Annotated in this window: 52 protein-coding genes and 1 pseudogene (2 of these 53 only partly in view); 27 read left to right on the forward strand and 26 right to left on the reverse strand. The window is 72.8% G+C overall.

Annotated features, from left to right (window positions below; translation table 11 throughout):
• Positions 1–225, reverse strand: the 5' portion of a protein-coding gene (locus ACZ46W_RS04650) for an ATP-binding protein (RefSeq protein WP_468331220.1). It extends 186 nt beyond the left edge of the window; only the first 225 of its 411 coding nucleotides appear in the window; it begins with the start codon at positions 223–225; the stop codon falls past the left edge of the window.
• Between the two features lie 240 nt (positions 226–465).
• Between ACZ46W_RS04650 and ACZ46W_RS04655 the strand changes: the two genes are divergently transcribed.
• A complete protein-coding gene (locus ACZ46W_RS04655) occupies positions 466–3513 on the forward strand; it encodes an alpha-mannosidase (RefSeq protein ID WP_468331223.1) in 3048 nt (1015 codons plus the stop codon).
• Here the strand turns inward: ACZ46W_RS04655 and ACZ46W_RS04660 are convergent.
• Both ACZ46W_RS04660 and ACZ46W_RS04665 read right to left on the reverse strand, forming a co-directional pair.
• On the reverse strand, positions 3503–5245 hold the full coding sequence (locus ACZ46W_RS04660; RefSeq protein WP_468331226.1) for a pyruvate dehydrogenase: 1743 nt from the start codon (positions 5243–5245) through the stop codon (positions 3503–3505). The two genes, ACZ46W_RS04655 and ACZ46W_RS04660, sit on opposite strands and share 11 nt — an antisense overlap.
• Positions 5246–5272: 27 nt before the next feature.
• Positions 5273–6442: a protein phosphatase 2C domain-containing protein gene (locus ACZ46W_RS04665; RefSeq protein ID WP_468331229.1), complete on the reverse strand. Its 1170-nt coding sequence runs from the start codon at positions 6440–6442 to the stop codon at positions 5273–5275.
• Between the two features lie 243 nt (positions 6443–6685).
• Here ACZ46W_RS04665 and ACZ46W_RS04670 point away from each other — a divergent pair, with 243 nt between their 5' ends.
• Both ACZ46W_RS04670 and ACZ46W_RS04675 read left to right on the forward strand, forming a co-directional pair.
• A complete protein-coding gene (locus tag ACZ46W_RS04670) occupies positions 6686–7669 on the forward strand; it encodes a helix-turn-helix domain-containing protein (protein WP_468331232.1) in 984 nt (327 codons plus the stop codon).
• Between the two features lie 57 nt (positions 7670–7726).
• On the forward strand, positions 7727–8212 hold the full coding sequence (locus ACZ46W_RS04675) for a DUF456 domain-containing protein (RefSeq protein ID WP_468331235.1): 486 nt from the start codon (positions 7727–7729) through the stop codon (positions 8210–8212).
• Here ACZ46W_RS04675 and ACZ46W_RS04680 read toward each other — a convergent pair.
• The 5 genes from ACZ46W_RS04680 to ACZ46W_RS04700 form a co-directional block, all read right to left on the reverse strand.
• On the reverse strand, positions 8118–9506 hold the full coding sequence (locus ACZ46W_RS04680; RefSeq protein ID WP_468331238.1) for an Ada metal-binding domain-containing protein: 1389 nt from the start codon (positions 9504–9506) through the stop codon (positions 8118–8120). The two genes, ACZ46W_RS04675 and ACZ46W_RS04680, sit on opposite strands and share 95 nt — an antisense overlap.
• 79 nt (positions 9507–9585) lie before the next feature.
• Positions 9586–10689 (reverse strand): ribosome small subunit-dependent GTPase A, encoded by a 1104-nt coding sequence (rsgA, locus tag ACZ46W_RS04685; protein WP_468331241.1) that lies wholly within the window; start codon positions 10687–10689, stop codon positions 9586–9588.
• A gap of 229 nt (positions 10690–10918) precedes the next feature.
• Positions 10919–11464: a DM13 domain-containing protein gene (locus ACZ46W_RS04690; protein WP_468332448.1), complete on the reverse strand. Its 546-nt coding sequence runs from the start codon at positions 11462–11464 to the stop codon at positions 10919–10921.
• 107 nt (positions 11465–11571) lie between these two features.
• The gene (locus tag ACZ46W_RS04695; protein WP_468331244.1) at positions 11572–12681 is read right to left on the reverse strand and encodes a sensor histidine kinase; all 1110 of its coding nucleotides are present in this window, start codon (positions 12679–12681) and stop codon (positions 11572–11574) included.
• Positions 12674–13375, reverse strand: a complete 702-nt coding sequence (locus ACZ46W_RS04700; protein ID WP_468331247.1) for a response regulator — start codon at positions 13373–13375, stop codon at positions 12674–12676. The genes ACZ46W_RS04695 and ACZ46W_RS04700 overlap by 8 nt, the downstream gene beginning before the upstream one ends.
• 109 nt (positions 13376–13484) lie before the next feature.
• On the opposite strand from ACZ46W_RS04700, the gene ACZ46W_RS04705 reads away from it, so the two are divergent.
• A complete protein-coding gene (locus ACZ46W_RS04705) occupies positions 13485–13895 on the forward strand; it encodes a VOC family protein (RefSeq protein ID WP_468331250.1) in 411 nt (136 codons plus the stop codon).
• Here ACZ46W_RS04705 and ACZ46W_RS04710 read toward each other — a convergent pair.
• Together ACZ46W_RS04710 and ACZ46W_RS04715 are read right to left on the reverse strand one after the other, a co-directional pair.
• Positions 13823–14572, reverse strand: a complete 750-nt coding sequence (locus ACZ46W_RS04710) for a DUF6597 domain-containing transcriptional factor (protein WP_468331253.1) — start codon at positions 14570–14572, stop codon at positions 13823–13825. The genes ACZ46W_RS04705 and ACZ46W_RS04710 overlap by 73 nt on opposite strands.
• A gap of 10 nt (positions 14573–14582) precedes the next feature.
• Positions 14583–15797 carry a YihY/virulence factor BrkB family protein gene (locus tag ACZ46W_RS04715; RefSeq protein WP_468331256.1) on the reverse strand — a complete coding sequence of 405 codons (1215 nt, stop codon included), beginning with the start codon at positions 15795–15797 and terminating at the stop codon, positions 14583–14585.
• Positions 15798–15814: 17 nt separating this feature from the next.
• On the opposite strand from ACZ46W_RS04715, the gene ACZ46W_RS04720 reads away from it, so the two are divergent.
• The 14 genes from ACZ46W_RS04720 to ACZ46W_RS04785 all read left to right on the forward strand — a co-directional run bounded on the left by ACZ46W_RS04720 (position 15815) and on the right by ACZ46W_RS04785 (position 29386).
• Positions 15815–17452, forward strand: a complete 1638-nt coding sequence (locus tag ACZ46W_RS04720) for an acyl-CoA dehydrogenase family protein (RefSeq protein ID WP_468331259.1) — start codon at positions 15815–15817, stop codon at positions 17450–17452.
• A gap of 435 nt (positions 17453–17887) precedes the next feature.
• Positions 17888–19195 carry a helix-turn-helix domain-containing protein gene (locus ACZ46W_RS04725; protein WP_468331262.1) on the forward strand — a complete coding sequence of 436 codons (1308 nt, stop codon included), beginning with the start codon at positions 17888–17890 and terminating at the stop codon, positions 19193–19195.
• A gap of 41 nt (positions 19196–19236) precedes the next feature.
• Positions 19237–19806, forward strand: coding sequence for a GNAT family N-acetyltransferase (locus ACZ46W_RS04730; RefSeq protein WP_468331266.1), 570 nt, complete (start codon positions 19237–19239; stop codon positions 19804–19806).
• A 157-nt stretch (positions 19807–19963) separates the two neighbouring features.
• Positions 19964–20047 (forward strand): putative leader peptide, encoded by an 84-nt coding sequence (locus ACZ46W_RS04735; RefSeq protein ID WP_312846103.1) that lies wholly within the window; start codon positions 19964–19966, stop codon positions 20045–20047.
• A gap of 126 nt (positions 20048–20173) precedes the next feature.
• Positions 20174–21871: a nitrite/sulfite reductase gene (locus tag ACZ46W_RS04740; protein ID WP_468331269.1), complete on the forward strand. Its 1698-nt coding sequence runs from the start codon at positions 20174–20176 to the stop codon at positions 21869–21871.
• A complete protein-coding gene (locus ACZ46W_RS04745; protein ID WP_073755130.1) occupies positions 21868–22047 on the forward strand; it encodes a hypothetical protein in 180 nt (59 codons plus the stop codon). Before ACZ46W_RS04740 ends, ACZ46W_RS04745 begins: the two co-directional genes overlap by 4 nt.
• Entirely contained in the window at positions 22044–22760 is a 717-nt protein-coding gene (locus ACZ46W_RS04750) for a phosphoadenylyl-sulfate reductase (RefSeq protein ID WP_468331272.1), read from the forward strand. Before ACZ46W_RS04745 ends, ACZ46W_RS04750 begins: the two co-directional genes overlap by 4 nt.
• Positions 22760–23317 carry an adenylyl-sulfate kinase gene (gene cysC, locus ACZ46W_RS04755; protein WP_468331275.1) on the forward strand — a complete coding sequence of 186 codons (558 nt, stop codon included), beginning with the start codon at positions 22760–22762 and terminating at the stop codon, positions 23315–23317. Before ACZ46W_RS04750 ends, cysC begins: the two co-directional genes overlap by 1 nt.
• 17 nt (positions 23318–23334) lie before the next feature.
• Complete coding sequence (gene cysD / locus ACZ46W_RS04760) at positions 23335–24267, forward strand: sulfate adenylyltransferase subunit CysD (protein WP_468332451.1); 933 nt, start codon at positions 23335–23337, stop codon at positions 24265–24267.
• A 2-nt stretch (positions 24268–24269) separates the two neighbouring features.
• Entirely contained in the window at positions 24270–25610 is a 1341-nt protein-coding gene (locus tag ACZ46W_RS04765; RefSeq protein ID WP_468331278.1) for a sulfate adenylyltransferase subunit 1, read from the forward strand.
• A 213-nt stretch (positions 25611–25823) separates the two neighbouring features.
• Complete coding sequence (locus ACZ46W_RS04770; RefSeq protein WP_468331281.1) at positions 25824–26936, forward strand: aliphatic sulfonate ABC transporter substrate-binding protein; 1113 nt, start codon at positions 25824–25826, stop codon at positions 26934–26936.
• Between the two features lie 35 nt (positions 26937–26971).
• Positions 26972–27763 (forward strand): ABC transporter ATP-binding protein, encoded by a 792-nt coding sequence (locus tag ACZ46W_RS04775; protein WP_468331284.1) that lies wholly within the window; start codon positions 26972–26974, stop codon positions 27761–27763.
• On the forward strand, positions 27750–28640 hold the full coding sequence (locus ACZ46W_RS04780) for an ABC transporter permease (protein WP_468331287.1): 891 nt from the start codon (positions 27750–27752) through the stop codon (positions 28638–28640). The genes ACZ46W_RS04775 and ACZ46W_RS04780 overlap by 14 nt, the downstream gene beginning before the upstream one ends.
• Positions 28641–28648: 8 nt before the next feature.
• Positions 28649–29386: a sirohydrochlorin chelatase gene (locus ACZ46W_RS04785; protein ID WP_468331290.1), complete on the forward strand. Its 738-nt coding sequence runs from the start codon at positions 28649–28651 to the stop codon at positions 29384–29386.
• Positions 29387–29442: 56 nt separating this feature from the next.
• Here the strand turns inward: ACZ46W_RS04785 and ACZ46W_RS04790 are convergent, their stop codons facing one another.
• The 8 genes from ACZ46W_RS04790 to ACZ46W_RS04825 form a co-directional block, all read right to left on the reverse strand.
• Positions 29443–29994, reverse strand: coding sequence for a DUF1697 domain-containing protein (locus ACZ46W_RS04790; RefSeq protein ID WP_468331293.1), 552 nt, complete (start codon positions 29992–29994; stop codon positions 29443–29445).
• Between the two features lie 73 nt (positions 29995–30067).
• Entirely contained in the window at positions 30068–31267 is a 1200-nt protein-coding gene (locus ACZ46W_RS04795) for a S8 family peptidase (RefSeq protein WP_468331296.1), read from the reverse strand.
• Between the two features lie 238 nt (positions 31268–31505).
• Positions 31506–32714: a macrolide-inactivating glycosyltransferase gene (gene mgt, locus ACZ46W_RS04800; protein ID WP_468331299.1), complete on the reverse strand. Its 1209-nt coding sequence runs from the start codon at positions 32712–32714 to the stop codon at positions 31506–31508.
• Positions 32715–32751: 37 nt separating this feature from the next.
• Entirely contained in the window at positions 32752–33588 is an 837-nt protein-coding gene (gene erm / locus ACZ46W_RS04805; RefSeq protein ID WP_468331302.1) for an ErmE/ErmH/ErmO/ErmR family 23S rRNA (adenine(2058)-N(6))-methyltransferase, read from the reverse strand.
• 95 nt (positions 33589–33683) lie between these two features.
• Positions 33684–33809 carry a hypothetical protein gene (locus ACZ46W_RS04810; RefSeq protein WP_468331305.1) on the reverse strand — a complete coding sequence of 42 codons (126 nt, stop codon included), beginning with the start codon at positions 33807–33809 and terminating at the stop codon, positions 33684–33686.
• Between the two features lie 53 nt (positions 33810–33862).
• On the reverse strand, positions 33863–35164 hold the full coding sequence (locus tag ACZ46W_RS04815) for an ABC transporter substrate-binding protein (protein WP_468331308.1): 1302 nt from the start codon (positions 35162–35164) through the stop codon (positions 33863–33865).
• Positions 35164–36006 (reverse strand): carbohydrate ABC transporter permease, encoded by an 843-nt coding sequence (locus tag ACZ46W_RS04820; RefSeq protein ID WP_468331311.1) that lies wholly within the window; start codon positions 36004–36006, stop codon positions 35164–35166. Before ACZ46W_RS04820 ends, ACZ46W_RS04815 begins: the two co-directional genes overlap by 1 nt.
• Entirely contained in the window at positions 36003–36869 is an 867-nt protein-coding gene (locus tag ACZ46W_RS04825) for a carbohydrate ABC transporter permease (protein ID WP_366132103.1), read from the reverse strand. Before ACZ46W_RS04825 ends, ACZ46W_RS04820 begins: the two co-directional genes overlap by 4 nt.
• A gap of 203 nt (positions 36870–37072) precedes the next feature.
• Here ACZ46W_RS04825 and ACZ46W_RS04830 point away from each other — a divergent pair, with 203 nt between their 5' ends.
• On the forward strand, positions 37073–37936 hold the full coding sequence (locus tag ACZ46W_RS04830) for a phosphotransferase enzyme family protein (RefSeq protein WP_468331314.1): 864 nt from the start codon (positions 37073–37075) through the stop codon (positions 37934–37936).
• Positions 37937–37981: 45 nt separating this feature from the next.
• Positions 37982–38821: an alpha/beta fold hydrolase gene (locus ACZ46W_RS04835; protein WP_468331317.1), complete on the forward strand. Its 840-nt coding sequence runs from the start codon at positions 37982–37984 to the stop codon at positions 38819–38821.
• A gap of 238 nt (positions 38822–39059) precedes the next feature.
• Here the strand turns inward: ACZ46W_RS04835 and ACZ46W_RS04840 are convergent.
• Together ACZ46W_RS04840 and ACZ46W_RS04845 are read right to left on the reverse strand one after the other, a co-directional pair.
• A pseudogene (locus ACZ46W_RS04840) lies at positions 39060–39779 on the reverse strand (exonuclease domain-containing protein); the annotation flags it as partial.
• A gap of 102 nt (positions 39780–39881) precedes the next feature.
• Positions 39882–41132 (reverse strand): SAV2148 family HEPN domain-containing protein, encoded by a 1251-nt coding sequence (locus ACZ46W_RS04845; RefSeq protein WP_468331320.1) that lies wholly within the window; start codon positions 41130–41132, stop codon positions 39882–39884.
• A 478-nt stretch (positions 41133–41610) separates the two neighbouring features.
• Between ACZ46W_RS04845 and glgX the strand changes: the two genes are divergently transcribed.
• Together glgX and treY are read left to right on the forward strand one after the other, a co-directional pair.
• Positions 41611–43734, forward strand: a complete 2124-nt coding sequence (gene glgX, locus ACZ46W_RS04850; protein ID WP_468331323.1) for a glycogen debranching protein GlgX — start codon at positions 41611–41613, stop codon at positions 43732–43734.
• A 146-nt stretch (positions 43735–43880) separates the two neighbouring features.
• The gene (gene treY / locus ACZ46W_RS04855; RefSeq protein ID WP_468331326.1) at positions 43881–46205 is read left to right on the forward strand and encodes a malto-oligosyltrehalose synthase; all 2325 of its coding nucleotides are present in this window, start codon (positions 43881–43883) and stop codon (positions 46203–46205) included.
• Positions 46206–46242: 37 nt separating this feature from the next.
• Here the strand turns inward: treY and ACZ46W_RS04860 are convergent, their stop codons facing one another.
• A complete protein-coding gene (locus tag ACZ46W_RS04860) occupies positions 46243–46791 on the reverse strand; it encodes an FHA domain-containing protein (RefSeq protein WP_468331330.1) in 549 nt (182 codons plus the stop codon).
• Between the two features lie 159 nt (positions 46792–46950).
• On the opposite strand from ACZ46W_RS04860, the gene treZ reads away from it, so the two are divergent.
• Positions 46951–48696: a malto-oligosyltrehalose trehalohydrolase gene (gene treZ / locus ACZ46W_RS04865; RefSeq protein WP_468331333.1), complete on the forward strand. Its 1746-nt coding sequence runs from the start codon at positions 46951–46953 to the stop codon at positions 48694–48696.
• An 18-nt stretch (positions 48697–48714) separates the two neighbouring features.
• Here the strand turns inward: treZ and ACZ46W_RS04870 are convergent, their stop codons facing one another.
• Together ACZ46W_RS04870 and ACZ46W_RS04875 are read right to left on the reverse strand one after the other, a co-directional pair.
• Positions 48715–49851, reverse strand: coding sequence for a M24 family metallopeptidase (locus ACZ46W_RS04870; RefSeq protein ID WP_468331336.1), 1137 nt, complete (start codon positions 49849–49851; stop codon positions 48715–48717).
• The gene (locus tag ACZ46W_RS04875; protein WP_468331339.1) at positions 49838–50764 is read right to left on the reverse strand and encodes a LysR family transcriptional regulator; all 927 of its coding nucleotides are present in this window, start codon (positions 50762–50764) and stop codon (positions 49838–49840) included. Before ACZ46W_RS04875 ends, ACZ46W_RS04870 begins: the two co-directional genes overlap by 14 nt.
• A gap of 95 nt (positions 50765–50859) precedes the next feature.
• Between ACZ46W_RS04875 and ACZ46W_RS04880 the strand changes: the two genes are divergently transcribed.
• Entirely contained in the window at positions 50860–51588 is a 729-nt protein-coding gene (locus tag ACZ46W_RS04880; protein WP_468331342.1) for a CTP synthase C-terminal region-related (seleno)protein, read from the forward strand.
• A 9-nt stretch (positions 51589–51597) separates the two neighbouring features.
• On the opposite strand, the gene ACZ46W_RS04885 is transcribed toward ACZ46W_RS04880, so the two are convergent.
• Complete coding sequence (locus ACZ46W_RS04885) at positions 51598–52224, reverse strand: nucleoside/nucleotide kinase family protein (protein ID WP_468331345.1); 627 nt, start codon at positions 52222–52224, stop codon at positions 51598–51600.
• Between the two features lie 65 nt (positions 52225–52289).
• Here ACZ46W_RS04885 and ACZ46W_RS04890 point away from each other — a divergent pair, with 65 nt between their 5' ends.
• Together ACZ46W_RS04890 and ACZ46W_RS04895 are read left to right on the forward strand one after the other, a co-directional pair.
• Positions 52290–52679, forward strand: a complete 390-nt coding sequence (locus ACZ46W_RS04890; protein WP_468331348.1) for a VOC family protein — start codon at positions 52290–52292, stop codon at positions 52677–52679.
• Between the two features lie 52 nt (positions 52680–52731).
• Positions 52732–53760 (forward strand): hypothetical protein, encoded by a 1029-nt coding sequence (locus ACZ46W_RS04895; protein ID WP_468331351.1) that lies wholly within the window; start codon positions 52732–52734, stop codon positions 53758–53760.
• A 52-nt stretch (positions 53761–53812) separates the two neighbouring features.
• Here the strand turns inward: ACZ46W_RS04895 and ACZ46W_RS04900 are convergent, their stop codons facing one another.
• Positions 53813–54676, reverse strand: coding sequence for a DUF4190 domain-containing protein (locus tag ACZ46W_RS04900; protein ID WP_468331354.1), 864 nt, complete (start codon positions 54674–54676; stop codon positions 53813–53815).
• Positions 54677–54877: 201 nt separating this feature from the next.
• Between ACZ46W_RS04900 and ACZ46W_RS04905 the strand changes: the two genes are divergently transcribed.
• Positions 54878–55420 (forward strand): GNAT family N-acetyltransferase, encoded by a 543-nt coding sequence (locus ACZ46W_RS04905; RefSeq protein WP_468331357.1) that lies wholly within the window; start codon positions 54878–54880, stop codon positions 55418–55420.
• A 4-nt stretch (positions 55421–55424) separates the two neighbouring features.
• Here the strand turns inward: ACZ46W_RS04905 and ACZ46W_RS04910 are convergent, their stop codons facing one another.
• Positions 55425–55841, reverse strand: partial view of an NAD-binding protein gene (locus ACZ46W_RS04910; protein ID WP_468331360.1) — the 3' end only. 1542 nt of this gene lie beyond the right edge of the window; the window shows 417 of its 1959 coding nt (coding positions 1543–1959); the start codon falls outside the window, past its right edge; the stop codon is at positions 55425–55427.

Here is a 55841-nt window from a genome sequence, read left to right on the forward strand (position 1 = left end):
CGGGGTCCTCGTGACCGTGACGACCGCGCCGTGCTCGGTGTGTATCAGCGCGTTGGTCAGCAGCTCGCTGGTGAGCAGCTCCGCGACGTCCGCCCCGCCCGCTCCGCCCAGTACGTCCCGGTGCCGCAGCAGGTCCCGGAGGGCGCGCCTCACCTCGGGCACCGCCGCGAGGTCCCCGGCGCCCACGTGCCGCCGCCACTGCACCGGCTGACCGTGCCGCTCCATCGCGGGAACCCGCCCGTCCGCTACGGGTCCAGCCCCTCTCTGACGTCCCATCATGTCCCCCACCCGCACGTCGTCGGCCCTTCCCCTCGAACAGGTTCACGGGATGCATGCCCCCGCCTACGAGCCGTCACGCCTGGGATTCGCCGGTCCGGGGGGCGCCCGGGGGGCGCATCGGGGTAAGTCTCCGTCAGGCCGCGCGGAGCGCAGACCGTGCGGCGGCCGAGCGGAGGAGGAGCCGCGATGCATGACGACCGCCACCTGGTGGAAGGGCGCCTCGAACGGGCCGTGCGCCAGTACGTGCGCCCCGCGCAGTACGCGGCCCGGGTCCCCCTCACGCTGACCGCCTGGCACGCCCCCGGAGAGCCTCGACCCGTCTCCGAGGCGCTGGAGGCCGCCTACGAGCCGTTCGCGCCCGGCACCGCGTGGGGCGCGCCCTGGTCCACGAGCTGGTTCCGGCTGCGCGGCACCGTGCCGGAGGGCTGGGCGGGGCGCCGGGTGGAGGCGGTGATCGACCCGGGGTTCACCGGCGACGGGCCGGGCTTCCAGGCGGAGGGCATGGTGTACGACGCCGGGGGCGTCCCCCTCAAGGGCGTCCACCCGCGCAACCGTCACGTCCCGGTGGCCGCGCCGGCGCGCGGGGGCGAGCGGGTGCACCTGCTGCTGGAGGCGGCGGCGAACCCCGCCGTCCTGCGGGACTTCCTGCCGACGCGCCTCGGGGACGTGCTGACCGCCGGGGACCGGCCCCTGTACCGGTTCGCCTCCGCCGAACTGGCCGTCCTGGACGAGGAGGTATGGCACCTGGTCCTGGACCTGGAGGTCCTCACCGAGCTCATGCACGAGCTGCCCACGGACCGGTCGCGGCGGCACGAGATCCTCCGCGCCCTGGAGGACATGCTCGACACCCTGGACCTGCACGACGTGTCGGGGACGGCGGCCGCCGCCCGCGCCCGGCTCGCGGACGCGCTGGCGCGCCCCGCGGCGGCGAGCGCGCACCGGATCTCGGCGGCCGGGCACGCGCACATCGACTCGGCGTGGCTGTGGCCGCTGCGCGAGACGGTGCGCAAGGCGTCGCGGACGTTCGCCAATGTCACGGCGCTCGCGGAGGAGTACCCGGAACTGGTGTTCGCCTGCTCGCAGGCGCAGCAGTACGCGTGGGTGCGCGACCACCAGCCGCACGTCTGGGAGCGCATCAAGCAGGCGGTCCGCAGGGGCACCTGGGCGCCGGTGGGGTCGATGTGGGTGGAGTCGGACGCCAACATGCCGGGCGGTGAGGCACTGGCGCGGCAGATCACGCACGGCAAGCGCTTCTTCCTCGACGAGCTGGGCGTGGAGACGGAGGAGGTCTGGCTGCCGGACTCCTTCGGCTACACGGCGGCGTTCCCGCAGCTCGCGAGGCTCGCGGGGGCGCGGTGGTTCCTGACGCAGAAGCTGTCGTGGAACCAGTCCAACCGGATGCCGCACCACACGTTCTGGTGGGAGGGCATCGACGGCACCCGCGTCTTCACGCACTTCCCGCCGGTCGACACCTACAACGCGCAGCTCCACGGGCGGGAACTGGCCCGGGCGGAGCGGAACTTCGCCGACAAGGGGCGCGCCACCCGCTCGCTCGTCCCGTTCGGGTGGGGTGACGGCGGGGGCGGGCCCACCCGGGAGATGCTGGAGAAGGCGCGCCGGGTGCGGGACCTGGAGGGCTCGCCCCGGGTGACGGTCGAGCGGCCGGCGGCGTTCTTCGCGGCGGCGGAGGCCGAGTACGGGGAGCAGGCCCCGGTGTGGTCGGGCGAGCTGTACCTGGAGTTGCACCGGGCCACGTACACCACGCAGGCGAAGACCAAGCAGGGCAACCGGCGCAGTGAGCACCTGCTGCGGGAGGCGGAGTTGTGGGCGACGGCGGCGGCGGTGCGGTCGCCCGCGTACCGCTATCCGTACGAGGAGCTGGACCGGATCTGGAAGACGGTGCTGCTGCACCAGTTCCACGACATCCTGCCGGGGTCGTCGATCGCGTGGGTGCACCGCGAGGCGCGGGCCACCTACGCGCGCGTGCGGGAGGAACTGGAGGAGCTGATCGCGGGCGCGGTGGCGGCGCTGGGCGGCTCGCAGACGGCGGTGCTCAACGCCTCGCCCTACGCGCGCGAGGAGGTGGTGGAGACCGGCAGGCGGCGCCTGGCGGCGGTCCGGGTGCCGCCGCTGGGTGGCGTGCGGCTCGGTCCGTCCGCCGATGTGCCGCCGGTGACCGCCCGCCGCGAGGACGGCGGCTTCGTCCTCGGCAACGGGCGCTTGCGGGTCGTGGTCGACGCGGCGGACGGGACGCTGAGCTCGGTGTACGACGTGGGGGCGGGGCGGGAGGTGCTGGCGCCGGGTGCCCGGGGGAACCTGCTGCAACTGCACCCGGACCACCCCAACCAGTGGGACGCCTGGGACATCGACCGGCACTACCGGCGTACCCACACGGACCTGACGGCCGCCGAGTCGGTGGACCTGGTGGAGGAGGGGCCGCTCCGGGCGGCCGTCCGTGTCGTACGGGTCTTCGGGGAGGGGTCCCGCATCCGGCAGGAGGTCCGGCTGGACGCCGGAAGCGGGCGCGTGGACGTCGTCACCGATGTCGACTGGCAGGAGTCGGAGAAGGTGCTGAAGGCGGCCTTCCCGCTGGACGTCCAGGCGGAACGGTCGGCGGCCGAGATCCAGTTCGGGCACGTCCACCGGCCGACGCACACCAACACGGGCTGGGACGCCGCCCGGTTCGAGATCTGCGCGCACCGCTGGTTGCGGGTGGACGAGCCGGGGTACGGGGTGGCCGTCCTGAACGACTCGACGTACGGGCACGACGTCACCCGGACGCCGCACGACGAGGGCCTCGGCACCACCGTGCGGCTGACGCTGCTGCGCGCCCCGCACTGCCCGGACCCCGAGACCGACCTCGGGCACCACCGTTTCCGGTACGCGCTGCTGCCGGGCTGCTCCACCGCCGACGCCGTGCGTGAGGGCCTGGCGCTGAACCTGCCGCTGCGGATCGCGGCCGCCGCGCCGGAGCCGGTGCCCCTGGTCGACACGGGGAACCCGGCCGTCACCGTCGAGTCGGTCAAACTCGCCGACGACCGCAGCGGGGACGTGATCGTACGGCTCTACGAGTCGTGCGGGACGCGCACGCGGGCGACGCTCGCGACGGCGTTCCCGGTCGCCCGCGCGTTCGTCACCGACCTGCTGGAACGGCCGCTGCACGAGGCCCCGGAGGGCCTCGTACTGGAGCTGCGGCCGTTCCGGATCGTGACGCTGCGGCTGGTCAGGGCCTAGGGACGTTGCGGAGGTTGGAGCGGGCCATCTGGAGCATCCGGCCCACTCCCCCGTCCAGCACGATCTTGCTGGCGGACAGGGCGAAGCCGGTCACCATCTCGGCGCTGATCTTCGGCGGGATGGACAGCGCGTTGGGGTCGGTGACGACGTCGACGAGCGCCGGGCCCTTGTGCTTGAAGGCGTCCTTGAGCGCGCCCGCGAGCTCCTTGGGCTTCTCCACCCGCACCCCGTACGCTCCGGCGGCGCGGGCGATGGCCGCGAAGTCGGGGTTGTGGTTGGCGGTGCCGTACGACGGCAGGCCCGCCACCAGCATCTCCAGCTCGACCATGCCGAGCGAGGAGTTGTTGAACAGCACCACCTTCACCGGCAGGTCGTGCTGGACGAGGCTCAGGAAGTCCCCCATCAGCATGGAGAACCCGCCGTCGCCCGACATCGACACGACCTGCCGCTTACGGTCGGTGAACTGCGCGCCGATGGCCTGCGGGAGGGCGTTGGCCATCGAGCCGTGGCTGAACGAACCGATGATCCGGCGCCGTCCGTTGGGGGTGAGGTAGCGGGCCGCCCAGACGTTGCACATGCCCGTGTCGACGGTGAAGACGGCGTCGTCGTCGGCGATCTCGTCGAGGACCGACGCCACGTACTCGGGGTGGATCGGGATGTGCTTCTCGACCTTGCGCGTGTACGCCTTGACGACCCCTTCCAGGGCGTCGGCGTGCTTCTTCAGCATCTTGTCGAGGAACTTGCGGTCCGTCTTGGCGCGCACGCGCGGGGTGAGGCAGCGCAGCGTCTCGCGCACGTCGCCCCAGACGGCCAGGTCGAGCTTGGAGCGGCGGCCGAGGTGCTCGGGCCGGACGTCCACCTGGACGATCTTCACGTCGTCGGGCAGGAAGGCGTTGTACGGGAAGTCGGTGCCCAGCAGGATCAGCAGGTCGCACTCGTGGGTGGCCTCGTAGGCGGCGCCGTACCCGAGGAGCCCGCTCATCCCGACATCGAAAGGATTGTCGTACTGGATCCATTCCTTGCCGCGCAGGGCGTGTCCGACCGGTGACTTGATCCGCTCGGCGAACTGCATGACCTCCGGGTGGGCGCCCTTGGTGCCGCTGCCGCAGAACAGCGTGACCTTGTCGGCGTCGTCGATGAGCCGGACCAGCGCGTCGATCTCGGCGTCACCGGGGCGGACGGTGGGGCGCGAGGTGACGAGGGCGTGCTCGACGGCCTTCTCCGGGGCCTGCTCGGCGGCGATGTCGCCGGGCAGGGACACCACGCTGACGCCGCTGCGGCCGACGGCGTGCTGAATGGCCGTCTGGAGCAGCCGGGGCATCTGCTTGGGGCTGGAGATGAGTTCGCTGTAGTGGCTGCACTCCTGGAACAGCCGGTCGGGGTGGGTCTCCTGGAAGTAACCGAGCCCGATCTCGCTCGACGGGATGTGGGAGGCGAGGGCGAGGACGGGGGCCATCGAGCGGTGGGCGTCGTAGAGGCCGTTGATGAGGTGGAGGTTGCCGGGGCCGCAGGAGCCGGCGCAGGCCGCGAGCGTGCCGGTGATCTGGGCCTCGGCACCGGCCGCGAACGCGGCGGTCTCCTCGTGCCGGACCTGGATCCACTCGATCCCGGGAGTACGGCGGATGGCGTCGACGACGGGGTTCAGGCTGTCCCCGACGACCCCGTAAAGCCGCCGCACACCGGCGCGGACGAGGATGTCGACGAACTGTTCTGCCACATTCTGTTTGGCCATGGGTCCATCCATGCACGGCCCACGCGGTTACGCCTCCCAGATCGCCACACTCGTACGGTCATCGGCGTATCCCTTCACCCGCAACTGCGTGTCCGCCAGGAACTGGGCCAGGCCGGGCGGTTCACCCGTCCCCCACCGCTCGGCCAGCTCCTTGGCGAGGGCCGGCTCGTCGCGCAGCGGCTCGGCGAGGCCGCGGCCGGCGAGCAGCAGCGTGTCACCGGGCCGGGCGACGGAGGCGCGGAAGCGGAACGGTTCGGCGGGCGGCGGGAGCGGGCCCTCGATGTACGGGGCCGGGGGCGTCGTGATGCCGAGGTCCATGGTCAGCCGGTCGCCGTCCCGGGTCTCGGCGGGCGGGGAGCCATAGCCGAGCACCGGGTCGCCGGTGAGGGCGGACGGCTCCGGGACGGACGGTTCTATGTCCTGCCAGACCCCCTCCCGGAGACGGAACAGCCCGCCGTCCCCGACGCCGAAGAACACCCGGGTGCGGCAGCCCGGGTCGGCGGTCAGCAGGAGGCAGCGCAGCCCGGCGGTGTACTCCTCGGGCGCCACGCCCAGATCGGCGGCGCGGGCGCGGAGCTTGCCGTAGGAGCGGTCGGTCAGCCGGTGCAGTCCGGACTTGAGGTCACCGCGGCGGCCGGCGCGGATGTCCCCGGCGAGCCGGGGGTGGCTGCGGCCGACGGCCTCGCCGATCCAGCGGCACGCGTCGGCGGCGGCGAGGTGCGCGCCCTCGGTGCCGCGCGCCCCGGTGGCGACGGCAACCAGCACGAGCGCGCCCTCGCCGGAGCCGAAGCGGGCGGTGAGCAGCGCGTCGCGGCGGGGTTCGCCCCGGAACCGCGCGGAGTCCCCCCGCACGGACGCGGCCCGCAGCGTGTACGTCCCGTACCGGGCGCCGTCCAGCACGGTGTCGGCGACGAGCTCGTCCAGCTCGTGCGCCCGTGCCTCCGGAAGGGCGACCGGCTCGGGCTCGTAGGTGGGCGGCCCGTCCCCGACGTGCTCCACGCGCGGGCGCGGCAGGCGGAACGTGCGCGGGGCTCCGCGGGGAGCGTCCGCCGGGTCCCTGGGCTCCCAGGGGGCTCGGGTGCGGCCCGGCGGGCCGGCGGCGACGGTGCCGGACGCCGTGTCCGGTGCGCCGTGGTCGTACAGCTTGTCCCACCAGTCGTCCTCGCCGGCGGTGGGCGTCTCCCCCTGTGGGTTCATGCCCTTAATTGTCGACCGCGCGGGACGCACGAAAACGGCCTTCCGGCGAAAACGGCCTTCCGGAGAGGGTCCTTCCGGTAAAGGTGGTCCGCCGGGCGACCCCACCCCCCACGGGAAGGACGGCCGGCGGAACCGGTCGGAGCGTATGCGTTTTCGTCGAATCGTGAACCACTTGTCCACGGAGTGGTCAGGCCGGACCGGTCGTGGATGATGGGCGCGGGGTCGACAAGGGGGTTTGCAGGGGTGCTGGCGGCGATAGGACTGGACGAGCGGCAGGAGGCGGCGTACCGGGCGCTCGTGGCGCTGGGCGCGGCGGAGGTCGCGGACCTCGCGCACCGGCTGGCGCTGCCGGAGCCGGAGACGGAACGGGCACTGCGGCGGTTGGAGTCGCACGGGCTGGCCGCCCGGTCCTCGGCGCGCCCCGGTCGGTGGGTGGCGGCGCCCCCGGCGGTGGCGCTGGGCGCGCTGCTGACGCGGCAGCGGGACGAGCTGGAGCGGGCGGAGCGGGCGGCGGCGACGCTCGCGGAGGAGTACCGGGCGGAGGCGGCGGAGCCGGCCGTGCACGACCTGGTGGAGGTGGTGCACGGCGCGAGTGCGGTGGCGCACCGCTCGCGCCAGCTCCGGCTGGGCGCGACCGGGGAGGTGTGCGCGCTGGTCACGGGCGCGCCGGGCTGCGGCGCGCCGTTGGCCGAGCCGGGGGCGGGGGTGCCGTACCGGGTGGTCGTGGAGCGGGAGGCGCTGTCGGTGCCGGGCGGTATCGCGGAGCTGTCGGCGGCGCTGGGGAACGGCGCGCGGCTGCGGGTGGCCGAACGGGTGCCGGCCGGGCTGGTCGTCGCCGACCGGACGCTGGCGATGGTGGCACTGACCGGCAGGGACCGGGAGCGGGACCGGGACGCGGAACCGGCGGTGCTGGTGGTGCACCCGAGCGGGCTGCTGGAGTCGCTGGCGGGCCTGTTCGAGGCCGTGTGGCGGGAGGCGCTGCCGCTGCGCCTGGGGGCGGACGGGGCGGTCGTGGAGGAGGGGGCGCCGGGCCCGGACGCGACGGACCTGGAGATCCTGTCGCTGCTGCTGGCGGGGCTGACGGACGCGAGCATCGCCAAGCAGTTGGACCTGGGCCTCCGAACGGTCCAGCGCCGGGTCAAGGGCCTGATGGAACTGGCGGGCGTCGCGACCCGCCTCCAACTGGGCTGGCACGCCCACGAACGCGGCTGGGTGACCCGCGACTGACGGCCGCCGGCCCGCGTCTGACCTGCGGGAGCGGGGACGGTCCGGCAGGCTGGCCCCATGGGTGCGTGGCAGCTCCTCCTGGCGGGGCTGGTGATGCTGCTCGGTCTGTTCGGCGTGCTCGTGCCGGGCGTGCCGGGGGTGTGGCTGGTGTGGGCGGCGGTGATGTGGTGGTCGCTCCAGGCCCAGACCGGGCAGGCCTGGTGGCTGCTCGTCGGCGCCACCGCGCTGCTGCTGCTGACGCAGGTCGTCGTCTGGCAGCTCCCGGCGCGCCGGCTGCGCGGTGTCGGCGTGACCCGGCGGATGGTGGCGTACGCGGGTATCGGCGCCCTGCTGGGGTTCATCCTGCTGCCGGTCGTCGGGGCCGTACCCGGTTACATCGGCGGGATCTACCTGTGCGAACGGCTCCGGCTGGGCGGGCACCGCCCGGCCATGACGTCCACCCGGACGGTCATGCGGGCGATCGGGACGAGTGTGCTGGTGGAGCTGTTCGCGTGCCTGATGATCGTCGGTGCGTGGATGGGCGCGGTGCTGGCCGAGAGCTGAGCAGGCGCGTGGCGTACGAGCGCCAGGGGCGCCATTCCTCCCGGTCCGCGTCCGCGTGCGGCGCCACGTCGGGGTCGCCGAGCGCCCGCATCCGGATCAGGGCGGCGGCCTCGGCGCTCACCCCAGGGACCGCGCGCAGCGCCCGCTCGGCCTCGTCGCGGTCGGCGCCCGCGTCGAGCCGCAGTTCCCCGGCCGCCAGGGCGGCGGCGAGCGGCCCGGCCACCGGGTGGCGGGTGAGGGTGCCCGGCTCGGGGAAGAGGTGCGTGAGCCCGCCGCACGGCACGTCCAGTCCCGTGCCGTACACCTCGACGAGCCGCGCCGCCTCGGCCCGGCCGACCAGGGCGCGTACGGCGAACTCCTCCGGCTCGGCGGCGCCGGGCGACCGCGGCGCGAGCGCGGGATCGACGCCGAGCCGCTCGGCCACCGCGTACGGGTCGGCGTCCAGGTCGAACAGGCGCCGCAGCCGCTGTACGGCGGTGGTGAGGTCCCGCAGGTCGGTCAGGTGCATCCGCGCGTCCAGCCACCGGCCGGGCGACCGCTCGTCGACGGCGACGATCCCGGAGCCGTACGGCAGCCGCAGCGTACGCCGGTACGTCCGGCCGCCCGCCGTGCCCACGACCTCCTCCACGCCCCGGACGGCCTCCCCCTCCAGCAGGTCGAAGACCTCACGCGCCGCGTACGCGCCCCGGTACGCGAGCCGCAGCGGAATCCCCCCGGTCCCCGCACCGGCGCCACGCGCCCGTGCCTGAGCGCGCAGCGCACTGGGCGTGCGCGCGTAGATCTGCCGCACCGTGTCGTTGAACTGCCGCACGCTGGCGAACCCGGCCGCGAACGCGATCTCCGTCACGGGCAGCCGGGTCGTCTGCAACAGCACCCGCGCGGTGTGGGCGCGCTGCGCCCGGGCCAGCGCGACGGGACCGGCGCCCAGCTCGGCGTTGAGCTGCCGCTGCACCTGCCGGGCGCTGTACCCGAGCTTGTCGGCGAGCCCGGGCACGCCCTCCCGGTCGACGACCCCGTCGCCGATCATCCGCATGGCGCGCCCGACGACATCGGCGCGTACGTTCCACGCGGCCGACCCCGGCACGGCGTCCGGCCTGCACCGCCGGCAGGCCCGGAAACCGTGCCGCTGCGCGGCGGCCGCGGTGGCGAAGAACCGCACGTTGCACCGCTTGGGCGTGACGGCGGGGCAGCTCGGCCGGCAGTAGATGCCGGTGGTCTCGACGGCGAAGAAGAACTCGCCGTCGAACCGCGCGTCCCGGCTGCTGACCGCCTCGTACCTGGTGTCGTCCTCCATGACACCCAGTCTCCGTGCCGCCGCCGGCCGCGCACTGGCGGTTTTCGGACATCGCGCCCGACCGGTGGGCGGCGCCGGGTCAGCGCACGCGGCCGCCGCGTTTGGCCTGCATGGCGGCGCGGCCCTCGGCGCCCTTGCGCTTCCAGTCCTTGAGGATCTCGGACCGGAGGCGTGCGTCGGTCTTCGCGACGATTCGCTGGTTCTCGCGCAGCAGCTTGCGGTAGCTGTCGAGCCGGCGTTCGGGCAGCGAGCCGTCCTCGATGGCGGCCAGCACCGCGCAGCCCGGTTCCGTGAGGTGTGCGCAGTCGTGGAAGCGGCAGCCCTCGGCCAGTTCCTCGATCTCCGAGAAGACCTGGCCGACGCCGGTCTGGGCGTCCCACAGGCCGACGCCCCGCAGCCCGGGTGTGTCGATGAGGACGCCTCCGCCCGGGAGGGCCAGGAGGTTGCGGGTGGTCGTGGTGTGCCGGCCCTTGCCGTCGACCTCGCGCGTGGCCTGGACGGCCATGACGTCCTCGCCGAGCAGGGCGTTGGCGAGGGTCGACTTGCCGGCGCCCGAGGTGCCGAGCAGCACGCTCGTGCCGCCCGCGACGACGGCGGCGAGCACGTCGACGCCTTGGCCGTCGGTCGCGCTCACGGGCAGCACCGGCACACCGGGCGCGGCCGTCTCGACGTCCTGCACGAGGTACGACAGACCGACCGGGTCGGGCACCAGGTCCGCCTTGGTGAGGACGACGTGCGGCTGGGCGCCCGATTCCCACGCCAGGGCGAGGAACCGTTCGATCCGGCCGAGGTCCAGCTCGACGGAGAGCGGCACGGCGATGATCGCGTGGTCGACGTTGGCGGCGAGGATCTGCCCCTCGGACCGCTGGGAGGAGGTGGAGCGTACGAAGGCGGTGCGGCGCGGCAGGTACGCGCGCACGTAGCGGGGGTTGCCGTCGGTCTCGACGGCGGCCCAGTCGCCGGTGCAGATGACCCGGAGGGGGTCGTGCGGGGTGACGAACGCGGTGTCCGCGCGGACGACGCCGTCCGCGGTGACGACGTCGCACTGGCCGCGGTCCACCCGTACGACGCGGCCGGGCGCCAGGCCCTGGTCGGCGTACGGGGCGAACTCGGCCTCCCAGTGGGCGTCCCAGCCGTACGGGGAGAGGGCGTGCGAGGGCGACGGAACGGAAGCGAGAGACAAGGGGGGACCCTTCGAAGGGTGGCCCCGGGCGGCGCCCGCTGCGGGCGGCGTGTCAGCCGGTGACCACGGAGGTGAAATGACGGAACGTCCGGATGTGGGCAGCGCCCATCGCAATGACAGCCATCGTTCACACCTCCCGGTCATACGCGCGCGGTTCGAGGTTCCACGGTCTCGCGGAACGCCCTCACTCTAGCCAGTCGGTCGCCGAACCCGCCAAGGGTTTTTCCGGCTACACCGCCTTGAGCGTGGCGGCACCGAACGACACGTCGAAGCGGTCGCACCAGATGCTGACGCTGGTGTACTTGTTGAGGTCGAACTCCTTGGGCAGCTCGTAGTTCTGGTCGCCCTTGTTGCCCTTGAGGTCGCCCAGACTCAGATAGGCGCCGTCGTCGAAGACGTGCCAGCCGGCCTTGCCCTCGCGCACGGGGGCATCGGTGACCCAGACCTTCAGGTCCGGGCCGTTGCTGGTGTCGAGGTTCTCGATCCGCAGGATCCGGGACCCGTCGGCCAGGGTCACCACGCGTACGGTGCCGGTGGTGCTGTGCTCATGGCTGATCAGGGTGCCGGTGGCGAGCGTCCGCGGCCCGGCCGGCCGGGTGGGCTTGGCCGAGGGGTCCGCCGAGGGATCGGCGGGCGCGGTGGACGGGGCTGCCGGCGGCACCGCCTCGCTCACCGTCTGGTCCGCCCACAGCTTCCACGGCTGGAACCAGTAGAGCCCGAAGCCCACCGCCGCCAGCACGAGCACCAGGGCTCCGATCACCACCGGACTGGTCATCAGACGTCGTACGCGTGTCACCGCTGCCTCCTCGTTTCCCGCATGTCCTGCATCCCATTCAACGCGGGAAAAGCCCTGTTGAGGGCCGTGACCCGATGACGAAAGTCTTACGTCGCGGCAGGCAGGGTCACCTCGAAGCGGCAGCCGCCCCGGACGTTGTGCACGCCCGCGTGGCCGTCGTGCGCCTCGACGATGCCGCGCACGATGGCCAGGCCCAGCCCGGCGCCCGCGGGCGGGGTGCGGGCGGCCGTGCCGCGCCAGCCGGTGTCGAACACCCGTGGCAGGTCGTCCTCCGGGATGCCGCCGCAACCGTCCGTGACGGACAGGACCACCTCGTCGGCGCGGCGCTCGGCGGCGACGGCGACCGTGCCATCGGGCGGCGTCCGGCGGATGGCGTTGACCAGGAGGTTGGCCAGCACCCGGGTCATCTCCCGGCCGTCCACCTCGACCGGCACGGCGTCGACCCGCTCGCCGACCAGCCGCACGCCCAGCTCCCGGGCGAGCGGGTCGGCACCCGCCATGGCCTCGCCGACCAGGTCGTACACGGATATCCGGGACGGGGTGAGCGCCAGCGTGCCGGCGTGGATGCGGGACAGGTCGAAGAGGTCGCCGACCATGGCGTTGAGCCGGTCCACCTCGGTGCGGATCTGCCGGAAGTAGCGCTGCGGGTCGGGCGCGACACCGTCCTCCAGGGCCTCCGACATGGCGCGCACTCCGGCCAGCGGCGTGCGCAGGTCGTGCGATATCCATGCGACGAGGTCGCGCCGGGAGGCCTCCAGCGCCTGCTCCCGCTCGCGTGACGCGGCCAGTTTGGCGCTGGTGGCGGCCAGTTCACGGCTGAGCGCCGCCAACTCGGCGGTGGAGGCGCCGTCCGGGGCGGCGAAGCTGCCGCCCTCACCGAACGAGCGGGCCGCGAGAGCCAGTTCCCGGCTGCGGGCGACGACCCAGCGGCCGAGGACCAGCGCGGTGGCGAGCGAGACCACCGCGGCCATGGCGACGACCGTGGTGACGACGGAGAAGTCGTGCGGGTCGAGGAGCATCGCTTTGCAGACGGCGAGGGTGCCCGCCAGCATCGCGGTCACCGTGACGGCCGCCACGACCGTCAGCGAGACCACGACCGACTTGTGGCGCAGGGCGCGCAGCACGAGGGCGCCGAGGAGTCCCGCGGCGGACGCCCCCGCGAGGGCGTACCCCGCGATGAGCAGCAGGTCACGCATCACGGCCTCCCTCGTCGTCCGGGTCCGCCTCGAAGCGGTACCCCACGCCCCACACCGTCCGGATCAGCCGGGGGTTCGCCGGGTCGTCCTCGACCTTGCCGCGCAGCCGCCGCACATGGACGGTGACGGTCGACAGGTCGCCGAACTCCCAGCCCCACACCTCGCGCATCAGGGCCTCCCTGCTGTGCGCCTGGCCGGGGTGGCGCATGAGGTGGCTGAGCAGGTCGAACTCGCGCAGCGTCAGCGACAGCTCCCGGCCGTCCCTGGTGGCCCGGCGGGCGGCCGGGTCGAGCGTGATGCCCGCGGCCCGCGCGGGCGCGGCGGCCGGGGGCTCGCCGCTGCGGCGCAGCACGGACTCGACGCGCAGCACCAGTTCGCGCGGGCTGAACGGCTTGGTCACGTAGTCGTCGGCACCGACCTCCAGGCCGAGGATGCGGTCCTCCTCGTCACCGCGCGCGGTGAGCATGATGACCGGCACCGGCCCCTGGTCGCGCAGCGTGCGGCACACCTCCAGGCCGTCCATGCCGGGCAGCATCAGGTCGAGGACGACGAGGTCGGGCCGGTGCGCGCCGGCGAGCCGCAGCGCCTCGGGGCCGTCGGCCGCCCGGGCCACGGCGAACCCTGCCCGCTCCAGGTAGCCCGAGACGACCTCCGAGACCGTGGGATCGTCGTCCACGACGAGGATGTTCCGCATGTCGCCAGTGTCACTCACCGCACTGACAACAACCATGACGATCCGGTGACGTCCGCCGGCGTCCGATTCGTACAAGACGCGGCTGTACGGTGCCGCCTACCGTCGCCGTATGACTACCGCACCCCGACTCGACGCGATCGGCCTGGTCGTCTCCGACATGGCCGCCTCCCTCGCCTTCTACCGCCGTCTCGGCCTGGACATCCCGGCCGGGGCCGAATCCGCCCCGCACGTGGAGGCCACCCTGCCCGGTGGCGTGCGGGTGCTGTGGGACACCGAGGAGGTGATCCGGTCGTTCGACCCGGACTGGACCCGCCCGAGCGGCGGGGACCGGGTCGGCCTGGCGTTTCGCTGCGCGAGCCCCGCCGAGGTCGACACGACCTACGAGGCGCTGGTCGCGGCCGGTCACCGGGGCCACCTGAAGCCGTGGGACGCGGTGTGGGGCCAGCGTTACGCGGTGGTGCTGGATCCGGACGGCTGCGGGGTGTCCCTGTTCGCCGACCGGGCGGCCGACCGGGCGTAGGCGCCCAGCGTGGTGCCGCCCAGGGCGCGCATCTCCCGCGCGAGGTGGGCCTGGTCGGTGCAGCCGGACTCGGCCGCCGCCCGCGCGTAGGGCGCGCCCGCCCGGACGAGCGCGAGGGCGCGTTGCAGCCGCAGCACCCGGGCCAGCGTCTTGGGCCCGTACCCGAAGGCGTCCAGCGACCGCCGGTGCAACTGCCGGGCGCCCAGCCCGACGGCCTCGGCCGCCCGGGCGACGGTCAGCCCGGCGTCCAGCCCGGCGACGACGGCCCGCAGCAGCGGATCGGGGCGCGGGGCGTCGGCGGCGCGCCGCAGGGCCAGGTCCTCCAGCGCGGCGGCCGGGTCGTCCGCCTCCCCCACCTGTTCGGCCAACTGCCGCACCCGGCCGCCCGGCCACAGGGCGGCGAGCTCCACGCGCCGGTCGCGCAGCTCGTGCGCGGGGACGCCGAGCAGCGTGGGGGCGTCCCCGGGGGCGAAGCGCACGCCTGCGTAAGGGGCGCCGGGGTTCTCGGGGACGTACGCCCGGGTGTCGGGCCCGGCGACGTAAAGCCGTCCCTCGCTCCACAGCAGGTCCATGCAGCCGTCGGGCAGCACGGAGAAAGGGGCCGCCGGCCCGCCGGTGACGGTCGTACGGGTCCAGACGACGGCGCCGTCGAGCCGCGAGGGCCGTTCCTCGTACACCCGTCCAAGGCTAGACGGATCCGCCCTCGTCCCGGCCCCGGTCCCTGTTCTTGTCCTGGTCCCTGTCCTTGTCCCTGTCCTTGTCTTTGCCCCGGTCGCGTTCGCGTTCCTTCTCCTTCGGGGTGTGCAGCCGGGACTTCACGTCGTCCGGGGGCAGGAACCGCGACCAGCGCTCGGGGAACTCCGAGGGCATGTCCGGGTCCTCGTCGTCCAGGCCCTCGACCGCCGCCTTGGCCCGGGCGACCAGTGCCGCGGCCTCGGCCGTGCGGGCGCGTTCGTTCTCGGCGCGGGCGGCGGCCGTGGCGACCGACGGCCAGACGCGGTCGATCGCCGCGTTCACCGCCGCGCCGACGAGGACCGCGAAGGCCGAGATGCCGATCCACAGCAGCACGGCGATGGGCGCGGCGAGCGAGCCGTAGATCGTCGGGCCCTCGACGGTGCTGGTGAGGTAGATGCGCAGCAGGAAACTGCCGAGCACCCACATGGCGAGGGCGACCAGCGCGCCGGGGACGTCCTCGATCCAGGGGGAGCGCACCGGGACGGACACGTGATACAGGGTCGTCAGGAAGGCGATGGACAGCAGGATGACGACCGGCCAGTACAGGACGGAGACGACCTCGGTGCCCCAGGGCACCAGTTCCACCACCCGGTCGGGGCCGACCACCGCCAGCGGCAGGACGACCGCGCCGATGAGCAGGGCGACGATGTAGAGCAGGAAGGCCAGCAGCCGGGTGGCGACGATGCCGCGGTGCCCGTCCAGGCCGTACATCACGGTGATGGTGTCGATGAAGACGTTCACCGCCCGCGAGCCGGACCACAGGGCGATGGCGAAACCGATCGAGATGATGTCCGGGCGGCCGCCGTGGGTGACGTCGGCCAGCAGCGGTTTGGCGATCTCGTTGACGCCCCGGTCGGACAGGACCGTGCCGACCGCCCCGAGGATGTTGCGCTCGATGGAGGCGACGGTGGTGGTGTCGGTCCACTCGTCGATGTAGCCGAGGAGGCCCAGGAGGCCGAGCATCAGGGGCGGCAGCGACAGGAGGGTGAAGAACGCCGCCTCGGCGGCGAGACCGAGGATCCGGTACTCGATGCACGAATTGACGGTGTCCTTCAGGAGCAGCCAGACCATCCTCCGCTTCGAGACGTTGCGGTAGAGGGCCCGGGCCCGGTGGAGTCTGCCCTGGGACCGAGGAGGCCCCGGGGGTGTTTCATTTGCTGCCTGCACCTCCTTACCGTATCCGCATGGCGACCACCACCCACACAGTGACCAACCAGCCTCCGCCCCTGGTCGGGTACGACGTCTTCACCGCCGATCACGCGCTGACCGAGGCCGTGGAACGTCATCTTCCGCTCGAACTCCTCGACGAGGCCCGCCAGGAGCTCTCCAAGCTCGGCACCACCGCCGGGTCCGCCCAGGCGCAGGAGTGGGGGTTCCTCGCCAACGAGAACCCGCCGAAACTGCGCACCCACGACCGGTACGGCCACCGGATCGACCACGTCGACTTCCACCCCTCCTGGCACCGGCTGCTCGGCCACGCCGTGACGAACGGGCTCACCAACGCCTGGGGCCGGCCGGGCGGCCATGTGCGGCGCGCCGCCGGGTTCCTGGTGTGGACGCAGACGGAGGCGGGGCACGGCTGCCCGCTGTCGATGACGCACGCCGCCGTCCCGGCGCTACGCACCGATCCCGCGCTCGCCGCCTTCTGGGAGCCGAAGCTGACGTCCCAGATCTACGAGGGCGAGGAGCTGCGGCCGGCCGCCGACAAGACCGGTGTGCTCTTCGGGATGGGCATGACGGAGAAGCAGGGCGGCAGCGACGTACGGGCGAACAGGACGGCCGCGACTCCCCTGGAGGCGGAGGGCGAGTACGTCCTGACGGGGCACAAGTGGTTCTGCTCGGCGCCGATGTCCGACGCCTTCCTGGTGCTGGCGCAGGCGCCCGGGGGCCTGACGTGTTTTCTGGTGCCGCGCGTACTGGAGGACGGTAACCGGAATGTGTTCCGGATCCAGCGGCTGAAGGACAAGCTCGGCAACCGGTCGAACGCGTCGAGCGAGGTGGAGTTCGACGGCACGTGGGCGCGCCGGGTCGGTGAGGAGGGGCGCGGGGTGCGCACCATCATCGAGATGGTGGCGGCGACCCGGCTGGACTGTGTGGTCGGCTCGGCCGCGCTGATGCGGCAGGCGGTGGCGCAGGCGGTGCACCACGCCGCGTACCGCAGCGCGTTCGGCGGCGTGCTGATCGAGAAGCCGCTGATGCGCAACGTCCTGGCCGATCTGGCGCTGGAGTCGGAGGCGGCGACGACGCTGGCGATGCGGCTGGCGGCCGCGTACGACTCCGGCAGCGAGCAGGAGAAGGCGTTCCTGCGGCTGGCGGTACCGGCGGCCAAGTACTGGGTGACCAAGCGCTGTACGCCGGTGACGGCGGAGGCGCTGGAGTGCCTGGGCGGCAACGGGTACGTGGAGGAGTCCGGGATGCCCCGGCTGCTGCGCGAGTCCCCGCTGAACTCGATCTGGGAGGGCTCGGGCAACGTCCAGGCGCTGGACGTGCTGCGGGCGCTCCAGAGGGAGCCGCAGGCGCTGAACGCGTTCCTGGAGGAGGTCGGCCGGGCGCGGGGCGCGGACCACCGGCTGGACGGGGCGATCAAGGACCTGCTGGCGGAACTGGCGGACCTGGACGGCATCGAGGCGCGGGCGCGGCGGCTGGTGGAGCGGATGGCGCTGGTGCTCCAGGGGTCGCTGCTGGTGCGCTGGGCGCCGCCGGCGGTGGCGGACGCGTTCTGCGCCTCGCGGCTGGGCGGCGACTGGGGGTCGGCGTTCGGGACGCTGCCGCACACCCTGGACCTGGCCGGCGTGGTCGAACGGTCGCGGGCCGTCGTCTGACACGGGCCCCTCGCCGGAGGGGTCCCGGGTGGTGTGGGACACGGCTCCCCCTGCGTGGGTTCGGCGAGTGAGCCGAAGGGGCGCGGCGGTGTCGAAAGGGAGAACGCGCGGAGGGTCGTGAGGAACGAGCGACCCGAGCACGATCGACCGTCGACACCGCCTCCAGCGCCCCGGAGGGGAACCGAGCCCAAAAAACAAGAGGTGGGCGCGGGCCGTGTGTCCGATCGGCCCGCGCCCGGAGAGCGGCTGGGATGGTGCTGCGCCGACACGGCACCATCCCGTCGCCCTACCACTGTCGTACGGGCGCGCGGCCGTGCGCGAGAGTTGCAAAGGGTTGCAGCGTTGTGGGCGATATCGGAGCGCACCGCCGCGGGGGCAGAGGAGGATGGGGTGACACGTACCAGCCACCAGGCGGGGCGGCAGCGGGGAGGACCGGTGCGTCAGGCCACAGTCGACATGTCACAGCTCGCCGCCATGGACACGCGTGAGGCGGCGTTGCTGCTCAAGGGCGTGCGGGACGCGGCGCTGAAGGGCGGGCGGTCCCCGCTGGCGCCGCGCGCCGACATTCGCGAGTCATGGCAGCGGATGCTGCGCAAGGGGGTGGATCCGGACAAGGACCACCGTTCGGGGCTGCTGCCGCCGGGGGAGATCGAGCGGCGCCGTGCCGCCTCACCGCTGGCGGAGCTGCTGCCGGTGCTGCGGGAGGGGCTGGTGTCCTGCTCGGCCGGGTCCGACGCGGTGCGGCACATCATGGTCGTGGCGGACGCCGAGGGCCGGGTGCTGTGGCGCGAGGGCAGTGCGGCCGTGCTGCGGAAGGCGGACGGGCACGGGTTCGAGCCGGGTGCCGACTGGGCGGAGACGACGGTCGGTACCAACGGGGTGGGCACCGCGCTGGTGACCCGCCGCCCGGTGCAGGTGCACTCGGCGGAGCACTTCGTCTCGACGCACCACTCGTGGACGTGCGCGGGCGCGCCGATCACCGATCCACGGGACGGGCGACTGCTGGGCGCGGTGGACGTGAGCGGTCCACTGGCCACGATGCACCCGGCGACGCTGATGCTGGTGAGTTCGGTGGCCCGGCTGGCGGAGGCGGAGCTGCGCAACCGGCACTTCGCCGATCTGGCGCGGCTGCGTGCCGTGGCGGCGCCGATCCTGTGCCGGGTGGGCGGCAGGGCGCTGGCCGTGGACGCCCACGGGTGGCTGGCCGGGGTGACCGGGATGCCACCGGTGGACCGGCTGCCGCTGCCGGCGTCGTTCCGGGCGGGGCGGGTGTGGCTGCCGTCGCTGGGCACGTGCGACGTGGAGCCGCTGCCCGGCGGGTGGCTGCTGCGGCCGGTGGACGAGGAGGCGCGGGCGGCGGGCACGTCGAGCCGGGTGGTGCTGGACGTGAGCCGGCCGCGCCGCTGGTCGCTGGAGGTGTCGGGGGCGGCGGGGAGCTGGACGCAGGAGCTGAGCCCGCGCCACGCCGAGCTGCTCTACCTGCTGGCCCTGCACCCGGCCGGCCGCACGGCCGCGGAGCTGGCGTACGACGTGTTCGGCGACCGCACCCGTACGGTGACGGTCCGCGCCGAGATGTCGCGGGTACGCCGTACTCTCGCGGGCGTGCTGGACCACCGCCCGTACCGCTTCCGCGAGGACGTCGGGGTGGAGGTGGTCCGCCCCGAGGACCCGGCCGACCTGCTCCCCCACTCCTCGGCCCCGGCGGTCCGCGCCTCACGTGGTGAGGAGGAGGGGCCGGGGTAGCCGATCGCCCCGCCGGCCGGCCACGTGGTTCCCTTACGGACATGAGCATCACCGTGACCACCTGGTCCCTCGAACAGACCTCCCCCGACGATCTGCGTCCGGCGGCCGAGCCCTCCGGGGACGTCCGGATCGTGCGCGCCGAGGTGCCCTCGGCCGAGTTCAGCCGGTTCCTCTATACGGCGGTGGGCGGCGACATCCGCTGGACGGACCGGCTCGGGCTGACGTACGCCCAGTGGCAGGAGATCGTCGAGCGGCCCGGGGCCGAGATCTGGGTGGCGTACGACCGGGGGACGCCGGCCGGGTACGTGGAGCTGGACCCGCAGGACGACGGGGTCGTGGAGATCATCTACTTCGGGCTGATACCGGCGTTCCGGGGGCGGCGGATCGGCGGGCACCTGCTGTCGTACGGTGTGGCGCGCGCCTGGGACCTGGCGGAGCGGTGGCCGGGGCGGACGCCGACGAAGCGGGTGTGGCTGCACACCTGCTCCCTGGACGGGGAGCACGCGATGGACAACTATCTGCGTCGTGGCTTCCGGCTCTTCGACACCAAGGTGACGGAGGAGCCGGACACGGCCGCCCCGGGGCCGTGGCCGGGGGCGGGCACCGTCTGAGCGGCCGGCCGGTCGACCGCCGGTCCCCTCGCCCCGAGCGCGGGGGCCGGCCCGGATCCGAGTGATCCACAACACACGCGTCCACGATACGGGACACCTATGTCCATATCGTGGACGAACCTGGACTGCGTCCAAAGTCCCATGGCACGCTTCCGTCATGTCTCGAGCTGGAATTGCCTTGGTGAGTCGGCGGCACGTCGACCTCGGCCGCATGTCCAGCGCCATCTGTCCGGTGAGCTGAGCAAGCCAGCACCACCGCGATCCCCCGAACTTCTGAACCCCCAGCGCACCGCCGCGCCATCCCCTGCTCAGCGCGCGAGTGTGCAGGTCAGAGCCGCCCTCCTGCAGTCCCGAAGGACGTATCGTCATGGCCGCCACCCCGGAAAAGCCCGCCTCCGCCACCGCCCGTCGCAAGACCGGGCGCCACCGTGGCGAGGGTCAGTGGGCCGTGGGCCACTTCACGCCCCTCAACGGCAACGAGCAGTTCAAGAAGGACGACGACGGTCTCAACGTACGGACACGCATTGAGACGATCTACTCCAAGGCCGGCTTCGACTCCATCGACCCCAACGACCTGCGCGGCCGGATGCGCTGGTGGGGTCTCTACACCCAGCGCAAGCCCGGGATCGACGGCGGCAAGACCGCGATCCTGGAGCCGGAGGAGCTGGACGACGAGTACTTCATGCTGCGCGTCCGCATCGACGGCGGGCGGCTGACCACCGAGCAGCTCCGGGTCATCGGTGAGATCTCGCAGGAGTTCGCGCGCGGGACCGCCGACATCACGGACCGGCAGAACATCCAGTACCACTGGATCCGGATCGAGGACGTGCCCGAGATCTGGAACCGCCTGGAGGCCGTGGGCCTGTCCACGACCGAGGCGTGCGGCGACACCCCGCGTGTCATCCTCGGCTCCCCGGTCGCCGGGATCGCCGAGGACGAGATCATCGACGGCACCCCGGCCATCGATGAGATCCACCGCCGGATCGTGGGCAACAAGGACTTCTCCAACCTGCCCCGCAAGTTCAAGTCGGCGATCTCCGGCTCCCCGCTGCTCGACGTGGCGCACGAGATCAACGACATCGCCTTCGTCGGTGTGAACCACCCCGAGCACGGCCCCGGCTTCGACCTCTGGGTCGGCGGCGGCCTGTCCACCAACCCCAAGATCGGTGTGCGGCTCGGCGCCTGGGTCCCGCTCGACGAGGTCCCGGACGTGTACGAGGGCGTCATCTCGATCTTCCGCGACTACGGGTACCGGCGGCTGCGCAACCGCGCCCGCCTGAAGTTCCTGGTCGCCGACTGGGGCGCCGAGAAGTTCCGCCGGGTGCTGGAGGACGAGTACCTCAAGCGCCCGCTGATCGACGGCCCGGCGCCCGAGCAGCCCGTCCAGCAGTGGCGTGACCACGTGGGCGTGCACCGGCAGAAGGACGGCCGGTTCTACGTCGGCTTCGCGCCGCGCGTCGGCCGCGTCGACGGCACCACGCTCACCAAGATCGCCGAGGTGGCGGCGGCACACGGCTCCGGCCGGCTGCGGACCACCGCCGAGCAGAAGATGCTCGTCCTCGACGTCGAGGAGGCGCAGGTCGAGTCGCTGGTGGCGGGTCTGGAGGCGCTGGACCTCCAGGTCAAGCCGTCGCCGTTCCGGCGCGGCACGATGGCCTGCACCGGCATCGAGTTCTGCAAGCTGGCGATCGTCGAGACCAAGGCGCGCGGCGCGTCGCTGATCGACGAGCTGGAGCGCCGCATCCCGGACTTCGACGAGCCGATCACCATCAACATCAACGGCTGCCCCAACGCCTGCGCGCGTATCCAGGTGGCGGACATCGGTCTCAAGGGCCAGCTCGTGCTCGACGACGAGGGCAACCAGGTGGAGGGCTACCAGGTCCACCTCGGCGGCGCGCTCGGCCTGGAGCCGGGCTTCGGCCGCAAGGTGCGCGGCCTGAAGGTCACCTCCGCCGAACTGCCCGACTACATCGAGCGGGTCCTCACGCGCTTCCAGGCGGAGCGCGAGGACGGCGAGCGCTTCGCCACCTGGGCGGCGCGCGCGTCGGAGGAGGCCCTCTCATGAGCGAGCGTGCGGCGCCCTTCTACTGCCCGTACTGCGGCGACGAGGACCTGCGTCCCAGCGAGCAGGGACACGGCGCCTGGGAATGCGCGGCATGCAATCGAGCCTTCCAGTTGAAGTTCCTCGGGCTGCTGACCCGGGGACTTCAGCGCAACGACGGTGGAGGGGAAGCGATATGACGGCGATTCAGAGCACTGACCGGAAGAGCGGGGAAGAGCTCAAGGCGCTCGCCGAGCGGGCGGGCCGGGACCTCGAGGAGGCGTCGCCCCTGGAGATCCTGACGTGGGCGGCCGACACCTTCGGCCCGCGCTTCTGCGTCACCTCCTCCATGGAGGACGCGGTCGTCGCCCACCTCGCCTCCCGGGCCTTCCCGGGCGTGGACGTCGTCTTCCTCGACACCGGATACCACTTCCCCGAGACCATCGGGACCCGGGACGCGGTCGAGGCCGTGATGGACGTCAACGTCATCACCCTCACCCCGCGCCAGACGGTGGCCGAGCAGGACGCCGAGTACGGCCCGAAGCTGCACGACCGCAACCCGGACCTGTGCTGCGCGCTGCGCAAGGTCAAGCCCCTCGAAGAGGGCCTGACCGCGTACGACGCGTGGGCGACCGGGCTGCGCCGCGACGAGTCCCCGACCCGGGCGAACACCCCGGTCGTCGGCTGGGACGAGAAGCGGCAGAAGGTCAAGATCTCGCCGATCGCCCGCTGGACGCAGGACGACGTGGACGCGTACGTCGCCGAGCACGGCGTCCTGACCAACCCGCTGCTGATGGACGGGTACGCCTCCGTCGGCTGCGCGCCCTGCACGCGCCGCGTGCTGGAGGGCGAGGACGCACGGGCCGGCCGCTGGGCGGGCCGGGCGAAGACCGAGTGCGGGCTGCACGGCTGATGACGACTGTGGGAGAAGAGAACGTGACTGGGGCCACCATCTGGCTCACCGGGCTGCCGAGCGCCGGCAAGACCACGATCGCCTACGAACTGGCGGACCGGCTGCGCGCCGAGGGCCGCCGGGTCGAGGTGCTCGACGGCGACGAGATCCGCGAGTTCCTCTCGGCGGGCCTCGGGTTCAGCCGCGAGGACCGGCACACCAACGTGCAGCGGATCGGCTTCGTCGCCGAGCTGCTGGCGTCGAACGGTGTGCACGTCCTGGTGCCCGTCATCGCCCCGTACGCGGACAGCCGGGAGGCCGTGCGCAAGCGCCACCAGCAGGAAGGCACTCCGTACGTCGAGGTGCACGTCGCCACTCCGGTGGAGGTGTGCTCCGTACGGGATGTGAAGGGGCTGTACGCCAAGCAGGCCGCGGGCGAGATCAGCGGCCTGACCGGTGTGGACGACCCGTACGAGGAGCCGGAGGCACCGGACCTCAGGATCGAGTCCCAGAACCAGACCGTGCAGGAGTCCGCCGCGGCGGTCCACGCCCTGCTGACCGAGAGGGGACTGGCGTGACCACGAGCGTCAACGTCGTGAACGAGGCGGCTGACAATTCCCAGGGCGACAGCCCGTTCGCGCTGTCCCACCTGGACTCCCTGGAGTCCGAGGCGGTGCACATCTTCCGTGAGGTGGCGGGTGAGTTCGAGCGGCCGGTGATCCTTTTCTCCGGTGGCAAGGACTCGATCGTCATGCTGCACCTGGCGCTGAAGGCGTTCGCCCCGGCCGCCATCCCGTTCTCGCTGCTGCACGTCGACACCGGGCACAACTTCCCCGAGGTCATCGAGTACCGCGACCGTACGGTCGAGAAGCACGGGCTGCGGCTGCACGTGGCCTCCGTGCAGGACTACATCGACCGTGGCGTCCTCAAGGAGCGCCCGGACGGCACCCGCAACCCGTTGCAGACCGTGCCGCTGACCGAGGCCATCCAGGAGCACCGCTTCGACGCCGTGTTCGGCGGCGGGCGGCGTGACGAGGAGAAGGCGCGGGCGAAGGAGCGGGTGTTCTCGCTGCGGGACGAGTTCTCGCAGTGGGACCCGCGCCGGCAGCGGCCCGAGCTGTGGCAGCTCTACAACGGCCGGCACGCGCCGGGTGAGCACGTGCGCGTGTTCCCGCTGTCCAACTGGACCGAGCTGGACGTGTGGCAGTACATCGAGCGCGAGGGCATCGAGCTGCCGCAGATCTACTTCGCGCACGAGCGTGAGGTGTTCTCCCGCAACGGCATGTGGCTGACGGCCGGCGAATGGGGCGGCCCCAAGGACACCGAGCCGGTGGAGAAGCGGATGATCCGCTACCGCACCGTCGGGGACATGTCCTGCACCGGTGCCGTCGACTCCGACGCCACCACGCTCCAGGCCGTGATCGCCGAGATCGCCGCGTCCCGGCTCACCGAGCGGGGCGCCACCCGCGCCGACGACAAGCTGTCCGAGGCCGCGATGGAAGACCGCAAGCGCGAAGGGTACTTCTAGACATGAGCACCACGAGCGAGCAGCTCGCCGACCTGTCGGCCACCACCCTGCTGCGTTTCGCGACCGCCGGTTCGGTCGACGACGGCAAGTCCACGCTGGTGGGCCGGCTGCTGCACGACTCCAAGTCGGTCCTGGCCGACCAGTTGGAGGCCGTCGAGGCCGCGTCCCTGAGCCGTGGCCAGGACGCCCCGGACCTGGCGCTGCTGACCGACGGCCTGCGGGCCGAGCGGGAGCAGGGCATCACCATCGATGTCGCCTACCGCTACTTCGCCACGCCCCGGCGCCGGTTCATCCTGGCCGACACGCCCGGCCACGTGCAGTACACCCGCAACATGGTCACCGGCGCCTCGACCGCCGAGCTGGCCGTGGTCCTGGTCGACGCCCGCAACGGTGTCGTCGAGCAGACCCGCCGGCACGCCGCCGTGGCCGCGCTGCTGCGCGTCCCGCACGTGGTGCTGGCCGTGAACAAGATGGACCTCGTCGACTACGCGGAGCCGGTCTTCGCGGCGATCGCCGAGGAGTTCACCACGTACGCCTCCGAGCTGGGCGTCCCGGAGATCACCGCGATCCCCATCTCGGCGCTCGCCGGTGACAACGTGGTGGAGCCGTCCGCCAACATGGACTGGTACGGCGGCCCGACGGTGCTGGAGCACCTGGAGACCGTTCCGGTCAGCCACGACCTGACCGCCTGCCACGCCCGGTTCCCGGTGCAGTACGTGATCCGTCCCCAGACGGCCGAGCACCCGGACTACCGGGGCTATGCGGGTCAGATCGCGGCCGGTGCCTTCCGCGTCGGCGAGCGGGTCACCGTGCTGCCGTCCGGGCGTACCAGCACCATCAACGCGATCGACGCGCTCGGCGCGTCCGTCGACATCGCGTGGGCGCCGCAGTCGGTGACGATCCGGCTGGCCGACGACATCGACATCTCGCGCGGCGACCTGATCGCCCCGTCCGCCGACGCCCCGGCGACCACCCAGGACGTGGTGGCGACGGTGTGCCACGTGGCGGACCAGCCGCTGAGCGTCGGGCAGCGGGTGCTGCTGAAGCACACCACCCGTACGGTCAAGGCGATCGTCAAGGACATCCCGTCCCGGCTGACGCTGGACGACCTGTCCCAGCACCCGTCGCCCGGTCAGCTCGTCGCCAACGACATCGGCCGGGTCGTGGTGCGCACCGCCGAACCGCTGGCGCTCGACACCTACGCCGACTCGCGGCGTACCGGTTCGTTCCTGCTCATCGACCCGTCGGACGGCACCACCCTCGCGGCGGGCATGGCGGGCGAGTCCTTCGCCTCGGCCAAGGCCGTCGTGGTGCAGGAGGACGAGGACGGCTGGGACTTCTGATGACGACGGACGTCTACGCCACCTTCGCGAAGGAGGGCGGCCGGGTCGGCAGCGGCGCCCTCGGCGCGGGGACCGGGGGTGTCGCGCGATGTGCCCGATGACGCGCACCCTCCCGCCCCGTACCGCCGAAGACCCACATCCGCCGACCTCCCGGCCACCGCGACCCTGACGACAGGGGACGTGGAGCCGGGCCGACGAGAGGAACACCCTCCCGTGCCTGCCACGTCCCGCACCACCGCCTCCCTGCGCCGCACTCTCGCCGCTGCCGCCGCCCTGCCGCTGGTCATCGGTGTGCTCGCCTCCTGCGGCTACGGCTCCCAGGCGCCCAAGGAGACCCGGGCGGAGGCCAAGGGCGAGAAGCTCTCGGCCGACCGGGTACGGCTCGGCTACTTCCCCAACCTGACCCACGCCACCGCCCTGGTGGGTGACCAGAAGGGCATCCTCCAAAAGGAGCTGGGCGGCACCAAGCTGGAGGTCTCCACCTTCAACGCCGGCCCGTCCGAGATCGAGGCGCTCAACGCCGACTCGATCGACATCGGCTTCATCGGCCCGTCCCCCGCGATCAACGGCTTCGTCAAGTCCAAGGGCCAGAACCTCCGGATCATCGGTGGTTCGGCGTCGGGCGGGGTGAAGCTGGTCGTCAACCCGGACAAGATCAAGTCCGTGGCGGACGTCAAGGGCAAGCGGATCGCCACCCCGCAGCACGGCAACACCCAGGACGTGGCGTTCCTCAACTGGGTGGCCGAACAGGGCTGGAAGGTCGACCCGCAGAGCGGCAAGGGCGACGTCTCCGTGGTCCGCACGGACAACAAGGTGGCCCCCGACGCCTACAAGTCCGGTTCCATCGACGGCGCGTGGGTGCCCGAGCCGACCGCGTCCAAGCTGGTCAGCGAGGGCGCCAAGGTGCTGCTGGACGAGGCGTCGCTGTGGCCGGACCAGAAGTTCGTGATCACCAACATCATCGTGTCGCAGAGGTTCCTCAAGGAGCACCCGGACGTCGTCGAGGCGGTGCTGCGCGGCTCGGTGAAGACCAACGCCTGGATCAACGCCAACCCGGACGAGGCGAAGGCGTCCGCCAACGCCAGGCTGAAGGCCCTCACCGGCAAGCCGCTGGGTGACGAGGTGATCGACTCGGCCTGGCCGTCGATCCGGTTCACCGACGACCCGCTGGCCGCCACGCTCAAGGCGCAGGCCGACCACGCGGTGAAGGCGGGGCTGCTGGAGGAGCCGGATCTGAACGGCATCTACGACCTGAAGCCGCTCAACAAGGTCCTCAAGGCCGAGGGCAAGCCCGCGGTCGCCGACGCCGGTCTCGGCGCCGAGTAACCATCCATCCGCATCGCTCCCAGGAGGTGACGACCATGGCCACCACGATCGCCAAGGCCGAGGACCGCGCGGCGCTGTCGACGCACGCCGCCCGCATTGAGCACGTCTCGAAGTCCTTCGCCACCCCGGCCGGGCAGCAGCTCGTCCTCGACGACATCTCACTCGATGTGGCACCGGGCGAGTTCGTCACCCTCCTGGGCGCGTCGGGCTGCGGCAAGTCGACGCTGCTCAACCTGGTCGCCGGACTCGACCGGCCGACCTCGGGGTCGATCGACACGCCGGGCGGCCGGCCCGCCCTGATGTTCCAGGAACACGCGCTGTTCCCGTGGCTGACGGCCGGCAAGAACATCGAGCTGGCGCTGCGGCTGCGCGGCGTCGCCAAGAACGAGCGGCGCGACGAGGCGGAGCGGCTGCTGGAGCTGGTGCGGCTGAAGGGCTCGTACGGCAAGCGGGTGCACGAGCTGTCCGGTGGGATGCGGCAGCGCGTGGCGCTGGCCCGCGCGCTCGCCCAGGACAGCGATCTGCTGCTGATGGACGAGCCGTTCGCGGCGCTGGACGCCATCACGCGGGACGTCCTGCACGACGAGCTGACCCGGATCTGGCGCGAGACGCGGCTTTCGGTGCTGTTCGTCACGCACAACGTGCGCGAGGCGGTGCGGCTGGCCGAGCGCGTGGTCCTGCTGTCGTCCCGGCCCGGGCGGATCGCCCGCCAGTGGGACATCGGCATCCCTCAGCCGCGCCGCATCGAGGACGCCGCGGTGGCGGAGCTGTCCGTCGAGATCACCGAAGAACTGCGTGGGGAGATCCGCCGTCATGGCCAGCACTGAAACGACGACCGTCCAGAAGGCGGACGACCTCGCCGGCCTGGAAGCCGGGCTCGACGCTCTCGACGCCGTGCAGGTGGCCCGTACCCCCGTGCGCAACGTCCTGCTCCAGAAGGTCCTGCCGCCGGTGGTGGCCGTCGCACTGGTGCTGGTGGTGTGGCAGTTGCTGGTGTGGGCTCAGGTCACGGACGAGTTCAAGCTGCCGCCGCCGTCCGCGGTGTGGGACAGCCTGCGCACCATGTGGCTGCAGGGCACGCTCTTCGACGTGCTGTGGACCAGTGTGTCCCGGGCGTTGCTCGGCTTCCTGATGGCACTGGCCATCGGTACGCCCCTGGGCCTGCTGGTGGCGCGGGTGAAGTTCGTGCGGGCCGCGATCGGGCCGATCCTCTCGGGCCTCCAGTCGTTGCCGTCGGTGGCCTGGGTGGCGCCCGCCGTGCTCTGGATCGGCCTCAACGACTCGATGATGTACGCGGTGATCCTGCTGGGCGCCGTCCCGTCGATCGCCAACGGTCTGGTGGCGGGCGTGGACCAGGTGCCGCCGCTGTTCCTGCGGGCCGGGCGGACGCTCGGGGCGACCGGGTTGCGGGGCGCCTGGCACATCGTGATGCCGGCCGCGCTGCCCGGCTACCTCGCGGGCCTGAAGCAGGGCTGGGCGTTCTCGTGGCGGTCGCTGATGGCCGCCGAGATCATCGCGTCCTCCCCCGAACTGGGGCTGGGCCTCGGGCAGTTGCTGGAGAACGGCCGCAACAACATCGACATGCCCGGCATCTTCCTGGCGATCATCCTCATCCTGGTCGTCGGCATCGCCATCGACCTGTTGATCTTCAGCCCGCTGGAGCGGGCGGTGCTGCGCCGCCGCGGGCTGCTGGTGAAGAGCTGAGCCCTGCCATGAACCGTCCCGTCCTGCTCGTCATCGCCCACGGCAGCCGCGACCCGCGGCACGCCGCGACCGTGCACGCCCTGGTGCGGCGGGCGGGCTGCTTGCGCCCCGGCGTACGGGTGGAGACGGCGTTCCTGGACTTCAACGTGCCGTCGGTGGCGGGCGTGCTGGAGCGGCTGGCGTCCGAGGGCGTGCGCGACGTGGTCGCCCTGCCGCTGCTGCTGACCCGCGCGTTCCACGCCAAGGCGGACATCCCGGCGGTACTGCGGGAGGCGCCGCCGGGCTTGCGGATCCGGCAGGCTCCCGTCCTCGGGCCGTCGCCGCTGCTGATCGCGGCGCTGGAGCGGCGGCTGTACGAGGCGGGGCTCACGCCCGCCGACAAGCGCTCGACCGGGGTCGTCCTGGCCTCGGCGGGCTCCACCGACCCGGAGGCGATCGCAGTGATCGCTGAAATGGCGCGGGAGCTGCGGCACACCGGTTGGTGCGCCGTGCGGCCTGCGTTCGCCTCCGCATCTCTTCCCCGCACCGAGGACGCGGTACGGGCGCTGCGCGCCGATGGCGTGCGCCGCGTGGCGGTCGCCCCGTACGTCATCGCGCCCGGCCGCCTTCCGGACCGTATCGCCGAGGGCGCGGCCGGGGCGGACGTCCTCGCGGACGTGCTCGGCCCCTCCCCGGAACTGGCGACGCTGCTGCTGGAACGGTACGACGAGACGCGCCGCGCCGAGGAGCGGGCGGCGGCGGCCTAGCCTCCGGCCGTTGTGGCCAGGACCGGCCGGACGGCGTGCCCTTGTGGGCCGTGCGCTCAGTCGCGGGTCAGCTCCACCAGCTTGAGGACAGTGTTCCAGTTGCGGGTGGTGGCGGTGATGCCCTTGAGGAGGGCGGGGCGTGAGAGGGCGTCGGCCAGTTTGGAGCGGCCGAGCCCGTCGGGGGCGTACAGGTACAGGACCCGGTCGCCGAGCCGGAACTCCTCGGGGAGGAACGCGGCCTGGTCGAGGCTGGCGAACCGGTCCGGCGTGACGGGCTCGGAGAAGTAGGTGACGTGGAGCTGCTTCGCCTCCAGCTCGGCCGCCGGGAAGGGGCAGGCGTCGGCGACGGCGCGCAGGTACGGGCCGCCGCGGACGAGGCAGTCGACGCCGAAGCCGAAGCGCTTCTCGATGGCCGCCGCCAGCTCGGCGGCCAGGGTGTCCTCGCCGGCGCCGGAGGCGCTGGTGAAGGCGGCGTTGCCGCTCTGGAGGTACGTCGTGACGTCGGTGTGCCCCAGTTCGGTCAGCAGCGTGCGCAGTTGTGCCATCGGCACCTTCTTGTGGCCGCTGACATTGATTCCGCGCAGCAGGGCGGCGTACCTGGTCGTCATGGTCACACGATAGGACGGCCGCCGTGCCCCGTGGGGGAGGGCACGGCGGCCGCCGGTCAGAGGGTCCGGTGGGCTACTCGACGATCTTCAGTAGCTTGTTCGCCGTGCCCTGGGAGGGGTTGGAGATCTTGTCGGGCGTGGCACCGTCGGTGAGGGCCTTGGCGACCTGCTCCGGGGTGGCGTCCTTGTGGCCCGCCAGGTAGACGGCGGCGGCGCCGACGACGTGGGGCGTCGCCATGGACGTACCGGATATGGTCTTGGTGCCCTCGTCGCTGTCGTTCCAGGCCGAGGTGATGTCCGAGCCGGGGGCGTAGATGTCCACGACCGAGCCGTAGTTGGAGAAGTCCGACTGCTGGTCGTCCTTGGTGGAGGAGGCGACGGTGATGGCCTCCTGGACGCGGGCCGGGGAGCCCTGTCCGGCGTCCGTGGATTCGTTGCCGGCGGCGACACCGAAGGTGACACCGGAGGCGATGGCCTTCTTGACGGCCTCGTCGAGCGCCGGGTCGGCGCCGCCGCCCAGGCTCATGTTGGCGACGGAGGGGCCCTGGTGGTTCTTGGTGACCCAGTCGATGCCCGCGACGACCTGCTCGGTGGTGCCGGAGCCGTTGTCGTCGAGCACGCGGACGGCGACGATCTTCGCCTTCTTGGCGACACCGTGCGCGGCGCCGGCGATGGTGCCGGCGACGTGGGTGCCGTGGCCGTTGCCGTCGCTGGCATCGTTGTCGTTGTCGACGGCGTCGAAGCCGGAGACCGCCCGGCCCTCGAAGTCCTTGTGCCCGATGCGTACGCCGGTGTCGATGACGTACGCGGTGACGCCCTCGCCCGCGTTGTCGGGGTAGGTGTACTTGCTGTCGCCGGCGGTGTCGGCCTGGTCGATGCGGTCGAGGCCCCAGGACGGCGGGTTGTCCTGGGTGGCGTTGATGCTGAACTTCTTGTTCTGGACGACCTTGGCGACGGCCGGGTCGGCCGCCAGCCGCTTGGCCTCGGTCTGCGAAAGCCCGTTCGCGGAGAAGCCGTTGACGGCCGAGCTGTAGCTGCGCTGGAGCGTGCCGCCGTACTCCTCGGCGAGCTTCTCCTTGTCCGCCTTCTCGTCCAGCAGCACGATGTAGCTGCCGGAGACGGCACCTTCGGCGCCGAGGCCGTAGACCGTGCCTTCGGCGGGCGCGGGGGCGGGGGCGGCACCGGCGTGGGCCGCACCGAAGGCGGTGAGGCCGGCGACGACGGTTGTGGCGGCGATGAGCCGAACTCCACGTGCGCGCTTGTGAGTTGTCATGAAGAGGGGTCTCCTCGTCATCAATATGTGTGGGGGGATTGACCGCCGGACGAAAGATCTTCCGGCGTTCGTTCGAAACCCTGGTCGATTGATGCGCGCAGATCAAGGACTTCACATAGCTGTGACTTACTCAACAAACTTCCTTAATAACAAAACGCCCATGAGGTAACTCACCAGACAAAGAGGCGTGGCGTGCCCCAAATGAGCACGCCACGCCTCTTCCCGGGAGGAGTCGGTATCAGCGGTCGCGCCGCACCGGAAGTTCCGCCTCGATCAGGTCCGCCGCCCGCTTGGTGCCGCCCTCGGCCGCCATCCGCCGCCGGATCTCCTCCGCCCGCCGGGCCACCTCCGGGTCACCGGCCAGCTCCAGCACCGCCGCCCGCAGGGCATCGGCCGTGGCGTCGGCCATCGGGAGGTGCCGGGCGACGCCGAGCGAGGCCAGCATGTCGGCGTTGCCGAACTGGTCGACGGCCTGCGGGACGGCCACCATGGGCGTACCGGTGGCGAGGCCCTCCTGGCTGCCGCCCGCGCCCGCGTGCGTGATGAACGCGTCCGCCTGCCGGAGGATCGCCAACTGCGGTACCCAGCGGTGGGCTTCGACGTTGGCGGGCAGGTCCCCGAGCTCGGCGGGGTCGACGTACTTGCCGATCTGGAGCACGACGTGCCAGCCCGACAGGTCCCCGAAGGCCTCGGCGCAACGGCGGTAGAAGTCCGGCTGCTTGGTGAACGTCGAGCCGAGCGAGACCAGCACGACCTTCTCGGCGCCGGCCGGCCGCCGCCACTCCCCCTGGTCGCTCCGGTCGCCCTGGCAGGCGCCGACGAAGGTGTAGACGGACTCGTCGACCCGGTCGGCGTTCGGCTGGAGCGCCTTGGGGATGAGCACGACGGCCTTGCGGGGGCGCGCGATCAGCCGGTCGGGGTGGGTGTCGACCCCATTCTCCGCGAGCCACGCCTCGAAGCGCGCGTAGTACGCCTTGCCGCGCTCGGACGCCTTGAGGTCGGCGTACATCGGCTCGGCGACCTCCTCCTCGTACCCCTCCCAGGGGACGAGGTGCGGCCACAGCGAGACGGCGGGCACGCCCCAGCGGTGCGCGAGGACGGGTGCCGGGTAGGCGGCGGTGTCGTGGAGGACCAGGTCCGGCTCGTCACCCTCGAAGGCCGCCGCGAGCTGGGGCAGCGCCTGGATGGCGTCGTCCAGGAAGGGCTCGATGTTGTCGATCAGCTCGGTCCCCCACGCCTCCGGGTCCTCCTCGGCCGGGAGCGTCGAGGTGTAGATGACGGGCTCCGCGCCGGCCGCGGCCACCTTGTCCGCGAAGGAGGCGGGGATCGCGTAACTGACGCGGTGCCCACGGGCGACGAGCTCCCGGATCACTTCGATGCTCGGATTGACGTGCCCGTGGGCGGGGATGGAGAACATGGCGATATGGGCACGATCTACGGCGTTCATGCCCCCTAGACTAAGCGAGACGATACGTATCGTCCAATTAGAGGAGTGCCCGGTGCAGCGCGAGCCACCCCTCCGGGGGTACGTGGGCGACCACGACCGACCGGTCCAGACCCGCCGCCCGGAACGCCCGCTCCAGCCGCCGCGCCGAATGCCCCTCCCGGCGCAGCGAGGCGTACACCGAGCCGCCCACGCCCCCGAAGCCCGCCTCGACGAGCCGCCGGTACGCGGCCGCCTCACCGGGCGGCAGCAGCGGCCTGGCCCGCCGCTCGACGCGCAGGATCGCGGCGTCCACCCGGGGCACGGGCCGGAACTCCCGGCGCCCGACACGGCCCAGGAACGCCCAGGAGAACCACGGCCACTGACTGACCGTCAGCCGTGACCAGCGCCCGTAGTCGCCGGTGCGCTTGCGGGCGTACTCGAGCTGGGTGATCAGCGTCGCGTCGGTGAGCGCGGGTGCCCCCAGGCACCAGTCGACGATGGCGGCGGTGCGGGAGAAGGGGACGTTGCCGACGACGGCGAACGGTTCGCGCGGCGGGCGGACGGCGAGGAAGTCCCCGGCCACCACGCGCACCCCGGCCTCGTCGGCGAACCGGGCGCGCAGCCCCGGCAGCAGCCGGTCGTCGATCTCGTACGCCCGCAGCTTGCTGACGTGCGGGGCGAAGGCCGCGGTCAGCACCCCTTGTCCGGCGCCCACTTCGAGCAGCAGCCGGCCGGGCTCGGGACGTGCGGCCCGCACGAGGCGGTCGGGGACGGTGGTGGAGGGGGCGAGGAAGTTCTGCGACAGCTCGCGCCGGCGAGTGCGCGTGCGGGGGCGGGCGGGCGGGGATGTGTGCGTACGGGCGGGGATGTGCGTGCGGGCATACGGGCGGGCCATGGCCTGCGGTCCTTGTCTCCGTGACGGGCATACGGGCAGACGAAGGCCCTGACCGGAGACGGTGTGGTGCGGGGGCGCTCAGCAGGACGGTGTCGTCACCGTCGGCAGGCGTGGTTCCCCGGGCCGGTCAGGGCTCCGGGGCCGCGGCGCAGCCGCATGGCGTGCGCGCAGCCCCGGTGGTGACCGGTGACGGACCCGATGGCCATGGAAGCGCTGCACATGGCCCCCATGCTGGACGAGCCGTCTCGCCGCGGGCAACGGGATTTCCGGCCCTTCAGCGCTGGTAGCGCGCCAACACCAGGTTTCCGTCGTCGACGAGGCGGCTTTCCAGCTCGGCGGCGTCGATGGCACCGCTGTAGTACTCCTGGAAGGCGGGCGTGGCGACCTTGTCCTTCCACTCCGGGTACCCGCGCACCGACTGCGCCGGGGCGGACCGGAGGTTCTCGGCCAGCGCGGCGCCGGTCGCCCAGCCGTCCTTCGCGGTGTGCAGCGAGGGATCCCCGAGCGCCGCCGTACCGGTCGGGAGCATCCAGTCACCGCGCGCGAGGCGCACCATGTTGGGCGGCTGGAGGAGGAAGTCGATGAACCGCGCGGCTTCCTCCTTGTACGGGCTGTCCTCGGCGATCGAGAGCGTCTGCGGGCTGACGCCCTGTGCCAGGCCGCCCTCCCCGGCCGGCGCGGGCAGCACCATCCACTCGAACCCTTCCGGCGCCTGCTGCACGATCTGCTGGCGGTAGGAGAAGCCGAGCGGAACCATCGCGTACTTGCCGCCGAAGAAGCCGGGGAGCGTGTCGGAGCCGCCCATCCCCAGCGTCGTGCGCGGCGCGGTGCGGTCGGTGTTGACCTGGGCGTGGACGGTGCCGGGCATGACGGCGTCGCCGTCCTCGAACCGGATGCGGACCTTGCCGTCACCGCTTCGGTGGAAGAGCCGCCCGCCCGCCGACAGGCCGAGGTTGAGGGAGACGGAGACCGGCTCCTTCAGTGGCCAGGCGACGGCGTACTTCCCCTCCCCCATCGTCGCCGTCAACTCGCGGGCGACCTGCCGGAACTCCGGCCACGTCCAGGGCCTTTCCGGGGTCGGGATCCGGACGCCCGAGGACTCCAGGATCTTCTTGTTCGCCATGATGACGCGCGGTTCCTGGAGGAAGGGCACGCCGTACACCCCGTCCCCGAAGGTCGTCGTCTGCCAGCTCGCCGCCGGGATGTCGGCCTTGAGCCGGGCGGACAGCAGCGGGCGCAGGTCGGCGAGGTAGCCGCCGTACGCGAAGTCGGCGAGGTCGTCGGAGGCGTCGTGGATGATGTCGGGCGCCTCGCCGCCCTCGAAGGAGGTGAGGAGCTGGTCGTGGACGCTGTCCCAGGTGCCCTGGACGTATTCGACCCGGATGCCGGGGTGCGCGGCGTTCCACTCCGCGACCAGCTCCTTGTTGGCGTCGACCGACTCCTTCTGCCACGCCAGTGACTGGAACCGGAGCACGATCTTCCCGGTCGGGCGGCCACCGCCACCGCCGTTACCGGTGCAGCCGGCCGCCAGCAGCGCGAGGACGGCGGCCAGGATCCCGGCCAGGCGCGCGCGCATCAGGACTTCACCGCCCCGGCCATCATGCCGCCCGTGATCCGCTTCTGGATGACCGCGAAGACGGCGAGGGAAGGGAGGGTGGCGAGGAACGCGGCCGCGGCGAGCGGCCCGAGGTCGGCGACGCCCTCGGCGCCGAGGAAGTGGGTGAGGACGACCGGCAACGTCTGCTTCTCCGGGGTCTTGAGCAGGACGAGCGCGAAGAAGAACTCGTTCCACGCGGTGATGAACGCGAAGAGCGCGGTGGCCACGATGCCGGGCGCGAGCAGCGGCGCCGTGACCGAGACGAGCGTACGGAGCCGGCCCGCCCCGTCGACGGCGGCGGCCTCCTCCAGCTCGGCGGGCACCGCGCGTACGTAGCCGGTCAGCATCCACAGCGCGAACGGCAGCGACCACACGACGTACACCAGGACCAGGCCGAAGAGGGTGTTGATCAGGTGCAGGTTCTTCAGGATCAGGAAGAGCGGGATGATCACCAGGACGAAGGGGAACGCCTGGCTCACCACGACCCACCCGGTCGCCGCGGCCGAGAGCCGGCCTCGGTGGCGGGCCATCACATAGGCCATGGGCGTGGCGATGGCGACGGCGACCAGGGCGGCGGCGAGCGCGGCGATCAGGCTGTTGGCGGCGGCCTGGAGGAGGGGCTGCTCGTCGAACGCCTGCCGGAAGTTGGCGAGGGTGGCGTCCTTCGGGATCCACGTGGGGTGCAGGGAGCCCAGCTCCCGGGCCGGTTTGAAGGCGGTGGAGACCAGCCACAGGAAGGGCAGGGCGAGGAAGGCCAGGTACGCGACGAGCGCGAGGTACTGGCCGGCCCGCGCGGGGCCACCGGTGCGAAGACCGCTCACTGGTCCTCGCCTCCCTTCAGCCGGGCCACCAGGTGGAAGGCGAGGAGTACGGAGACGACGGCGACCATCACGCAGCCCATGGCCGCCGCGTAGCCGAACTGCCCGTACCGGAACGCCTCTTCGTACGCGAAGAGCATCGGCAGCCGGGTGCGGCCGCCGGGTCCGCCGCTGGTGAGCACGTACACCAGCGCGAAGGAGTTGAAGTTCCAGATGAGGTTGAGCGCCGTGATGGCGAGCGCGACCGGCTTGAGGGCGGGCCAGGTGACGGTACGGAACCGGCGCCACGCCCCGGCGCCGTCGAGGGCGGCGGCCTCGTGGAGCTCCCGGGGCGTGTTCTGGAGCCCGGCGAGGAGGGCGACCGTGGTCTGCGGCATGCCGGCCCAGATGCCGACGAGGATCACGGCGGGCAGCGCGGTGGCGAGGGAGGTGAGCCAGTCCCGCCCGTCGCCGAGCCCGAGGTCGCGGAGGGTCTCGTTGAGGATGCCCGCGTCGGGGTTGTAGACGAGCCGCCACATGATGCCGACGACCACCTCGGGCATCGCCCACGGGATGATCGCCAGGGCCCGCGCCAGCCAGCGGAAGCGGAGGTTCTGGTTGAGCAGCAGGGCCAGCCCGAGGGCCAGCAGGAACTGGGGGACGGTGACGCCGACCGCCCAGAGCAGGCCGATCCGGAACGACTCCCAGAAGAGCGTGTCGTGCAGCAGGTCCTGGAAGTTCAGCGTGCCGGTCCACTGGGTGGCCCGGGTGCGCCCGGACTGGGCGTCGGTGAAGGCCAGGGCGATGCCGTAGAGCAGCGGGCCGACGCTGAGGACCAGGATCGGGAGCAGCGCGGGCAGGACGAGGAACCAGGCCCCGTGATCCATCGGCCGGTGCGCCGGCCGGTGCGCCGGTCCCCCGGCTCTCCCGCCGGCCCGCTCAGGTGCGGTCACCAATGTCACGGTCAGTCCCCTTTGTGAAGTTGGGCCGGCCTGGCGTCATCGTCCTGACGGGCTGTCGGTTCGTCAAGCGTGCCCGCACGGATGCGATGCTTCTCCGGATCAGCACGTGTACGGGAGGGACGGACGCGATGGACGAGGCGCGGGCACGGGAGGTCCTGGCCGCCGCGGGAGCGGAAGGCGGGGCGGCCGCCGGGGCGGTGCTGCTGGCCCTCGGCGAGAACGCCGTCTTCGCCGTCGGCGATCTGGTGGTGAAGATCGGCCGGGACGCGGAGCTGCTGGAGCGGGCCGAGCGCGAGGTGGCGGTCGCCTCCTGGCTGGCGGAGTCGCAAGTCCCCGCCGTACGGGCGGCCGAGCCCAAGCCCCGCCTGGTGGAGGGGCACCCGGTGACGGTCTGGCACCGGCTGCCCGAGGCCGTCCGCCCGCCGGAGCCACGGGACCTCGCCCCGCTGCTGCGCCTGGTCCACGCCCTCCCGGAGCCTCCCTTCCCGCTGCCGCGCCGTGACCTGCTGGGCGGCGTGGAGCGCTGGCTCCGGCTCGCGGGCGACGCGATCGACCCGGCCGACGCGGCGTTCCTGCGCGAGCGCCGCGACGGGTTCGCCGAGGCGGCGGCCGCGCTCACGCCGCATCTGACGCCCGGCCCGATCCACGGTGACGCGCTGCCGCGCAACGTGCACGTCGGCCCGGACGGCCCGGTCCTGGTCGACCTGGAGACGTTCTCGGCAGACCTGCGGGAGCACGACCTGGTCGTCCTGGCGCTCTCCCGGGACCGCTACGGCCTCGACCCGGCGGCCCATGACGCGTTCACCGGGGCGTACGGCTGGGACGTGCGCGAGTGGGAGGGCTGCACCGTGCTGCGCGGCGCCCGGGAGACGGCGAGCTGCGCCTGGGTGGCCCAGCACGCGCCGTCGAACCCGAACGCGCTGGCCGAGTTCCGCCGCCGGGTGGCGTCGCTGCGCGACGGGGACCCCGAGGTGCGCTGGTACCCCTTCTGATCCCTTCTGACATCATGAACTCCGTTCGCCGACGGGAGGATTGACATGCGGGTGGAACTCAGCGAGGTGACCCTGGAGGTCCAGGACAGCGCGACCGGCCGGGACCCCGTCCTGCTGGTGCACGGCTTCCCGGACACCCACGACCTCTGGCGCCACCAGGTGCGGGCGCTGAACGCGGCCGGCTACCGCACGATCGCACCCGACCTGCGCGGCTTCGGCGCCTCCGACCGGCCGGAGGGCACCGAGGCGTACGACCCGGCCCGCTCGGTGGCCGATCTGCTGGAGCTCCTGGACCGGCTGGACATCGGCTGCGTCCACCTGGTGGGGCACGACTGGGGTTCGGGCATCGCCCAGGGCCTGTCCCTCGCCGCGCCGGCCCGCGTGGCGACCCTCACCCTGCTGTCCGTGGGCAACCTCGGCTCGCTGCTGGCGGCGGGCTGGGAGCAGCGTCAGGCGTCCTGGTACATGCAGTTGTTCCAGATCGAGGGGCTCGCCGAGGACTGGCTGTCCCGGGACGACTTCGCGAACCTCCGCGAGATGCTGGCGGAGCACCCGGACCGGGACGAGGCGGTGGAGCGGATGCGTGAGCCGGGTGCGCTCACCGCCGCGCTGTCGGTGTACCGGGCGGGGCTGTCGCCCGAGGCGATGTTCGGCCCGCTGCCGCCGCTGCCGTCGCTCCGGGGCCCCGTGCTGGGTGTGTGGAGCAGCGGCGACCGGTTCCTCACCGAGCGGTCGATGACCGGCACGGAGAAGTACGTGGAGGGCTCGTGGCGCTACGAGCGGATCGAGGGCGCCGGCCACTGGCTGCCGTTGGACGCTCCGGAGCGGGTGAACACCCTGCTGCTCGACTTCTTCGCCGAGCACGGCCGCCCGCCGAAGCCCTGACGCACGCCCGGCCCGCCCGGCCCGCCCGGCCCGCCCCGGAGCCTCAACCGGCGGCGGGCGTCACCGCCGGCGCCGTGACCCCGGCCGCCGAAGCGGTGGCCGTGGCCGTAGCCGTAGCCGTAGCCGTAGCCGTAGGAGCCGCTACCGCCGGAGCCGTGACCGTAGGCGGCCCTGCCGCCGGGGCCGCCGCAGTCCCGGCCGCCGTGGCCGTGGCCGCGGGCGCCCCGACCGCGGGCGCCCCGACCGTCGGCGCGAGCTCCCGCAGCGGCCAGGCGGGGTCTATGACCGCGTCCGGGGTGCCCTTGCGGCGCAGGAAGCTCTGGAAGTCGGCCGCCCACCGCGCGTACCACCCCACCTGCCGCTCGTGCAGCTCCCCCGGGCTCAGCGCCGCCACCGAGGCGTGGCGCTCCGCTATCGCGCAGGCCACCAGCACGGCCGCCAGCGCGTCGGCGGCCGCCTGGTGGGCGCCGTCCAGCACCACGCCGTACTCGGCGCACACCGCCTCCAGGTTCCGCTTCCCCCGGCGGTAGGGGTCGACGGCGCGGTCGATGGTGTACGGGTCGACGACCGGGCCTATCGGCGCGCCGCCCAGCCGCTCGCTCAGGTCGGGCAGTCCGTGCCGCCGCAACTCGGCGGTGAGCAGCGTCAGGTCGAAGCCGGCGTTGTACGCCACGACGGGCACCCCGCGCGTCCAGTACCCGACGAGGGTGTCGGCGAGCTCGTCGGCGACCTCGCGCACCGGCCGGCCCTCCGCCGTGGCCCGCTCGTTGCTGATGCCGTGGATCGCCGAGGCCTGGGCGGGGATCCGGATGCCCGGATCGGCCAGCCAGTCGCGGCGGACCACCACCGCCCCGCCCCGCACCTCCACGACCGCGGCCGTCACGATGCGCGCTTCGAGCGGCTCCGTGCCCGTCGTCTCCAGATCGAAGCCGACGAGCGTCTCCCCGTGCCAGCCCATGCTGCTCCTCCTCGCGATGCTGTGGTGCGCCCCCCGTACGGTGCACTCCCCCTGTGGGTCTTCACCCTCCCACGCACCACTGACAACGGGCTCCGGCGAGGCTCAGGAGACCGGTCGGGAGTCGGCCCAGACCGACTCGAACTCCTCGCGGTAGGTCTCGAAGAGGCCGTGGTCGTTCTCCGTCCCGGCCGTGCCGGCCCTGACGACCGGTCGCCTGCCGCCGCGCAGCACCAGCACCGGCGCCTCCATGCCGCGGGCCCGGCGCAGGTAGGACTGCACGACACCCACCCCGTCCGGCCCGTCGCCGTCGACGAGGTACGCGGTGAAGCGCGGCGTCTCGTCGAAGACCTGGATCTCGAAGGCGCCCGGGTCGCGCAGCTTGGAGCGCACCCGCCGCATGTGGAGGATGTTCATCTCCACCGAGCGGCTCAATTCGCCCTTTTTGATCCCAAGTTCCCTTTCGCGCCGTTTAACGGCGCTGCTGGCCGGGTTCAGGAACAGCAGACGTATCCGGCAGCCCGACTCGGCGAGCCGCACCAGCCGCCGCCCGGAGAAGTTCTGCACGAGGAGGTTCAGGCCTATGCCGATCGCGTCGAGGCGCCGCGCCCCGCCGAAGAGGTCCTCGGCGGGCAGTTGCCGCTGGAGCCGCACCCGGTCGGGGTGGACGGAGACGACGTCCGCGTACCGGTCGCCCACGAGGTCCTCCACCGCGTCGACCGGCAGCCGGTGCGCGGACGGCACGCCCGCGCCGCCGCCGAGGATCTCCAGGAGCCGCGCGGAGGCCCGCTCGGACTGGTCGAGCACGGTGCGCGACAGGGCCCGGTTGCGGGAGACCACGTTCCGGGTGACCTCCAGCTCGTCCAGGGCCAGCTCCACCTCGCGCCGGTCGTCGAAGTACGGCTCGAAGCAGGGCCAGTGCTGGACCATCAGCTCGCGGAGCTGGGGCAGCGTGAGGAAGCTGAGCACATTGTCGTCCGCGGGGTCCAGGAGGTACCCCTTGCGACGGGACACCTCGCGCACGGCGACGGCCCGCTGCACCCACTCCTGCCCGGCGGGTCCGGCTGCCGCCACCACCCAGTCGTCGCCGTGGACCGGCTCGTAGACGGGCCGCAGGACGGCGGCCACCACGGCACGCAGCCGCTGTTCGACCAGATTCAGCCAGATATAGGCGCGTCCGGCGCGCTGGGCACGGGTCCGTACCTCGCTCCAGGCCTCCGCGCCCCAGTCCAGTTCCGCACCGATCTCCATCGGCCGGGCGAGTGAGACCGCGCCGGGCGGGACATCAGCGGGGTCAGTGGAGTCCCCCTCATGACCTGAGTCACCTGGGGGCAGCTCCAGCCCTCCCGAGCTCACCCGCGCACCGCCTTCTACTCCTGGACGCCCGTCTCCAACGATCAAGGAAGGGTACTCCGGGAGCGCGGGACGGTGCAGCCCGATCGCCGGGCTCCTTTGTCAACGTCCATGATTCTTCCGCCGGTTCCGGTCCCCGCGAGCGCCGGGAGTGAGCGGATTCATAATGGTCGGCCCACCGGGCCCGGCCCGGCGGCCCGGCGGCGGGGCTCCGGCCGGCGGCGCCTCGCGCCCGCCCCGGCGCGGGCGACGCCCCGGAACGCGAAGTTGACCCGGGCAACCGGACGGCGCCCGTCCGCCACCGGCGGTGTACTGATCGGACGAATCAGGCACAGGGGGCGATTTCCGGCCACTGCATGGCTCACGCCGCGTGGTCACCCGGTAGGACCGGCCGAAGTCCTAGGAGGTTGCACCACTTTCGGGGAGGATTCTGGCTCAAGTGACCCCCATCAGCCGGATCAGAAGTGGAAGAGTCTTATCTATGCAGGTCTGGCCGGGACAGGCGTATCCGCTCGGCGCCACGTACGACGGCGCCGGAACCAACTTCGCGGTCTTCTCGGAGGCCGCCGACCGAATCGAGCTGTGTCTGCTCCACGACGACGGCTCGGAGACCGCGGTGGAGCTGCGCGAGACCGACGCGTTCGTACGGCACGCGTACCTGCCCGGCGTGATGCCGGGCCAGCGGTACGGGTTCCGGGTCCACGGACCGTACGCGCCGGAGCGCGGACAGCGCTGCAACTCCGCGAAACTGCTGCTCGATCCGTACGCGCGGGCGGTCGCCGGCGCCGTCGACTGGGGCGAGGCGGTGTACGGCTACCACTTCGGCAGGCCGGACTCCCGCAACGACCTGGACTCGGCGCCGCACACGATGACCTCCGTCGTCGTCAACCCGTACTTCGACTGGGGCGACGACCGCCCGCCGCGCACCGACTACCACCGGACGGTGATCTACGAAGCCCATGTGAAGGGCCTGACGATGCTCCATCCGGCCCTGCCGGAGGAGCTGCGCGGTACGTACGCGGGACTCGCCCACCCCGCGGTGATCGAGCACCTGACCGAACTGGGCGTCACGGCGCTCGAATTGATGCCGGTGCACCAGTTCGTCAACGACCACCGGCTCGTCGACGCGGGCATGGCGAACTACTGGGGCTACAACACCATCGGGTTCTTCGCCCCGCACAACGCGTACGCCTCCTGGGGCGACCGGGGCCAGCAGGTCCTGGAGTTCAAGTCGGCGGTCCGCGCGCTGCACCAGGCCGGCATCGAGGTCATCCTGGACGTGGTCTACAACCACACCGCCGAGGGCAACCACCTGGGCCCCACGCTCTCCTTCCGGGGCCTGGACAACACCTCGTACTACCGGCTCGTGGAGAACAACCCCCGGTACTACATGGACACCACCGGCACCGGGAACTCGCTGCTGATGCGCTCGCCGCACGTGCTCCAGTTGATCATGGACTCGCTGCGGTACTGGGTGACGGAGATGCACGTCGACGGGTTCCGGTTCGACCTGGCGGCGACGCTGGCGCGCCAGTTCCACGAGGTGGACCGGCTGTCGTCGTTCTTCGACCTGGTCCAGCAGGACCCGGTGGTCAGCCAGGTCAAACTGATCGCCGAGCCCTGGGACGTCGGCGAGGGCGGGTACCAGGTGGGCAACTTCCCGCCGCTGTGGACCGAGTGGAACGGCAAGTACCGCGACACGGTGCGGGACCTGTGGCGAGGCGAGCCGCGCACGCTCGCCGAGTTCGCGTCACGGCTGACCGGCTCCTCGGACCTCTACCAGGACGACGGGCGGCGCCCGCTCGCCTCGGTCAACTTCGTCACCTGCCACGACGGCTTCACGCTGCGCGACCTGGTCTCGTACAACGAGAAGCACAACGACGAGAACGGCGAGGGCAACCGGGACGGCGAGAGCCACAACCGGTCCTGGAACTGCGGCGCCGAGGGCGAGACCGGCGACGAGCGGATCACCGAGCTGCGGCTGCGCCAGATGCGCAACTTCATCGCCACCCTGATGCTGTCCCAGGGCGTACCGATGCTGAGCCACGGGGACGAGTTCGGGCGCACGCAGGGCGGCAACAACAACGCGTACTGCCAGGACAACGAGGTCGCGTGGGTGCACTGGCCGGACGAGGACTCCGAGGAGGCCCGGTCGCTGCTGGAGTTCACCCGTTCGATGGTGTGGCTGCGGCGGGACCACCCGGTCTTCCGGCGGCGGCGCTTCTTCCACGGGCGGCCGGTCGAGGGGACGCACGACGAGCTGTCGGACATCAACTGGTTCACCCCTGAGGGTGAGGAGATGACCGCGCGGGACTGGCAGGCGGCGCACGCCAAGGCACTGTCGGTGTTCCTGAACGGCAGTGCGATCTCCGAGCCCGGCCCGCGCGGGGAGCGGATCGCCGACGACTCGTTCCTGCTGATGTTCAACGCGAGCGCCGAGGACCTGGACTTCGTGGTGCCGGTCAATCACGGCCGCCAGTGGCAGGTGGTCGTGGACACGGCCATCCCCGAGGGCGTCGAGCCGGGGCAGGGCGCGAAGGTCGCCGCGGGCGACCGTCTCACCCTGATCGGCCGCAGTCTGACGGTGCTCCGGCGCCCCGCCTAGGAGACGGCTTCCAGGGGGGCTCCTGGAGCGGGACGGGGTTCGCGGCCCGTGGCGGGCGGGCCGCGAACCCGGGCGGAACGTGGCGTCGGGCGTAAATCGCATGAACGGATGACACAGAAGCCGCCCAAGCGGGTACGTACGTTCGCATGACGCCCAACTCGACCTATCGGCTCCAGATCCAGCCGGACTTCCCCTTCGCCGCCGCCGGGGAAGCGGTGCCGTACCTCGCCTCGCTCGGCATCTCGCACCTGCATCTGTCGCCGGTCCTGGAGGCGGTCCCGGGCTCCACGCACGGGTACGACGTCACCGACCACAGCCGGGTGCGCGAGGAGCTGGGCGGCGAGGCGGGCCTGCGGGCGCTGGCGCGCACCGCCCGGGCGCACGGCCTCGGCCTGGTGGTGGACCTCGTGCCCAACCACATGGCGGCGAACCCGCGGTACAACCGGGCGCTGCGGGAGGTGCTGCGGGACGGCCCCTCGTCGCCGTACGCCCGCTGGTTCGACATCGACTGGGCGGCGGGCGGGGGGAAGGTGCTGCTGCCGGTGCTGGCGGGCCGGATCGGCGACGAGCTGGCGCGGATGCGGGTCGAGGGCGGGACGCTGCACTACGGCGAGCAGCGGTTCCCGCTGCGGCCCGGTACGGAGGGGAAGGCGCTGCCGGAGCTGCTGGACGCCCAGTGGTACCGGCTGGGGTGGTGGCGGCTGGCCCGTACGGAGCTGAACTACCGGCGGTTCTTCACGATTTCGGACCTGATCGGGGTGCGGGTCGAGGAACCGGAGGTGTTCGAGGCCACCCACGCCAAGATCGTGGAGCTGGTACGGGACGGGGTGGTGGAGGGCCTGCGGATCGACCACCCGGACGGGCTCGCGGACCCCGAGGCGTACCTGCGGGAGCTGGAGCGGGCGACCGGCGGGGACTGCTGGATCGTCGTCGAGAAGATCCTCACCGGCGAGGAGCGGCTTCCGGCGCGGTGGCCGGTCGCCGGCACGACCGGCTATGACGCGCTGCGGCGGGTGGACGGGCTGTTCGTGGACGGCGCGGGCGCGGCGGAACTGGCGGAGCACTACCGCCGGTTCGCCGCCCCGGCCGGGGACCGGGGCGGCCACTGGGAGGCGACGGCGCGCCGGGCCGCGTACAAGGTGGTGACGCACGCGCTGGCCTCGGAGGTCGCGTTCCTGACCCGGACGGCCGCGGGCGTCTGCGCCGCCGACCCCGACCTGCGCGACCACGCACCGTGGGCGCTGCGCGCCGCGGTGCGGGAGCTGCTGATCCGGGTGCCGGTCTACCGCCCGTACGGGACCGGCGCGGAGGACGCCCTGACGGCGGAGGCGGCCGAGGAGGCGAGGGCGACGTTCGCGGTCCCGGAGGAGGCGGCGGCCGTCGACGTCGTCCGGGACCTGGCGCTGGGCCGGCTCGGGGACGGGCCGGAGCACCGGGCGTTCCGGACCCGGTTCGCGCAGACCTCGTCGGCGCTGCGCGCGAAGTCCGTCGAGGACACGGCGTTCTACCGGTACACGCCGCTGGTCTCGGCGAACGAGGTGGGCGGGGAGCCGGGCAGGCCGGCCGTGAGCCCGGCGGAGTTCCACGCGTACTGCGAGCGGCTGGCCCGCGACTGGCCGGCCACGGGCACGGTGCTGTCCACGCACGACACCAAGCGCAGCGCGGACGTGCGGGCCCGGATCGCGGTCCTGTCGGAGTGCCCGCAGCGGTGGGCCAAGCTGCTGGACGACGTGGCGCGCACGCCGGCGCCCGACGGCCAGGTGGCGTGGACGGCGTGGCAGACGGCGGTGGGCTTCGGCTACCCGTACGGGGACCGGCTGGCGCCCGCGGTGCTGAAGTCGGTGCGGGAGGCGGGGCTGCACACGAGCTGGACGGAGCCGGATCCGGCGTACGAACAGGCGGTGCTGGACTTCGTGGACGCGGGCCCGGCCGGTCCGGGCCTGTACACGGTCTCCCTGCTGGTCCGCGAGCTGGACCCGTACGTCCGGGCGAACGTGCTCGGCGCGGCGCTGCTGCACCTGACCATGCCGGGCGTTCCGGACTTGTACCAGGAGACGGAGCGGGTGTACCTGGCGCTGGTCGACCCGGACAACCGGCGGCCGTTCCGGGAGGGCCCGCCGGACGAGAAAACGGCCGTCACGCGCGCGGCGCTGCGGCTCCGGCGGCGGTACCCGGACGTGTTCGGGACGTCGGGGACGTATCTGCCCCTGACGGCGAGCGGCCCGGCGGCGGAGCACTGCGTGGCCTTCTGCCGCTCGGGCGAGGCCGTCACGGCGGTCACCCGGCTGTCGCTGAGGCTGGCGGAGGGCGGCGGCTGGGGCGAGACGTCCCTGACGCTGCCGGAGGGGCGGTGGTTCGACGCCGTGGAGGCGGGCCGGGAGTTCCCCGGTGGTGAGCCGGTGCCCCTGGTGGACCTGTTCGCGGCGCGGCCGGTGGCCCTGCTCAGCCGCCGCCCGGTGGCGGAGGACTGATCCCGGGTGTGGTCGGCGCGGCTGATCCGGGGTGCCGTCAGCGGGCGGAGAGGCGGAAGCTCATGCGCCCGAAGGCCACCATGTCACCGGCCTGGACGACGACCGAACCGGTCACCCGCTGTCCGTTCACGGTGGTGCCGTTGGTGGAGCCGAGGTCGCGCAGGACCCACATGCCGCCCTGAAGGCTCAGTTCGGCGTGGAGCCGGGAGACGGTCTCGTGGCTGAGCCGCAGCCCGTTGGCCGGGTCCCGCCCTATGCGCAAGGGGTACGGTCCGGGCTCCGGGAGCAGCAGCTTCGGCAGCCGCTCGGCCTGCCAGGCGCGGCGCAGCCGGACATGGAAGGCGGACATCCGTTCGACCGCGCCGAACAGCCGCTTGGACCAGCGCCCTTCGGTGCGCAGATCGGCGGTGAGGGCCGCCAGCTCGTCGGGGCGGCGGGCGACCAGGGCCAGTTCCATGCGCCGCAGGAACGTGTCGTGCGACAGTTTGCCCTGCGCGGCGCCTTCCCTCAGCAGCCCCAGGGCACGGTCCCGTTCGGCGTCGGAGAGCCGAGCGGGGTACGTGGAGGACTCGAAAGCGGACGTCACAGCGTGATTGTCGGTCCGGGCGGGCCGGGGTGTCCAGACGGACCCCGTTGTCGGACCCCGTTGGTACGGTCTTGATACGAGGTCGCTTCGGCCAAGTGTCGTGCTTCCCGATCTCGATCTTGTCAGGATTGGGGCGTTACGACGACGAGGGGATCACCAGTGCTGTTCGAGGTGTGGGCGCCGCAGGCAGAGGAACGGGTCGAGCTCCAACTCCAGGGGGCGGTCCACCCGTTGGAGCGCGATCCGGAGCGGGACGGCTGGTGGACAGCCGAGGCGGAGGCCGCCGACGGCGCCCGGTACGGGTACGCGCTGGACGGCGGGCCCGTACTGCCCGACCCGCGGTCCCGGCGCCAGCCGGACGGGCCCGACGGCCTGAGCGCGGTCGTCGACCACGCCACGTACGCCTGGCGGCACGAACCCCCGGCGCGCGGGCTGCGCGGCGCGGTGCTGTACGAGCTGCACGTCGGTACGTACACGCCCGAAGGCACCCTCGACGCGGCGGCCGCGCGGCTGGACCACCTGGTGGAGCTGGGCATCACGCATGTGGAGCTGATGCCGCTGTGCCCGTTCCCGGGCCGGCACGGGTGGGGGTACGAGGGCGTGTCGCTGTGGGCGGTGCACGAGCCGTACGGCGGGCCGGAGGCGCTCAAGCGCTTCGTCGACACGGCGCACGGCCTGGGCCTGGGCGTGGTGCTGGACGTGGTCCACAACCACCTGGGCCCCTCCGGCAACTACCTCCCGGCCTTCGGCCCGTACTTCACGGACACCCACCACACCCCGTGGGGCGCCGCCGTGAACCTGGACGCGCCGGGCTCTGACGAGGTCCGGGCGTTCCTGCTGGGCAGCGCCCTGGCCTGGCTGCGCGACTACCGGATCGACGGACTGCGGCTGGACGCGGTGCACGCGCTGGCCGACACGCGGGCGCTGACGTTCCTGGAGGAGCTGTCGGCGGCCGTGGACGAGCTGGCCGCCGAGCAGGGCCGGGAGCTGTTCCTGATCGCCGAGTCGGACCTGGCCGACCCGCGCACCACGACGCCCCGCTCCTCCCGTGGGCTCGGCCTGCACGCCCAGTGGAACGACGACTTCCACCACGCCCTGCACACCGCCCTGACCGGTGAATCGCAGGGCTACTACGCGGACTTCGCGCGTGCCCCGCTCGCCGCCCTCGCCAAGACCCTGGGCCATGTCTTCTTCCACGACGGTACGTACTCGACGTTCCGCGGCCGTACGCACGGGCGCCCGGTCGACCGGGTGAACACCCCGGCGCACCGCTTCCTGGGTTACGCCCAGACCCATGACCAGGTCGGCAACCGGGCGACCGGCGACCGGCTGTCGGCGTCCTGCTCCCCCGGGCTGCTGGCCTGCGCGGCGGCCCTGGTGCTGACGGGGCCGTTCACGCCGATGCTCTTCATGGGCGAGGAGTGGGCGGCGAGCACCCCGTGGCAGTTCTTCACCGACCACACGGACCCGCAGCTCGCGGAGGCGGTCCGCAACGGCCGGAGACGGGAGTTCGCCGCCCACGGCTGGGCGGAGGAGGACGTTCCGGACCCGCAGGACCCGGCCACCCGGGACCGCTCCTGCCTGGACTGGGCGGAGCGCGAGCGGCAGCCCCACGCACGCGTGCTGGCCTGGTACCGGGAGCTGATCGCGCTGCGTGCCTCCCAGCCGGACCTGACCGACCCGGACCTGGCCGCGGTGCGGGTGGCGTACGACGAGGAGGCCCGCTGGCTGGTGTACCGGCGCGGGGACCTGCGCGTGGCGGTCAACTTCGCCAAGGAGCCGGCGCCGATCCCGCTCGGCACCCGGGGGCGGGTGCTGGCGGCCTGGGAGCCGGTGGAGATGCCGAACGGGGACGGGGTGATGACGCTGCCGCCGGAGTCGTGCGTGGTGCTGGCGGACGCGTGATCCGTCCTGCTCGACGGTCTACTCCACGATGGCGAGCTCGCGCGGGGTGGTGTTCAACCGGCGGCCACCGTCCTCGGTGACCGTGACGATGTCCTCGATGCGGACGCCGAAGCGGCCCGGGAGGTAGATCCCCGGCTCGACGGAGAAGCACATGCCGGGCACGAGCGGCTGTTCCTCGCCCTCGATCATGTACGGCGGCTCGTGCGTGGTGACACCGATGCCGTGGCCGGTGCGGTGGATGAAGTACTCGCCGTACCCCGCCCCGGCGATCACCGCGCGGGCCGCCCGGTCGACGTCCTGGCACGCCACGCCCGGCCTGACCGCCTCGAACCCCGCCTGCTGTGCCTCCCGTACGACGTCGTGGACGCGCCGCTCCTCGGGCGTCGGCTCGCCGACGTGGACGGTACGAGTCGTGTCCGAGCCGTAGCCGTGCTTGAGGCCGCCGAAGTCGAGGACGACCATGTCGCCCTCCCCGATGGTGCGGTCGCCCGCCTCATGGTGCGGGTTGGCGCCGTTGGGACCCGATCCGACGACGGTGAAGTCCACCTGCGAGTGGCCGAAGTGCTTGAGCAGCGCGGCCAGGTCGGCGGCGACGTCCGTCTCCTTCCGCCCGGCGAACCGGACCTTGAGGATCTCGCGGTACGCCTCGTCGGCGGCGGCGCCCGCCGCCTCCAGCCGGGCCAGCTCCGGCGCGTCCTTGACCGCCCGGAGCATGGGCAGCGCCTGGGTGAGCGCGGCGTACGAGGAGTCCGGCAGCGCCTGCTGGAGCCCGAGCAGATGCATGGCCCAGGCGTTGTCGCTGACCCCGAACCGGCCCTTGGGGTCCAGCAGCGGGGCGGTGACGGCGTACGGGTCGGTGCCGTCGGTCCAGTCCCGGAGGGTCAACGCGGCGGCCCCGGGGGCCCGGTCGGCGTCGGGCGCTTCGAGGGTCGGCACGATCAGGACCGGGTCCCGCCCGGAAGCCAGGACGAGGAGCGTGAGGCGCTCGGTGTCGGCGGTGGGCCGGTATCCGGTGAGGTACACCAGGTCGGGCCCCGGCGCGACGAGCAGTCCGGCGAGCCCGGCGGCAGCGGCCGCCTCGGTGGCGCGGGCCATGCGGGCGCGGTAGTCGTCGGCGGTGAACGGGGTGGTCGCGAGGTCGCTACGGCTGTCCATGACGGTCATCCTCGCCGGGCAACGGGGCGGGCGCGAGCGATATGCGGTCAGCAGCGGGCGTGGTCAGCGCGGTTGCCACGGTGGCGGCGGGGCCTGACGGTTCGCCGCTGCGGAGGAGTTCGGTGCGGTGCACCAGACGGGGGTCGGTGAGGGGCACGGCGGTGGCTCCGGGCGCCGGGGGGACGGTCGTCGGCAGCAGGGTCAGGCCGTGGCCGGCCGCCGCGAGGGCGGTGAGGGTGCGGACATCGGTGCCGTCGTAGCGGAGGGCGGGGCGGAAGCCGGGCGTGCCCTGGGCGGCGCGCAGCCTCTCGAGCGGCAGGCCGGCGGCCGGTGCGTCGAGCCACCGGGCGTCGAGGAGGTCGACGAGGCGCAGACCGGGGCGGTGGGCGAGGGGGTGGCCGGCCGGGAGGTGGACGGCGAGCGGGGCCTCGGCGACGCGCGTCGCGGTGAGCGGGGCGACGTCCGGGAGCCGCAGCGGGTCGTTGGGGGCGGCGAGGCCGTCCACGATCCCCAGGTCGGCCGCGCCCTCCGCCAGGGCGGCGGGGATCTCGTCGCGGGGCAGCACGCGGAGGGTGACGCGGCCGGCGGGCAGCGCGGCGAGGACTTCGGGGCGGACGGCGAGCGGGGCGGCGGCGAGGGTCAGCTCACCGGCCGGTTCGGCGGCCATGCGCGTGAGGTCGGCGCGGGCGGCGTCGAGCCGGAGCAGCAGCGGCCGGGCGTGCTCCAGCAGCCGTTCTCCCGCGCGGGTGGGGGCGACCGGGCGGCGGACCAGCAGCGGCAGGCCGAGGTCGCCTTCGAGTGCGGCGATGTGCTGGGAGACGGCCGACTGGGTGTAGCCCAGTTCGTGGGCGGCCCGGGAGAAGGAGGCGAGCCGGGCCACCGTCACGAACGTACGGAGCAGGTGCGGGTCCATGGTCACCAGTGTCCCGCCCGCCATAAGCACCTCTGATCGGGGATGCAGAAATCATCGTTGGACCTGAACCGGCCTGGGCGGCAAGCATGTTCCGCATGACGCATCCCGTTGCCCGGATCGCCCTGGTCGGCGACCGTTCCTCCACCGTGCAGTCCCACGTCCGCGTCCCGGTGCTCCTCGACGCGCTCGCCGAGCGGGACGGTCTCGTCCTCGACGCGTACTGGATCCCCACCATGGACGCCGCCGAGCCCGGCGCCGTGGAGGGGTTCGACGCGGTGTGGCTGCTGCCCGGCAGCCCGTACCGCAGTGAGGCGGGCGCGGTGGCCGCGATCCGTACCGCGCGGGAGCGGGGGATCCCGTTCCTGGGGACGTGCGGCGGTTTCCAGCACGCGCTGCTGGAGTACGCCCGCAACGTCTGCGGACTGCCCCGTGCGGCGCACGCGGAGAACGACCCGGACGCGGCCGCCGAGGACCTGGTGATCGGGCGGCTGGCGTGTTCGCTGGCCGGCCACGAGGGGGCGGTGCGTGTGGCGCCCGGCTCGCTGGCCGCGTCGGTGATCGGCGCCGAGCGGTCGGTGGAGCGGTACCAGTGCTCGTACGGGCCGGACGGCGGGCACCTGGACCTGCTGCGCGCGCACGGGCTGCGCTTCACCGGGGAGGACGGGGAGGGACAGGCACGGATCGTGGAACTGCCGGGCCACCCCTTCTTCCTGGCCACGCTGTTCCAGCCCGAGCTGGCCGGCGACGGGACGCGCCCGCACCCGGTCGTAGGGGCGCTGGCGTCGGCCGCGGTGCACCACGCGCGCGTGGTGCCGACGGCGTGACCCGCGTACTCAGCTCATTCGTACGACGAGGTCGGCGCGGCCTCGTCCGGCGGTGACGAGCCGGGCGTTCGCCTCGTCGGACTCCCTGACCCAGCGCTCCGCGTACGGGCGGTCCTTGCCGAACCGCACGTGGCGTTCGACGAGCCGGTGGACGCGGCGGCGGTCGTCCAGCTCCAGGAACCACACCTCGTCCAGGAGGGGGCGTACGGACGCCCAGGGGCCGTCGTCGTGGAGGAGGTAGTTGCCCTCCGTGACGACGAGCGGCACCTCGGCGGCGACCGGGATGCTGCCGGCGACGGGTTCCTCCAGGGCGCGGTCGAACGCGGGGGCGTAGACGACCGTGCCGGGCTCGGCGGCGCGCAGGCGGGTGAGCAGGGCGGCGTACCCGGCGGCGTCGAACGTGTCGGGGGCGCCCTTGCGCTCGGTGCGGCCGAGCCGGCGCAGCTCGGCCTGGGCGAGGTGGAAGCCGTCCATGGGGACGAGGGCGGCGAGGCCGCCGAGGCGGTCGACCAGCCGGGCCGCGAGGGTGGACTTGCCCGCGCCGGGCGCTCCGGCCAGGCCGAGGATGCGGCGGGTGCCCGGGACGGCGAGGCGGCGGGCGCGGGCGGTGAGCTCGGCGAGCGCTTGCGAGTCCATGGGAGCAGTGTGGCAGCCCGCCGCCCTGCTGGTCAGGTGGCTGTCATACGTATAACGTCTCCCGTATGTCGCACATCGCCCTGATCACCCTCGTCGTCCGTGACTACGACGAGGCCATCGACTTCTACACCGGTGCCCTCGGCTTCGAGCTGGTCGAGGACACCGATCGCGGGGACGGTTCGCGGTGGGTCGTGGTCCGGCCCCGGGGCGTCGGGGCCGGGACCGCACTGTTGCTGGCCCGGGCGGCGGGCGCGGCGCAGGAGGCGAGCGTGGGCGCGCAGACCGGCGGGCGCGTCGGGTTCTTCCTGCACACCGAGGACTTCGCCGGTGACCGGGCGCGGATGCTGGCGGCGGGGGTGCGGTTCCTGGAGGAGCCCCGGTACGAACCGTACGGCACGGTCGCGGTCTTCGAGGACCTGTACGGCAACCGCTGGGACCTGTTGCAGCCGGCCTGACGGTCGCGGACCGCCAAGGGCGTTGTCAGTGGGAGCTGTTACGTTCTGTGACATGACGGATCCCTTGCTGGAGCTGCTCCGCACGCAGCCGCGCCTGGCACAACTGGCCGCGTACCCCTTCGAGTTCGACATCGACCGCGTCCATCCCTGCGAGGACGTCCGGCTGGCCTCCGGTGCCTCGCTGGAGCCGATAGCGGGGGACGACTCGGGCGGTACGTATTTCGTCTGCGACGGCGGACCGGTGCTGTACGCCTCGTCGGAGGGGGACGCGGGGCTGATCGGCACCGATGTGCGCGAGGCCCTCGAAGTGCTCATCGGCCTGCCCGAGTGCCCGGGGGGCGTGGGGCCGGAGGACGACGAGGAGCGGATCCTGGCCGCCGTCGCCGAGGCGGAGGAAGAGCTGCGCGAGGCGTACGGGCCGACCCTGGACGCCGACCGGGCAGAGCTGCGCGCGGGCCTGGGCCTGCCGGAGCGTTCCCCGGTCGAGCTGCTCGCCCGGCTGCACGCGGCCGGGTCGCGTACGGAACCGGATTTCGTGCTGCTCAACGCCCGGGAGGGGCTGGCGTACCGGCTCATGCACGACGAGCCGCGCCCGCCCGTGCGGGACGCGGTCCTGGCGGCGGGGCGCGAGGACCTGGTCCGGCTTCGGGCGGCCGGGAGCGCGCGGGGCATGGACGTGGCGGCGGCGCTGCGGGCGGCGCGGTACGACTCGGACGAGCGGGACCTGCCGTGGCTGCGCGAGGTGGTGCGCGCGGAGACGGCTCGTGGCGGCAGGTCCGACGACCTGCGGCTGGCCGAGGAGCTGTTGCACCGTCACGCCCGGGGCGGGGTCCCGGCGGAGCCGGTCGCGCCCGCCGCTCCGACCGGTCCCGAACCCGACGAGTCGGAGCTGACGTGGATACGGCTGGCGGGCCGCCGGGGTCTGACCGAGCTCGCCCGGGTCCGGCTGATACGGATGCTGGACGACACGGGCCCGGCGGACGGGGAGCTGATCGGCGCGCTCGCGGAGGAGTTCGCACTGCTCGGCGACTCCTGGCAGGCCGCCCGCGCCCGGCGGTTGTACGAGTCGCTCCAGGACTAGACGGCCGGGGCGGCCGGGCACGCCCAAGGGGCCCGGCGCCCTTACCGCGCCGTCAGTTGGGGCCCGACCAGTACGCGTCCTCCCACTGCTTCGCGTCCGGGGTGAACTCGACCTCGACCTTGTCGGCCGCGTCGGGCGGCAGCGAGAACGCGTACTTGCCGACGGCCTTCTTGCCGGGTAGGACGTAGCCGGTGATGACCTTCTGGCGTCCGCTTCCGTCGATCACCAGCTCCGTGGAGGCCCCGTTGGCGTCGTTGACGCTGGGCAGCCCCGTTTCGACCGAGATGCGTTCCGTGCTGGTGTTGACGACGGTGATCGTCACCTCGACGGCCTTGTTGCCCTTCGCGTGGCCGAGTACGAACTCGTCCGGGGTGAACGGCTGTGGCTTGGCCACCGTGACCTTCAGCCCGTTCCCGAAGGTGTACGCCTCGCCGAACGAAAGGTGTCTGGCCTTCTCCTTCGCCGCCTCCGCGGCCGCCGACGCCTTCGCCTCGTCGGCCTCCTCCGCACGGGCGTAGTCGGCGGCCTCCTTCACCGTCATCACGGTGAACACCCCACCGCCGACCGAGATCAGCAGGCCGGCCACGCCGAGGATCGCACCGGCCAGCGCCATCCCCTTGTTGGTCGCCAGCCCCCTGCGGGCTTGGCTCAGTCCCACGAAGCCGAAGATCACGGCCAGCAGGGCCGGCAGCCAGGTCACCCAGAACAGGATGACGGCCAGGCCGAGGATCACGCCGACGACGCCCAGCACCAGGGCCGTGACTCCCATGCCATTGCGGGCCTGTGCCGTCGGCACCGGGTACGCGGACTGCCAGTGCGAGGCGGCCGGTCCCCATGGCCCGGGGGCCCACGGATCCTGGCCGGCCGGCTCCCCTTCCTCGGGATTCCGGCCGCCGGACGGAGCAGGCATGGTCATACGAAGTCCTTCAGGCAACGGGAATTGACGGATCGATGACACTACCAGCCGCTTTTGCCGTTTCCTTACCCCTTTATGACGAGCGGGTCCGGCTCCGGACATCGCGACCCGGCGCCAAGGGGCGGGGCCGACGCGGATACGGGTGCCGGTGCCGGTGCCAACGCCAATGCGTATGCCGGTGCCGGTGCATAGCATGGCCGGATGTCCCTTCTCCAGCGCCTCCGGTTCGACCACGCCCCGGCCCTTCTGCGGTTCGAGCGCGAGAACCGGGCCTACTTCGCCGCCTCGATCCCCGACCGCGGCGACGAGTACTTCGCCCACTTCGACGCACGGCACCGTGAGCTGATGGCCGAACAGGAGGCGGGGCTGTGCTTCTTCCACCTCGTGGTGGGCGACGACGGGGAGGTTCTGGGGCGGGTGAACCTCATCGACGTGGCGGACGGTTCGGCCGAGCTGGGGTACCGGATCGCCGAAGGAGCCGCCGGGCGCGGACTGGCCACGGCCGCCGTCCGGGAGGTCTGCGCCCTGGCGGCCACGGAGTACGGGCTGACGACGCTGCGTGCCGTCACGACGCTCGACAACACCGCCTCACGCGCCGTGCTGGCCCGCACGGGTTTCAGCCCCGCCGGTGACGTCGAACTGGACGGCCGCCCGGGCCTCCGCTTCGTACGGCACCTGCGTGAAGGCGGCGCCGCCGCGCCAGGCGGCAGCCCCGCGGGGTGTCCGGTGACCGGATCCGGGTGAGCTGTCATCGCTCGGCCGTACGCGGTGGCCGCGGGTGGCGGCCGAGGAGTTCGGCCAGGCCCCGGCGGGTGGCGGCCAGGACGACGCGGTCCTCGGGCTGGAGGACGTAGCCCGGGTGCAGGTCCCAGACCAGGCCCGTGGTGTGCTGCTCGCCGTCAGCCGGGTGCGGGGTCGCCAGGTCGGGGCGCCGGTCGGCGGGCGCGGTGGTGTCGAGGGCGAGGACGCGCCAGGCACCGGGACGGAAGGTTTCCTCGATGGTGCGGCCCTCCAAGCACGGGTGGCCGGCGACCACGAGGGCGGCGAACAGCAGCACCCTGCGCTCGACCGGTATGGCGCCCAGGATCTGGCGGCCCATCATCGCTCCGGCGAAGGCGGGCGCGGCCAGGTGGGAGACGCTGCGGCTGCGGGTGAGCGCCTCGGG

The organism is Streptomyces sp. NPDC031064 (genome assembly GCF_055570965.1).

What these genes read in the sequence shown, in the direction of transcription:
- ACZ46W_RS04655 (WP_468331223.1), top strand. Translation starts at nt 466, where the DNA reads ATGCATGACGACCGCCACCTGGTGGAAGGGCGCCTCGAACGGGCCGTG.
- ACZ46W_RS04660 (WP_468331226.1), bottom strand. Translation starts at nt 5,245, where the DNA reads ATGGCCAAACAGAATGTGGCAGAACAGTTCGTCGACATCCTCGTCCGC.
- ACZ46W_RS04665 (WP_468331229.1), bottom strand. Translation starts at nt 6,442, where the DNA reads ATGAACCCACAGGGGGAGACGCCCACCGCCGGCGAGGACGACTGGTGG.
- ACZ46W_RS04675 (WP_468331235.1), top strand. Translation starts at nt 7,727, where the DNA reads ATGGGTGCGTGGCAGCTCCTCCTGGCGGGGCTGGTGATGCTGCTCGGT.
- ACZ46W_RS04680 (WP_468331238.1), bottom strand. Translation starts at nt 9,506, where the DNA reads ATGGAGGACGACACCAGGTACGAGGCGGTCAGCAGCCGGGACGCGCGG.
- ACZ46W_RS04690 (WP_468332448.1), bottom strand. Translation starts at nt 11,464, where the DNA reads ATGACCAGTCCGGTGGTGATCGGAGCCCTGGTGCTCGTGCTGGCGGCG.
- ACZ46W_RS04695 (WP_468331244.1), bottom strand. Translation starts at nt 12,681, where the DNA reads ATGCGTGACCTGCTGCTCATCGCGGGGTACGCCCTCGCGGGGGCGTCC.
- ACZ46W_RS04700 (WP_468331247.1), bottom strand. Translation starts at nt 13,375, where the DNA reads ATGCGGAACATCCTCGTCGTGGACGACGATCCCACGGTCTCGGAGGTC.
- ACZ46W_RS04705 (WP_468331250.1), top strand. Translation starts at nt 13,485, where the DNA reads ATGACTACCGCACCCCGACTCGACGCGATCGGCCTGGTCGTCTCCGAC.
- ACZ46W_RS04720 (WP_468331259.1), top strand. Translation starts at nt 15,815, where the DNA reads ATGGCGACCACCACCCACACAGTGACCAACCAGCCTCCGCCCCTGGTC.
- ACZ46W_RS04730 (WP_468331266.1), top strand. Translation starts at nt 19,237, where the DNA reads ATGAGCATCACCGTGACCACCTGGTCCCTCGAACAGACCTCCCCCGAC.
- ACZ46W_RS04735 (WP_312846103.1), top strand. Translation starts at nt 19,964, where the DNA reads ATGTCTCGAGCTGGAATTGCCTTGGTGAGTCGGCGGCACGTCGACCTC.
- ACZ46W_RS04740 (WP_468331269.1), top strand. Translation starts at nt 20,174, where the DNA reads ATGGCCGCCACCCCGGAAAAGCCCGCCTCCGCCACCGCCCGTCGCAAG.
- ACZ46W_RS04745 (WP_073755130.1), top strand. Translation starts at nt 21,868, where the DNA reads ATGAGCGAGCGTGCGGCGCCCTTCTACTGCCCGTACTGCGGCGACGAG.
- ACZ46W_RS04750 (WP_468331272.1), top strand. Translation starts at nt 22,044, where the DNA reads ATGACGGCGATTCAGAGCACTGACCGGAAGAGCGGGGAAGAGCTCAAG.
- cysC (WP_468331275.1), top strand. Translation starts at nt 22,760, where the DNA reads ATGACGACTGTGGGAGAAGAGAACGTGACTGGGGCCACCATCTGGCTC.
- ACZ46W_RS04765 (WP_468331278.1), top strand. Translation starts at nt 24,270, where the DNA reads ATGAGCACCACGAGCGAGCAGCTCGCCGACCTGTCGGCCACCACCCTG.
- ACZ46W_RS04775 (WP_468331284.1), top strand. Translation starts at nt 26,972, where the DNA reads ATGGCCACCACGATCGCCAAGGCCGAGGACCGCGCGGCGCTGTCGACG.
- ACZ46W_RS04780 (WP_468331287.1), top strand. Translation starts at nt 27,750, where the DNA reads ATGGCCAGCACTGAAACGACGACCGTCCAGAAGGCGGACGACCTCGCC.
- ACZ46W_RS04785 (WP_468331290.1), top strand. Translation starts at nt 28,649, where the DNA reads ATGAACCGTCCCGTCCTGCTCGTCATCGCCCACGGCAGCCGCGACCCG.
- ACZ46W_RS04790 (WP_468331293.1), bottom strand. Translation starts at nt 29,994, where the DNA reads ATGACGACCAGGTACGCCGCCCTGCTGCGCGGAATCAATGTCAGCGGC.
- ACZ46W_RS04795 (WP_468331296.1), bottom strand. Translation starts at nt 31,267, where the DNA reads ATGACAACTCACAAGCGCGCACGTGGAGTTCGGCTCATCGCCGCCACA.
- mgt (WP_468331299.1), bottom strand. Translation starts at nt 32,714, where the DNA reads ATGAACGCCGTAGATCGTGCCCATATCGCCATGTTCTCCATCCCCGCC.
- erm (WP_468331302.1), bottom strand. Translation starts at nt 33,588, where the DNA reads ATGGCCCGCCCGTATGCCCGCACGCACATCCCCGCCCGTACGCACACA.
- ACZ46W_RS04810 (WP_468331305.1), bottom strand. Translation starts at nt 33,809, where the DNA reads ATGTGCAGCGCTTCCATGGCCATCGGGTCCGTCACCGGTCACCACCGG.
- ACZ46W_RS04815 (WP_468331308.1), bottom strand. Translation starts at nt 35,164, where the DNA reads ATGCGCGCGCGCCTGGCCGGGATCCTGGCCGCCGTCCTCGCGCTGCTG.
- ACZ46W_RS04825 (WP_366132103.1), bottom strand. Translation starts at nt 36,869, where the DNA reads ATGGATCACGGGGCCTGGTTCCTCGTCCTGCCCGCGCTGCTCCCGATC.
- ACZ46W_RS04830 (WP_468331314.1), top strand. Translation starts at nt 37,073, where the DNA reads ATGGACGAGGCGCGGGCACGGGAGGTCCTGGCCGCCGCGGGAGCGGAA.
- ACZ46W_RS04835 (WP_468331317.1), top strand. Translation starts at nt 37,982, where the DNA reads ATGCGGGTGGAACTCAGCGAGGTGACCCTGGAGGTCCAGGACAGCGCG.
- glgX (WP_468331323.1), top strand. Translation starts at nt 41,611, where the DNA reads ATGCAGGTCTGGCCGGGACAGGCGTATCCGCTCGGCGCCACGTACGAC.
- treY (WP_468331326.1), top strand. Translation starts at nt 43,881, where the DNA reads ATGACGCCCAACTCGACCTATCGGCTCCAGATCCAGCCGGACTTCCCC.
- ACZ46W_RS04870 (WP_468331336.1), bottom strand. Translation starts at nt 49,851, where the DNA reads ATGGACAGCCGTAGCGACCTCGCGACCACCCCGTTCACCGCCGACGAC.
- ACZ46W_RS04875 (WP_468331339.1), bottom strand. Translation starts at nt 50,764, where the DNA reads ATGGACCCGCACCTGCTCCGTACGTTCGTGACGGTGGCCCGGCTCGCC.
- ACZ46W_RS04880 (WP_468331342.1), top strand. Translation starts at nt 50,860, where the DNA reads ATGACGCATCCCGTTGCCCGGATCGCCCTGGTCGGCGACCGTTCCTCC.
- ACZ46W_RS04885 (WP_468331345.1), bottom strand. Translation starts at nt 52,224, where the DNA reads ATGGACTCGCAAGCGCTCGCCGAGCTCACCGCCCGCGCCCGCCGCCTC.
- ACZ46W_RS04890 (WP_468331348.1), top strand. Translation starts at nt 52,290, where the DNA reads ATGTCGCACATCGCCCTGATCACCCTCGTCGTCCGTGACTACGACGAG.
- ACZ46W_RS04895 (WP_468331351.1), top strand. Translation starts at nt 52,732, where the DNA reads ATGACGGATCCCTTGCTGGAGCTGCTCCGCACGCAGCCGCGCCTGGCA.
- ACZ46W_RS04900 (WP_468331354.1), bottom strand. Translation starts at nt 54,676, where the DNA reads ATGACCATGCCTGCTCCGTCCGGCGGCCGGAATCCCGAGGAAGGGGAG.
- ACZ46W_RS04905 (WP_468331357.1), top strand. Translation starts at nt 54,878, where the DNA reads ATGTCCCTTCTCCAGCGCCTCCGGTTCGACCACGCCCCGGCCCTTCTG.